This is a genomic window from uncultured Desulfovibrio sp., from assembly GCF_910584445.1.
Lineage (GTDB): Bacteria > Desulfobacterota > Desulfovibrionia > Desulfovibrionales > Desulfovibrionaceae > Desulfovibrio.
Map to the genome: position 1 here is coordinate 54,456 of NZ_CAJUBO010000003.1, position 57,671 is coordinate 112,126.

At 65.9% G+C, this 57,671-nt stretch carries 45 protein-coding genes and 1 tRNA gene (2 of these 46 cut by a window edge); 32 read left to right on the top strand and 14 right to left on the bottom strand.

From position 1 onward, the window contains the following. Both QZ294_RS02320 and queF read right to left on the bottom strand, forming a co-directional pair. Positions 1 to 183, bottom strand: the 5' portion of a protein-coding gene (locus tag QZ294_RS02320; protein WP_297046158.1) for a hypothetical protein. The gene continues 888 nt to the left of window position 1, outside the view; only the first 183 of its 1,071 coding nucleotides appear in the window; its start codon is at positions 181 to 183; its stop codon lies off the left edge, out of view. Positions 184 to 321: 138 nt separating this feature from the next. Then, the gene (queF, locus tag QZ294_RS02325) at positions 322 to 822 is read right to left on the bottom strand and encodes a preQ(1) synthase (protein WP_297046161.1); all 501 of its coding nucleotides are present in this window, start codon (positions 820 to 822) and stop codon (positions 322 to 324) included. Positions 823 to 1,322: 500 nt separating this feature from the next. Here queF and QZ294_RS02330 point away from each other — a divergent pair, with 500 nt between their 5' ends. The 3 genes from QZ294_RS02330 to QZ294_RS02340 are packed head-to-tail and all read left to right on the top strand — an operon-like array spanning position 1,323 to position 3,680. After that, positions 1,323 to 2,186: a UbiA-like polyprenyltransferase gene (locus tag QZ294_RS02330; RefSeq protein ID WP_297046164.1), complete on the top strand. Its 864-nt coding sequence runs from the start codon at positions 1,323 to 1,325 to the stop codon at positions 2,184 to 2,186. Between the two features lie 22 nt (positions 2,187 to 2,208). After that, complete coding sequence (gene yjgA, locus QZ294_RS02335) at positions 2,209 to 2,772, top strand: ribosome biogenesis factor YjgA (protein WP_297046168.1); 564 nt, start codon at positions 2,209 to 2,211, stop codon at positions 2,770 to 2,772. Further along, positions 2,769 to 3,680 (top strand): AraC family transcriptional regulator, encoded by a 912-nt coding sequence (locus tag QZ294_RS02340; RefSeq protein WP_297046171.1) that lies wholly within the window; start codon positions 2,769 to 2,771, stop codon positions 3,678 to 3,680. The genes yjgA and QZ294_RS02340 overlap by 4 nt, the downstream gene beginning before the upstream one ends. An 80-nt stretch (positions 3,681 to 3,760) precedes the next feature. Here QZ294_RS02340 and QZ294_RS02345 read toward each other — a convergent pair whose 3' ends face one another. The 4 genes from QZ294_RS02345 to QZ294_RS02360 all read right to left on the bottom strand — a co-directional run bounded on the left by QZ294_RS02345 (position 3,761) and on the right by QZ294_RS02360 (position 10,308). Continuing rightward, positions 3,761 to 6,913, bottom strand: coding sequence for a DEAD/DEAH box helicase (locus QZ294_RS02345; protein WP_297046176.1), 3,153 nt, complete (start codon positions 6,911 to 6,913; stop codon positions 3,761 to 3,763). Then, positions 6,906 to 7,583, bottom strand: coding sequence for a DapH/DapD/GlmU-related protein (locus QZ294_RS02350; RefSeq protein ID WP_297046178.1), 678 nt, complete (start codon positions 7,581 to 7,583; stop codon positions 6,906 to 6,908). Before QZ294_RS02350 ends, QZ294_RS02345 begins: the two co-directional genes overlap by 8 nt. A gap of 127 nt (positions 7,584 to 7,710) precedes the next feature. Continuing rightward, positions 7,711 to 8,682 (bottom strand): chemotaxis protein, encoded by a 972-nt coding sequence (locus QZ294_RS02355; protein WP_297046181.1) that lies wholly within the window; start codon positions 8,680 to 8,682, stop codon positions 7,711 to 7,713. Between the two features lie 174 nt (positions 8,683 to 8,856). Beyond that, positions 8,857 to 10,308, bottom strand: coding sequence for a radical SAM protein (locus QZ294_RS02360; RefSeq protein ID WP_297046184.1), 1,452 nt, complete (start codon positions 10,306 to 10,308; stop codon positions 8,857 to 8,859). Positions 10,309 to 10,390: 82 nt separating this feature from the next. Here QZ294_RS02360 and QZ294_RS02365 point away from each other — a divergent pair, with 82 nt between their 5' ends. Then, positions 10,391 to 10,825 (top strand): hypothetical protein, encoded by a 435-nt coding sequence (locus QZ294_RS02365; protein ID WP_297046188.1) that lies wholly within the window; start codon positions 10,391 to 10,393, stop codon positions 10,823 to 10,825. Between the two features lie 32 nt (positions 10,826 to 10,857). On the opposite strand, the gene QZ294_RS02370 is transcribed toward QZ294_RS02365, so the two are convergent. Next, positions 10,858 to 11,880, bottom strand: coding sequence for a glycosyltransferase (locus tag QZ294_RS02370; protein WP_297046191.1), 1,023 nt, complete (start codon positions 11,878 to 11,880; stop codon positions 10,858 to 10,860). 142 nt (positions 11,881 to 12,022) lie between these two features. Between QZ294_RS02370 and QZ294_RS02375 the strand changes: the two genes are divergently transcribed. From QZ294_RS02375 to QZ294_RS02400, 6 genes are all read left to right on the top strand, one after another. Further along, the gene (locus QZ294_RS02375) at positions 12,023 to 15,211 is read left to right on the top strand and encodes an AsmA-like C-terminal region-containing protein (RefSeq protein ID WP_297046194.1); all 3,189 of its coding nucleotides are present in this window, start codon (positions 12,023 to 12,025) and stop codon (positions 15,209 to 15,211) included. 579 nt (positions 15,212 to 15,790) lie between these two features. Next, positions 15,791 to 15,866 (top strand) — tRNA-Ala (locus QZ294_RS02380). A 224-nt stretch (positions 15,867 to 16,090) separates the two neighbouring features. Next, positions 16,091 to 17,320: an aromatic amino acid transporter gene (locus tag QZ294_RS02385; RefSeq protein WP_297046197.1), complete on the top strand. Its 1,230-nt coding sequence runs from the start codon at positions 16,091 to 16,093 to the stop codon at positions 17,318 to 17,320. 24 nt (positions 17,321 to 17,344) lie between these two features. Then, entirely contained in the window at positions 17,345 to 17,725 is a 381-nt protein-coding gene (locus tag QZ294_RS02390; RefSeq protein ID WP_297046200.1) for a RidA family protein, read from the top strand. Positions 17,726 to 17,769: 44 nt separating this feature from the next. Continuing rightward, complete coding sequence (locus QZ294_RS02395) at positions 17,770 to 18,642, top strand: methyltransferase domain-containing protein (protein WP_297046203.1); 873 nt, start codon at positions 17,770 to 17,772, stop codon at positions 18,640 to 18,642. Then, positions 18,639 to 19,778: a translation initiation factor IF-2 gene (locus QZ294_RS02400; RefSeq protein ID WP_297046206.1), complete on the top strand. Its 1,140-nt coding sequence runs from the start codon at positions 18,639 to 18,641 to the stop codon at positions 19,776 to 19,778. Before QZ294_RS02395 ends, QZ294_RS02400 begins: the two co-directional genes overlap by 4 nt. 128 nt (positions 19,779 to 19,906) lie before the next feature. Here QZ294_RS02400 and QZ294_RS02405 read toward each other — a convergent pair whose 3' ends face one another. Genes QZ294_RS02405 through QZ294_RS02420 form a run of 4 tightly spaced genes read right to left on the bottom strand, consistent with a single transcriptional unit; the run spans position 19,907 to position 27,005 of the window. Continuing rightward, the gene (locus QZ294_RS02405) at positions 19,907 to 20,884 is read right to left on the bottom strand and encodes a hypothetical protein (RefSeq protein ID WP_297046209.1); all 978 of its coding nucleotides are present in this window, start codon (positions 20,882 to 20,884) and stop codon (positions 19,907 to 19,909) included. 7 nt (positions 20,885 to 20,891) lie between these two features. Beyond that, complete coding sequence (locus tag QZ294_RS02410; protein WP_297046212.1) at positions 20,892 to 21,338, bottom strand: hypothetical protein; 447 nt, start codon at positions 21,336 to 21,338, stop codon at positions 20,892 to 20,894. A gap of 21 nt (positions 21,339 to 21,359) precedes the next feature. After that, complete coding sequence (locus QZ294_RS02415; protein ID WP_297046215.1) at positions 21,360 to 22,553, bottom strand: hypothetical protein; 1,194 nt, start codon at positions 22,551 to 22,553, stop codon at positions 21,360 to 21,362. Positions 22,554 to 22,595: 42 nt separating this feature from the next. Further along, entirely contained in the window at positions 22,596 to 27,005 is a 4,410-nt protein-coding gene (locus QZ294_RS02420; RefSeq protein WP_297046218.1) for a hypothetical protein, read from the bottom strand. A gap of 578 nt (positions 27,006 to 27,583) precedes the next feature. Between QZ294_RS02420 and pgl the strand changes: the two genes are divergently transcribed. From pgl to QZ294_RS02475, 11 genes are all read left to right on the top strand, one after another. After that, complete coding sequence (gene pgl / locus QZ294_RS02425; protein ID WP_297046221.1) at positions 27,584 to 28,345, top strand: 6-phosphogluconolactonase; 762 nt, start codon at positions 27,584 to 27,586, stop codon at positions 28,343 to 28,345. 61 nt (positions 28,346 to 28,406) lie between these two features. After that, positions 28,407 to 30,248 (top strand): sigma 54-interacting transcriptional regulator, encoded by a 1,842-nt coding sequence (locus QZ294_RS02430; RefSeq protein ID WP_297046223.1) that lies wholly within the window; start codon positions 28,407 to 28,409, stop codon positions 30,246 to 30,248. Further along, complete coding sequence (locus QZ294_RS02435) at positions 30,248 to 30,856, top strand: MarC family protein (protein WP_297046226.1); 609 nt, start codon at positions 30,248 to 30,250, stop codon at positions 30,854 to 30,856. Before QZ294_RS02430 ends, QZ294_RS02435 begins: the two co-directional genes overlap by 1 nt. A gap of 40 nt (positions 30,857 to 30,896) precedes the next feature. Continuing rightward, the gene (locus tag QZ294_RS02440; RefSeq protein WP_297046228.1) at positions 30,897 to 31,499 is read left to right on the top strand and encodes a MarC family protein; all 603 of its coding nucleotides are present in this window, start codon (positions 30,897 to 30,899) and stop codon (positions 31,497 to 31,499) included. An 18-nt stretch (positions 31,500 to 31,517) separates the two neighbouring features. Continuing rightward, entirely contained in the window at positions 31,518 to 33,017 is a 1,500-nt protein-coding gene (locus QZ294_RS02445; RefSeq protein ID WP_297046234.1) for a GGDEF domain-containing protein, read from the top strand. A 13-nt stretch (positions 33,018 to 33,030) separates the two neighbouring features. Continuing rightward, positions 33,031 to 34,356 carry an NCS2 family permease gene (locus tag QZ294_RS02450; RefSeq protein WP_297046237.1) on the top strand — a complete coding sequence of 442 codons (1,326 nt, stop codon included), beginning with the start codon at positions 33,031 to 33,033 and terminating at the stop codon, positions 34,354 to 34,356. Positions 34,357 to 34,408: 52 nt separating this feature from the next. Then, positions 34,409 to 35,806: a sodium-dependent transporter gene (locus QZ294_RS02455; RefSeq protein ID WP_297046239.1), complete on the top strand. Its 1,398-nt coding sequence runs from the start codon at positions 34,409 to 34,411 to the stop codon at positions 35,804 to 35,806. A 26-nt stretch (positions 35,807 to 35,832) separates the two neighbouring features. Next, the gene (locus QZ294_RS02460) at positions 35,833 to 36,774 is read left to right on the top strand and encodes an NAD(P)-dependent oxidoreductase (RefSeq protein WP_297046242.1); all 942 of its coding nucleotides are present in this window, start codon (positions 35,833 to 35,835) and stop codon (positions 36,772 to 36,774) included. A gap of 107 nt (positions 36,775 to 36,881) precedes the next feature. After that, entirely contained in the window at positions 36,882 to 37,796 is a 915-nt protein-coding gene (gene bla / locus QZ294_RS02465; RefSeq protein ID WP_297046245.1) for a class A beta-lactamase, read from the top strand. Positions 37,797 to 38,032: 236 nt separating this feature from the next. Beyond that, a complete protein-coding gene (locus QZ294_RS02470) occupies positions 38,033 to 39,298 on the top strand; it encodes a sulfite exporter TauE/SafE family protein (protein ID WP_297046246.1) in 1,266 nt (421 codons plus the stop codon). Beyond that, positions 39,292 to 40,053: a hypothetical protein gene (locus tag QZ294_RS02475; protein ID WP_297046251.1), complete on the top strand. Its 762-nt coding sequence runs from the start codon at positions 39,292 to 39,294 to the stop codon at positions 40,051 to 40,053. The genes QZ294_RS02470 and QZ294_RS02475 overlap by 7 nt, the downstream gene beginning before the upstream one ends. A gap of 115 nt (positions 40,054 to 40,168) precedes the next feature. Here QZ294_RS02475 and QZ294_RS02480 read toward each other — a convergent pair whose 3' ends face one another. The 3 genes from QZ294_RS02480 to QZ294_RS02490 are packed head-to-tail and all read right to left on the bottom strand — an operon-like array spanning position 40,169 to position 44,434. After that, a complete protein-coding gene (locus tag QZ294_RS02480) occupies positions 40,169 to 42,472 on the bottom strand; it encodes an Orn/Lys/Arg decarboxylase N-terminal domain-containing protein (RefSeq protein ID WP_297046254.1) in 2,304 nt (767 codons plus the stop codon). After that, entirely contained in the window at positions 42,469 to 44,190 is a 1,722-nt protein-coding gene (adiC, locus tag QZ294_RS02485) for an arginine/agmatine antiporter (RefSeq protein ID WP_297046257.1), read from the bottom strand. Before adiC ends, QZ294_RS02480 begins: the two co-directional genes overlap by 4 nt. Before the next feature lie 37 nt (positions 44,191 to 44,227). Beyond that, on the bottom strand, positions 44,228 to 44,434 hold the full coding sequence (locus QZ294_RS02490) for a hypothetical protein (protein ID WP_297046261.1): 207 nt from the start codon (positions 44,432 to 44,434) through the stop codon (positions 44,228 to 44,230). A gap of 378 nt (positions 44,435 to 44,812) precedes the next feature. Here QZ294_RS02490 and QZ294_RS02495 point away from each other — a divergent pair, with 378 nt between their 5' ends. From QZ294_RS02495 to QZ294_RS02545, 11 genes are all read left to right on the top strand, one after another. After that, complete coding sequence (locus QZ294_RS02495) at positions 44,813 to 45,673, top strand: NAD(P)-dependent oxidoreductase (protein WP_297046264.1); 861 nt, start codon at positions 44,813 to 44,815, stop codon at positions 45,671 to 45,673. A 141-nt stretch (positions 45,674 to 45,814) separates the two neighbouring features. Further along, on the top strand, positions 45,815 to 46,558 hold the full coding sequence (locus tag QZ294_RS02500; protein ID WP_297046266.1) for a sulfite exporter TauE/SafE family protein: 744 nt from the start codon (positions 45,815 to 45,817) through the stop codon (positions 46,556 to 46,558). A gap of 294 nt (positions 46,559 to 46,852) precedes the next feature. Further along, positions 46,853 to 49,324, top strand: coding sequence for a glycyl radical protein (locus QZ294_RS02505; RefSeq protein ID WP_297046268.1), 2,472 nt, complete (start codon positions 46,853 to 46,855; stop codon positions 49,322 to 49,324). 126 nt (positions 49,325 to 49,450) lie between these two features. Then, entirely contained in the window at positions 49,451 to 50,347 is an 897-nt protein-coding gene (locus QZ294_RS02510) for a glycyl-radical enzyme activating protein (RefSeq protein ID WP_297046299.1), read from the top strand. A 729-nt stretch (positions 50,348 to 51,076) separates the two neighbouring features. Further along, positions 51,077 to 51,913 (top strand): amidohydrolase family protein, encoded by an 837-nt coding sequence (locus QZ294_RS02515; protein ID WP_297046301.1) that lies wholly within the window; start codon positions 51,077 to 51,079, stop codon positions 51,911 to 51,913. 91 nt (positions 51,914 to 52,004) lie between these two features. After that, complete coding sequence (locus QZ294_RS02520; RefSeq protein WP_297046303.1) at positions 52,005 to 53,018, top strand: TRAP transporter substrate-binding protein; 1,014 nt, start codon at positions 52,005 to 52,007, stop codon at positions 53,016 to 53,018. A gap of 95 nt (positions 53,019 to 53,113) precedes the next feature. Continuing rightward, positions 53,114 to 53,620 (top strand): TRAP transporter small permease, encoded by a 507-nt coding sequence (locus QZ294_RS02525; protein WP_297046305.1) that lies wholly within the window; start codon positions 53,114 to 53,116, stop codon positions 53,618 to 53,620. After that, positions 53,620 to 54,918, top strand: coding sequence for a TRAP transporter large permease (locus tag QZ294_RS02530; RefSeq protein WP_297046307.1), 1,299 nt, complete (start codon positions 53,620 to 53,622; stop codon positions 54,916 to 54,918). Before QZ294_RS02525 ends, QZ294_RS02530 begins: the two co-directional genes overlap by 1 nt. A 156-nt stretch (positions 54,919 to 55,074) precedes the next feature. Continuing rightward, entirely contained in the window at positions 55,075 to 56,532 is a 1,458-nt protein-coding gene (locus tag QZ294_RS02535) for a sigma 54-interacting transcriptional regulator (protein WP_297046309.1), read from the top strand. Then, positions 56,519 to 57,454, top strand: coding sequence for a DUF4037 domain-containing protein (locus QZ294_RS02540; RefSeq protein WP_297046311.1), 936 nt, complete (start codon positions 56,519 to 56,521; stop codon positions 57,452 to 57,454). Before QZ294_RS02535 ends, QZ294_RS02540 begins: the two co-directional genes overlap by 14 nt. Positions 57,455 to 57,456: 2 nt before the next feature. Then, positions 57,457 to 57,671 carry the beginning of a tetratricopeptide repeat protein gene (locus QZ294_RS02545; RefSeq protein ID WP_297046313.1) on the top strand. Its footprint extends 706 nt past the window's final position, so 215 of the gene's 921 nt are visible here — the first part of the coding sequence; its start codon is at positions 57,457 to 57,459; the stop codon falls past the right edge of the window.

Consider the following 57,671-nt stretch of genomic DNA (forward strand, 5'->3'; position numbering starts at 1 on the left):
CTGGGCCGCCGTGCGGCCGGCCTCGCCGATGAGGCGGTTTTCCGCGTCGCGGCGGCTGCTTTCCAGATTCCAGAGGCCCAGGATGAAGAATAGCGCCAGACCGGCGCCCCAGAGGCAAAGGGCGATCCAGCGGCGGCCCGCGCGGGAAATGCGTGGCGTGTGCGGCAATGCGTTCCTGGGCATGGGTTATGGCGTATCCGGGGGCTTTCGCCCCGATTTGCGGCGCGCGTCCGGCCCGTGGCCGTTTCCCCGGGCGCCGGGCGTTCCGGGCGGCCCTGACTATGCCTCACGCGGGCGCGGCGCGCAAGGGAGATGTCCGCGTCAGGGCCGGTGGGGGTCCCCCTCGGTCCGCCAGGCGGCCACCAGGGCGCGGACGGCGGCCTCGCGCGGAGCGGGGAGCGCCTTGGACTCCTCGGCGAAGACATGGATGCGCGTGCCCCCGCGCGGCACGAAAAGGCCCTTGACCCGGCACCAGGCCGGGGCGAGCACGGTCACGAGGTCCTCAAGGATCGTGTTGGTGATGCTCTCCATGAAGGACTGATGATTGCGGAAGGCGAACATGTAGAGCTTGAAGCTCTTGGATTCCACACACCACTCGTCCGGGATGTATTCCACGCTGATGGTGCCGAAGTCCGGCTGGCCCGTCACCGGGCAGAGCGACGTGAATTCGGGGAACGTGATGCTGATCACATACGGCCGGTGCGGATAGCGGTTGGGAAACGCCTCCAGCAGCGAGGCCCGCGGGCCGTCCGTCACGGACGGCAGGGAGCCGCCGCCAAGCAGGCGCAGGCCGGTAACGTCATCCCTCTCACGGCTGGACATGGCTCCTCCTCTTCCCTTCCGGTTTTGCTTTGGCTTTATTATACTTTTGCGTTGGTGAGGCGCCTGTGCGGTATGGATACCGCCGAAATTCTCCGTCAAAAACAGCTCTGCGTTGCTGTCCATTTGCGTAAGCCGCGCTTCGCGTGGCAACGCAAACGCGCCTGCGGCGCGCCCTTCGGGTGGCTTCGGCGCTGGCTGCGTCAGAAAAAAATTTTCTTGGTCGAGTACTTGAGTACACTCCCCGCGAAAATTTTTCTCTTCCTTGCCAGCGCCGAAAGATCTTATTTTTTCGGATTCTTCCGGCACCAGCATCCGTCTGTCGCTTCGCTCCAGACGGACTTAAGGATGTCTATCAACTGCAGTATACAACAGGGCCTTTGCCTTGGCGCGCGGATGCTTGTAAGCTGCGGCGCCACAGGCTATGATGAGCGTTCTACGACATTCCGGTCCTGACGTCCAATGCCCCGCGGCGGGCGGCGGGGCCGCCGCGGAGCCTGACCATGCATACCCGTTTCGGACACTTCGGCGACATCTGCCGGATGATCAAGATCGAGCATTCCATCTTCGCCCTGCCCTATGCCTGGGCCGGGGCGGTCCTCGCGGCGCGCGGCCTGCCGCCGTGGCGCGCGCTGCTGCTGCTCACCGTGGCGATGGTGGCCGTGCGCTCCTTTGCCATGACCTTCAACCGCATCGCGGATGTGCGTATCGACGCCGAAAACCCGCGCACCAGGGACCGGCCGCTCGTCACGGGCGCCATCAGCATGGGACAGGCGCGGGCTTTCTGCGCCCTCATGGCCGTCATCTTCATCGCGGCCTGCGCCGGGATCAACAGCCTCTGCCTCTGGCTCTCCGTGCCCGCCCTGCTCTTCGCCGGCGCCTACAGCCTGCTCAAGCGCGTGACGCCCCTCTGCCACTACTGGCTCGGCGCCACACTCGGCCTGGCCCCGCTGGCGGGCTGGATAGCGGTCACTCCCGAAAGCATGGGCCTTGCGCCCGTGCTCCTCTTTTTCGCCGTGACCTTCTGGGTCGGCGCGTTCGACATCTATTACGCATTCCAGGATCTGGACTGCGACCTGGCCCAGGGCCTGCATTCCATCCCCGCCCGCTTCGGGCCGGACACGGCCCTGGCCCTGGCCGGATTCTCGCACGCGCTCACGGTCATCTTTCTCACGCTCACGGGCATGGCGGCCGGGCTGGGCTGGGCATGGTACGTCATCTGCGCGGGCATCGCCCTCCTGCTCGTGGCGGAGCACCGGCTCATGCGCCCCGGCGACCTGCGCCATGTGAACACCGCCTTTTTTACCCTCAACGGCATCATCTCGCCCGTGGTGCTCGTCGGCGTCATCCTGGGCCTGTATCTCTGAACCCGCTCCACAAGGAGGACCCATGCCGCGCAAGCGCGCCGCCGCCCCGGGACCGGAAAACGATCGCCCGCAAACGCCGAGCCGCTCCGCCAGCAAGCGGGACAGCCACGCCCGGCAGGCCCTGGGCATGGAGATCGCGCGCCTCACCGCCGCCGAGCGCGCGGCCCTGCCGCTGACGCCCGAACTCGCCGAGGCCATGGACCTGCTGGACCGCCTCACCGATCACGAAGGACGCCGCCGCCAGGAGCAATACATCGGCAGGCTCATGCGCGAGGCCGACGGAGAGGCCCTGCGGCGCGCCATGGCACGGCGCCAGACGGCCAATGCCGCCGCGGTGGCGCGCTTCCATGCGGCGGAGTCCTGGCGCCAGCGCCTGCTGGAAGCGGCCGATGCCGATGTGCCGCGCCTGCTTGAGGAATTCTGGCGGCGCACGGGGGAAACGGCGGATGCGGATGCGGAGCTGCCCCGCGCGGTGGAGGCCGCCAGGGCGGCGCGCGCCCGGGGCGACACGTCGCCCCGCGCCTCCCGCGTCCTGTTCCGCCGCCTTGCCGATGCTCTGGCCGCCCCCGGGGAGGCAGACCAATGACCCAAACGTCCTCGGCCCGCGTTCCCCTTGCGGCCACCCTGGAACGGCTCGCCGCGCTCCTGTGCCGGGAACTGCCGGAGGATGGACGCCGCGCCGCGCCGGGCGGCATGTTCTTTCTTGTGCGGCATGACCGGCCGAGCCTCGGCGGCCACTGCTTTGAAAAACCCCTGGCCTCGCTCGTCGTTCAGGGGGGCAAGCGCATCCTGCTCGGCTCGCGCGAGGTCGCCATCCATGCCGGCCAGAGCATGGTCGCGGCCGTGGACCTGCCCAGCGCCACGCTGAGCATGGAAGCCACGCCGGAACGCCCCTTTCTCTCGCTGTTCTTCCTGCTCGACCGGCGCATCCTGTCCGATCTGCTTCTCGAACTGCCGGCCGGCGGGGTCGGGGAGGCAGCGCCGGCGGGCGTATCGGTCACGGATGCGACGCCGGACTATGCCGACGCCATGCTGCGCCTGGCCGCCCTGCTGGAAACACCGGACAGGCTCGCCGTGCTCGCGCCCATCTTCCTGCGCGAGCTGCATGGGCTGCTCCTGCTGGGACCGCACGGCGGCGTCCTGCGCGCCCTCTACGCCCGGGGCAGCAAGAACCGCCAGATCATCGAAGCCATCGCCTACCTGCGGCGCAACCTCACCCAGCCCCTGCGCGTGGAGGATGTGGCCCGGGAAGCGCATATGTCCGTTTCCAGCCTGCACCGCCATTTCAAGGGCGTCACCGGGTTCAGTCCGCTCCAGTTCCGGAAGAAACTGCGCCTGCACGAGGCCCTGCGGCTCATGCTCACGGAAAACGAACGCGCCGCGACGGCGGCCGCCGCCGTGGGCTATGAAAGCGTGACCCAGTTCACCAGGGAGTACAAGCGCATGTTCGGCGAGCCGCCGCACCGCGACATCGCCCGCCGCCGCGGGGACTGAGTGGCGCGGCGGTCCAGGGGCGCCCCCTCCCGCATGGTCCGCATCCGGGCGGCGCGCCCGCGGAGGAAGGCCCCGCCGCTTCAGCCGCGCGGCGTGAAATCCACCGGCACGCGCGCCCGTTGTCCGGCCTTGTTGGTGAACAGCAGATAGCCCGTCTCAAGCCCGAACAGGTAGAGACGCCGCGTCAGTTCCACATCCTTGCGGCAGTAGGCCGCAATCTCACTGACGCGTCCTTCCTTCCACCAGGTGAGCGCCTGCAGGCCGTCCGCGCTCTTGGGTTCGCCCAGCGTGGCCTGGCCGAGATTGCCCAGCGAGACCCGGTAGCCCAGGCGCTCGTGGACCCGCTGGAGCAGATCCAGGCTCGGCAGCCGGGCCAGCTCCGTTGCCGCGCCGTGGGCGCCCGGCGCGGGCTTTGGCGAAGCGCCCGGGGGGAAGCCCGGCGGCGCGAACGGCGCCAGCACCGCATAGTCAAAACGCAGGCTGTTGAACCCCACCACCAGGCGCGCCCCGGCCAGCCGCGCGAAAAGCGCGTCCAGCTCCTCCTGCCGAAAACTGAGATACGCATCGTCGCGGCTGTCGTAGAGCACGGCCACGCTCACGCCCATTTTATGGGCCAGGCCCCAGCCGCCCACCTCGGCGGCGGAACGCCGGGTCTCCACATCAAAAACGACATACGGCTCCGGCGGCGTGAGTCCCGAAGGCCGGGCGGCGTCCGGCGCGGAAGGGACGGCGCCGGCAGCGGCATCGGGCCTTGCCGCTGTCGCCACGGGCGCGGGAGACGACGCGGGGGCGTCCACGCGGAACACGGACGCCGCTTCCGGCGGCAATGCGGCCCTCACAGCCGTTTCCGGGTCCAGCCGGTCCGGCGCCGGGCTGAGCCGCAGGGAGGCCGCCAGCCGCTCCCCCTCGTCGCCGGGGGCCAGCAGTTCCTCCACCAGGGCCAGCGCGCCCGCCTTGCTGATGGGCCTGTTCCCCGAACCGCACTTGGGGGAATGGACGCAGGAGGGGCAGCCGTCCTGGCAGGGACAGGCGGCAATGGCGCGGCGCACCGCCTCCAGGAGAGGACCGGCATCGGCAAATGCCTCGCGCGTGAGTCCCGCGCCGCCGGGCAGCCCGTCATAGACGAAGACGGCGGCATGCCCCAGCTGGGGATGGAGCGGGAGGGAAATGCCGCCGAAATCGTTGCGGTCCGCCATGACCAGAAGCGGCAAAAGCCCGATGGCCGCGTGTTCCAGCGCGTGGATGGAACCCATGAAATGGACGAAGCGTTCTTCCAGCGCGGCCCGCACAGGCTCGGGGATCACATACCAGAAGCCCTCGGTCTCGAAGATCTGGGGCGGCGCGTCCAGAGGCGCCACGGTCAGCAGGCGGTTGCCGCTGGAGGCGCGTTTTTCATACCCGGTGATGCGCTCGGTGATCCTGAGCCGCCCCCGGCAGACCAGGCAGCGCCCCAGCGGGCGGCGCCCGGTCTCTTCCAGGATGTCCGTGCTTTTCTGCCCGCGCGGGCGCGTGAACCACGAGACGCGCGCCGCTTCCACGCGCACGCGGCCCCGGCCCGTGTCCAGCTCCCGCACCACATAACTGCGCCCCCGGTGCAGATAGACGGCGCCGGGATGCGTCTCGCGCCAGGCGCGAAAGCCATCCACCGTGCCGATGACCGCGCCCTTTTCGTCCTCGATGGTCATGCTCTGCCCCGCCCCGCGCAGGTCCACATGCCGCTGCGGCCGCTTGCGCGCCGCGAGCCATCGGGAGCCGTCCGCGGACTGGAGGAGAAGCCCCCGGTCGCGCAGGTCCGCCAGGGCGCGCAGGCCGCCGGGCTGGCTGAGCCACGGGTCGGCGGCGGTGAGGGGCAGCTCGGCGGCGGCGCATTCGAGGTGGCGCGCCACAATGACCTCATTGTCGGGATTGACCACGGCCCGCTCCGGCGGCCTGCGGAAAAAGTCGTCGGGATTGCGGACGAAATACTGGTCAAGGGCGTCCTCCCCGGCCACGAGGATGACCGCCGATTCCTGCTGCGCGCGCCCCACCCTGCCCCCCCGCTGAAGGGTCTGCATCACCGTGCCGGGATAGCCCACGAGGATGCAGACATCGAGTCCGCCGATGTCGATGCCCAATTCGAGCGCGCTCGTGCTCACCACGGCGAGCAGCTCGCCCGAGGCCATGCGCCCTTCGATGGCCCGGCGTTCTTCCGGGAGAAAGCCCGCGCGATAGGAGGAAATGCGTTCCCGGTACGCCCCGGCCTGCGAACCCGCCCACAGGCTCACAAGCTCGGTCATGCGCCGGGACCGGCAATAGACGATGGTACGCAGCTCGCGGGCCAGCGCCGCCTTGAGCAGATCGATGGCGGCGGTGGCCGGGCTTTGCGCGGGGTTGAGAAAGACGAAATGGCGCGGTCCCCTGGGCGCGCCCGAACGGGAAATGACCACCGGCGCGTCCGCCCGTCCCGGGGCGGGCGCCGTGCCCCCCGCCGGGCCTGCCGGAGCGCCCATGAGTCCGGCCGCCAGCTCGCCGGGATTGCCCACCGTGGCCGTGCAGAAAATATAGGTGGGCCGCGCTCCGTAACGTCCGGCTATCCGGTTCAGCCTGCGGAAGACCTGGGCCATGTGGCTGCCGAAAACGCCGCGGTAGGTATGGGCCTCGTCCACCACCACATGGGCGAGTCCGGCAAAAAAGGCCGCCCACTGCTCGTGATGCGGCAACAGGGCGAGATGGAGCATCTCCGGATTGCTGATGAGCACCGTGGGCGGATCGGCGCGGATCTTGCGCCGGAAATGGTCGCTGGTGTCGCCGTCATAGAGCGCCACCGATGGGCGGGACTCTTCCGGCCAGGAGGCGCACAGGCCGGTCAGGGCCGCCAGCTGGTCCTGCGCCAGGGCCTTGAGCGGAAAGAGGCAGAGCGCCCGCGCCTCCGGATCCAGCAGATGGCGCTCCAGCACGGGGAGCGCATAGATGAGGCTCTTGCCGCTGGCCGTGGGCGTCGCCACCACCACGGAATGCCCGGCGCGGATGTGGTCCGTGGCGAGCGCCTGGTGCGAATACAGGCGGATGCCGCGCCGGGCGAGCAGGTCGGAGAGGGCCGTGGGCCACGGGTTGCGGTTGTCCGCGTAAACGGCTCCGGCGCCCGGCTCCACGCGATGGCAGGTGACCTGCGGACCCAGGCGCGACGAGTCCAGCAGGGCCGCCACATATTCGCCCACCGGTCCTTGCCCGGGCCGCGCGGACGCGTCAGGCACGGGAGCCTTCCCCGGGTCCCAGGCGGCGCACCACGCGCGCGGGCACGCCCGCGGCAAGGCAGCGCGGCGGAATATCCGAAGTGACCACGCTGCCCGCGCCCACCAGGGCGCCCTCGCCCACAGTCACGCCTTTGAGGATGATGCTCTGCATGCCGATCCACGCATGGTCGCCGATGGTCACGGGCGCGTCCCGTTCCAGGCCCGGTTCCGTGGCGCGGGCCTCGGGCGGCCAGGGCGCATGAAAATCCGAGTCCACGATGACGCAGTTGGGCGCCATGAGCACCTGCCGCCCAAGGCGCACGGTCGTGGAACGCGCCGTGATCGAGGCGCCGCTGAGCTGTGCCCCGGCGCCGATCTCGATGCAGGCGCCCGGTCCGAAAACGCGCAGGCGCACGGGCCACGCAAGGCAGGCCGCCGTGGCGCGCCGCCAGGAAGAAATGAGGCTCACGCCCGCGCCGATGCGGATGATGCCGCCCGGCCAGCGCATGAGTCCCACCGGGCCGTGCGCCGTGACGCCGGGTCCAAGCTCCACGCCGAGCAGCCGCGCCTTGAGTCGCAGCCGCAGCGTCCCCCAGCAGACGCCAAAAAAGCGCATGGATTCAAGGCTCGCCCAGGCGGCCACATTGGCGGGGGCAAGCCCGCGTTGCAGGGCCTTGCGGAAGATGTCCATGCGCCGAGCCTACCGTGAAGCGGGCAGCGGGTAAAGAGCGCCGTGGCCCGGGCAGGGGCGCGCCACAGCAAAAGGAGGATGCCACCCAGGCGGCATCCTCCCCACATATCCGCCCGCGGTGGGAGGTTCAGGCGTTCTGGTGATGGGCCGCGCTTCCCGGCGCGGGCCTGGCCTCGATGAGTTCGAACATCTTGTCGCTGATGGCCTGAAGATCCGGCTTGGCGAACTGGGCATCCGCCCCCACGCTTTCGCATTTGCGCGCGAGCGACGTGGAGATGAGGGACGAGAACATGGCTACCGGGATCGTCCGCAGGATAGCGTCTTCCTTGATAAAGCGGCAGAGCGTAAGCCCGTCGAGGTTGGGCATTTCGATATCGCTGATGATGCCCTGCACGATGTCCGTGACCGGGATATTCTTTTCCTCGGCCTCTTTCTTGTATTCGAGCAGCATGTTCCAGGCTTCCTCGCCGTCGTTGGCCTGGGTGACCTCGAAGCGGCCCTCCTTTTTCAGGAGGTCGAAGACAAGGTGGCGGATGCTCACGGAGTCGTCGGCGTGGATGATGTGGTACTTGCGTTCCATCGCCGTGTCCTCGCGGTCGTCCATACGCACGGAAAGCGCGGGGTTCATGGCCGCCACGATGGCCTCGGCGTCGAGCACGAAGACCACGCGCCCCTCAAGACGCACCACGGCCGTGATGGAGCCGCCGCTGATTTCCAGCAAAAGCGGCGTGGGCGCCTCCACCTGTTTCCAGCTGATGCGGTGGATGCGCGTCACCCCGGAGACCAGAAAGGCCGTGTGGGTCTTGTTGAATTCCGTGATGATGATCCGCGGGTCCTCGCTGACCACGCCGCCCTTGTTGAGAAATTTGCTGATGTCGATGAGCGGGACGATGCGCCCGTCACGGAAAGGAAAGGCGCCGAGCACCGAGGGATGGGGCATCTGCGGCATGGCCGTGATCGGCTGGGAACGCGAGATTTCCACCACCTTGGAGACATTGATGCCGTAGTAGCCGCGATAGCCATCCGCCTCGTCGATATAAAATTCGACGAGTTCCAGCTCATTGGTGCCTACTTCCAGCAGGATCTGCGTCTGCGACATGGGCCTGTCCTCTTTTTTTGCACCATACCTGTTCAGCGCAAGACCTGCAATGCCTCATGCGTGGCCTCGCGCCGCCGCTCACCGGGCGCGCGTTTCTGAACCTTTCCCGGACGCTTCACAGGCATCTATCGGAGGATGCGCGAAAAGGATTAGGCCAGAAACCGGCGCAACGGGTCAACTTTGCGGTTTTCCGTCATCGATATCCGGAAGAGTGCGTTCCCGTACCGGCGCCGCGCCCGGCGCGGGCATGCGCCATTCGCCCGGCAGGGGCGCTGTCAGCGCCGCCCTGTCCCCCAGCCAGGGGTTGAAATAGCCATAGCGCAGCCACGGGCAAAGCCGGCGCAGCCGCTTCATGAACGACGCAAGCCCCATGGAGGCCTCGCCTTCCGCGCCGGCCGGGGAAAGGCCGCGCCCGTTCCCGGCGGAGAGGGCCACGCCTTCGGGAAGGCCCGTCATGATCCGCCAGTACCATTCAGGGTCGATATTGAGGTTGCGCCACTGGATCATGCTCACGCCGTTTTCGCCCACCAGACGGGCCAGGGCCTCCAGTTCCGCCTCGGTGTCCGTGATGCCGGGAAAATAGAGCAGATTGAGGGACACGAAGACGCCGTGCCTGCGCGCCACGCGGATGGACTCCGTGACATCCCCGAAGTCATAGTCCGTGGGGCGGTAATAGCGGGCATAGCGTTCGGGCAGGGCGCTGTTCAGGCTGACGCGCAGACTTGTGAGTCCCGCCCCGGCCAGACGCGCCACGGCCTCAGGGCGCGAGGCGTTGGTGTTGCAGTTGACCGTGCCGTGCCCGCTCCAGGCGGCCGGGTCCGCCGAGCCGCGAAAACGGCGCACGCTTTCCACCAGCAGGTCCGCATTGAGGAGCGGATCGCCCTCGCAGCCCTGACCGAACGAATAGATGGGCGTCGCGGTCTCGCGGCGCTCATGCACGCGCATGACTTCCACCAGCTCTTCCGGCGACGGAGTGAACGCCAGGCGGCACTGGGGCGTCACCGTCACCGGGGACTCCGCGTCTTTCGCGGAAATGCAGCCCCGGCAGCGGGCATTGCAGGCGCGCGAACTCGGCAGCGGGGCCTCAAAGCGCCCCAGGGCGAAATTCCGCGCCGCCGGGCAGGAATAGCGGCGCACGCAGTTTTCGATGATGTGCCGGATGAGCCTGTTCTCCGGATGGTCCCGCAGGAGGGCGCCGGCCTGGCGCTCGATGCGCGCGGGAGAGATGCCGCGGAACTGCTGGCGCGGGTCTTCATCCACCCTCCGGGCGCAGACCCAGAAACGCCCCCGGGCAAACCCCACCGCGCCGTAGGCGAAGAGCGGCAGGAGCGGCGCGTCCGCCTCCGTGACATAGGCCGGATGCGCGGAGAGCGTATGGGCGGGCGCCGCAAAGGCGGCCACGGCCAGGCCTTCCACCGCCTCCATGACGCCGCTTTGCGGATCGAGTCCCACGGCCCGCCTGCCGGGGAGCAAAAAAAGTTCGCTCTCCTCCGGGAGGGGCATAAGTTCGTCCGGCCGCGGCAGGCCCCACTGGCCGCCACGGCGGCAGACCATGAGCAGGCCCGGCGCATCCACCACATTTCCTTCGGCATCGGCCATGACAAGGCGCGGTGCGAGACGGGCCATACTTCCTCCTTGCCCCTGCCGGGCCAAGCGTATATAAGCGGAGCCACGTTCCGGCGCATGGCCGGCGCAAGCGAGGTTGCGTATGTTCTCCGCCCTGCTCTTCATGTTTTTCTGTTTTTTCGGCATCCTGGCGGCGATTTTCTATCTGCTCAAGCGGCAGGAACACGCCTGGCAGCTTCTGCGTGACGAGCACGCCCAGTTGCGCGTCCTGCTGCGCGCGCTGGAATCCCGGCTGGAATACCTGGCCGCCGTGACGCTGGACCCGGAGCAGACGCGCCGCGCGCGCGACCCCGCCAGGCAGGAGACGGAGCGGGAGAACGCGGTCCCCGCTTCGCCCTTCGCCGCCGCACCGGCGGAAGCATCCGGCCGGGACCCCCTCCTGCGGCTGAGCTTTGAGGAGCCGGGGACCGCGCACGATCCCTCCGACGCGCGGGCCGGGCATGACCCCGCGCTGGAACTCCACTTCGACCCCGCCGGGGAGCCTGCGCCCGGCGCCGACCGGCAGCGGGGCGTCTAGGGTCTCTTTAATTAAGGCCAGACACTGGCCTTTCAGGATGCCCCGCCGGCGCCGAATCTGCCCCGCGCCGCATCCAGATAGGCGGCCTTCAGTTCCGGCTGCGGCACCTCCCGCGCCCAGAGCAGATAGGGCACGCTCAGGCAGTTGCGGCGCACGGCCGCGGCCCGTTCCCGTCGCGCCGCCACAAGCGGCTCCACGCCCTGCATCCAGATATCGCACAAATGGTCGGTGAGCGCCTGCGCCCGGTGCCGCGCGCGGTGTCTGGCATTGACCTCGGCGAGCGCCGTCTCGCCGATATAGGTGATGAGATCGGGGTGTTCCAGCAGAAAGCGGATGCGGTAGCAGGCATCCCCCGCGTCATGCGGCGCATAGCCCACCAGATGCTCGCCATCCACGAACAGTTTGCCGAAGCCATGGCCCACGCGCGGCGTCACCAGGCAGCCGCCGCAGCCCATGGACTCGAAGACGCGGAAATTCAGGTCGCCGTGTTCGCACTGGTTGAGCAGGACGCGCCCCTGGGGGAAAAGCTCCCGGTAGTTGCCGCGCGTGACGTGCAGGCCGGGCAGGCGGCCGCCCAGCTCCCGCAGAAAGGCGGCGCGGCGCGGCATGTTCGCGGCATTGACCGTGCCGACGAAAAGGCAGTCCCAGCGCTTGGGCAGGTCCGGCCGGGGCTGGTCCTCCTCATGGGCAAAGGGCGGCGACCACCAGACCCTGTCCGCCGCAAGGAACGGTCCGGCGAAGCGTTCCACATGGTCCCCGAGCGACACGAGGCAGGCGTCAAAGGCCTGGGCGTACATGGATTCCCAGGCGTGGATATGCGAATCGACGCTGTAAAAGATCGTCAGGCAGGGAAACTCCTCCATCCCGAGCACAAAGGGCGGCCGGCTCTTGTCCGCCACCACGAGAACGTCCGGCACAAAGCCCGCCAGACGCACGAGGTCGTCCCAGCCATAGACGCGGGGTTCCTCAAAATTGTGGAAGGCCACGTCCTGCCAGCCGCACTCCTTGAGCGACGAACAGAAAAACGGGCTGCCGATCCAGAGAAGTCGTTGCATGAGTCTCCGCCCTGGCCGCGCGCGGACGCGGTTGCCAACATGGACAAGATTGCATACTATTTGCAAGATACTGTTCACGGTCGGCGGCGTCAAGGCGTAGCGCCTTCCGGAAATTCCGTTCGCCGCATATCGCAGGAACGCCATGCGTCGCCCCTTGCGCCTCTTTCTCCGCGTCTGCCTTGTGGCGCTCCTTGTGCTCGCCGCGCTCATGGGCGCAGCCTACTGGTTTCTCCAGCGCGACCCGGCGGGGCTGGCAAACCGCTATCTCGGCGCGGCCGCCCGCGACCACGGGTTCACGTTCCGCATGGACGCCGTGGATGTGAGCCTGCTGCCCTCGCCGTCCGTGGCCGTGAGCAATGTGGCGGTGGAAGGGGACGGCCTGCGGCTTTCCGCCGCCTACCTCACGGTGCGGCCGGATATCTTCGCCCTGCTGCGCGGCGCCTTCTCCCCGTGGAGCGTGACCCTCGTGCGCCCGCGCCTTGACGCGCGCCTTTCCGGACCGCTCGGGACGCCGGAGCAGCTCGCCGGACGCCTGCGCGCGCTTTTCGCCGACAGGGGGGACTCCGCTCCGGCCCCGCTGGGCTTTCTGGAAACCACCTGCCGGCTGGAAGTCACCCAGGGGGACGCGCGCCTCACGGACCCGGACGGCGCGAGCCTTCGCCTGCACGGGTTCCAGTGCCGCCTCAAGGGCGCGCCTTCCGGCGGCATCAGCGGCTGGCTCCGCTTCTCGTCCCTGAGCTACGCCACGCGGGCGGGCACGGCGGCACGGCTTGAACATTTCCGTCTTGAAGGGGAGAGCGACCTCACGGACCCGCTGACCGCCACGCCGGACCTCAGGCTCGGCGCCACGTTCCGCGGCAGGGCATGGCCGGACGCCGGGCGCCTCACGCTGACGTTTCAGGGGCAACCGGGCGGCTGGAACGGGACCTTCGCCCTGGCGGCCGATCTTGCCCTGGGCGACATGGCCGGCGAGACCGTGCCGCTGCGCGTGGCCGGCACCGCCGCCATGGCGCGCGGCAGCCGGGAGGTGAACCTGCGCGCGGTCATGCTGGCCCTTGGCGCGGACAGCGGGCGCCTGGACGGCACGCTCCGTCTGCCAGGCGGAACGCAGGGTCCGGCACTGGATGGGCGCCTGCTCCTGCACCGCGCCAGCCTGACCCAATGGCTCGGCTTTGCGCGCAATCTCGCGCCCGGCCTGCAACTGGCGCTGGACAATATCACCGAAGGCAGCATCGACTTCCATCTCGACGGCACGGGGCTGGACGCGCCGCGCATCTCGGCCCTGTGCACGGGCGCGCGCTTCACGGGAAGCGGCGGCGTCCCTTCGTGGAAAACGCCTGTGGTCACGCTCGACCTCAGCGCAAAAAGCGTCGATCTCGGCCTGGCGATCCCCGAATCCGTGGGCAAGCCGCCGGAATCCGTGCATTTCTTCCATCCGCCGCTCACACCGCTGCCCGGCGAGCCTCTCAAGCCGGGAGAAACCGGCATCGGCTACGACATCCGCCTGAACGCGGACACGGTGCGCTATGGTCCCCTGACCATCACCGCCGCGAAGACGCGCATCCACCCCGGCAAGCTTGACAAAAACGGTCTGGAAGACGTGCTCATCGACGCCGAGGCGCGCCTCTATGGCGGCAGCTTTCGCGGCCAGTGCATCCTCGGGGGCAGCGCCGTCCTGCCCTATGCCATCACGGCCCAGGTCCGCGGGGTGAACGGCGCCCCCCTGGCGCGGGACATGCCCGTCCTCCCCTTCCGCAGCGGACGTTTCCGCGCCGACGTCAGCATCCAGAGCCGGAGCCGGCAGCTCGATGTCTTTCTGGACCGCCTGCGCGGCAGCCTTGACGTGCGCGGCGAACAGGGCGCACTGGCCGGGGGGCCGGCCCCGGGCGGCGTGAAGTTTTCCCAACTGGGGCTGGAACTCGCCCTGCGCTCCGGCGTCTGGCGCGACAAACGGCTCGGACTTGACGGCGTGTGGGACATGCGGCTGGAAAGTCCCGATCTGGACGGCAGCGCGACCCTTGACGGCAGGCTCTGGTTCGGCGCCTCGGATGCGGGCGCGGGCATGGAATTCCAGAAAACGCCGGCCAGCGGCAGCCTGCGCCTCGGACCGGACCTGAGCGGCCTGCCCCATGGGCTTCGCGCCACCTGGAGCGCCGCGCTCGGCTGCCAGAGCGCGCGCAAGCGGCTCACGGCAAACGGGCTGCGCCTCGAAGCCCTGGGCGCCGGCATCAGCGGCGATCTCACCCTCAACGGCAGAGCGCCCTCCGTGCAAGGCGCCATCGACGCGCGCAGCGCTGACCTTGCCCATACCCTCGAGCTGCTCGGGCTGGGAAGACCGCGCCTGCCCCCGGCGCTCCGCAGCCTGTCCCTCACGGCGGAACTCTCGCTCAGGCCGGAGGAACTCCGGCTCGGCAAGCTCCATGTCACGGGGGCGCAGCTGGCCGCCACCGGCTCGCTGGCCCTGTCCCGGCGCCAGGGGCGTCCCTTTCTGGAGTTTTCCCTCGCCTCGGACGCCATTGACGTGGCGCGCCTGGTGGACTCCGGCCACGCCACCGCAAAAACGGCAGGCCGCCCGACAGCGTGGGAAGTGCCCTTCCTGCGCGAATTTGACGCCAGGGGCGAACTGCGCGTGCGCGAACTCAGCGGCTGGCGTTTCCGCCTGCGGGACATGGTCATGCCCGCGTCCCTCTCGGGGGGCAGGCTCACGCTCGGGCCGGGCAAGGGGCGCTTTTACGGGGCGACGCTCCACAGCAGGAGCACCGTGGATTTCCGCAAGGCCGTGGCCTTTGATTCCAGCGTTTCGGTCACGGCCTTCGACCTTGGCGCCGCCACGAGGGACAGAAAACTCGACTCGGCGCTCACCGGCAAGGCCACCCTTGAAGCGAGCATACGCGCCCGGGACCTCGGCCCGGGACGCCTGCCCTCCGCCCTGGACGGCGACTGGAGTTTCAGCGTCCACAACGGCTCCTATCAGTCACGCGCCAAGAACGGCGAACTCAAGAGCCAACCCACGCGCTTCGATCTCGCCGCCGCATCGGGGACCATCAGGGGGGGCGTGGCGCACAGCGGCAATTTCCGCATCCAGGGACCGACGCTCACAGCCACCGGCGGCGGCAGCATCGATCTTGTCAGCAAGAAGCTGGACTGCAATTTCACCGTCAACATGAAGGGCCTGCCGGAATTTCCGCTGCGCCTCTACGGCAACCTGGACAAGCCAAAGACCTCCATCGGCGCCGGCAAGCTGATCCTCAACACCATCAGCGGCATCACTTCCGGCTTTGTCGATGTGCTCGGCGGCATCGTGGAGGGGACCTGGCGCCTGTTCCGCTAGGGTCTGGACCTATATTAATGTGGCTGCCGGCTTGGGATGTGGCAGCTTATGCAATGCCACAATCATCCGTCAAAAACAGCCCTTTTTGCGCTGGCCTGACGCGTTGCGGACGATGCCCGTACCTCGCTTCGCTCGAACGGGCACGGCGCTTCGCGCCGCCTTCGGTCGCGTCACTGGGCGATTTTTGTCGGTCATGTACTTAAGTACACTCCCTCCAAAAATCGTCCACTTCCTTGCCAGCGCAAAAAAATCTTATTTTTTCGGATCCTTGCGGCGACAGCCCCCGCCCTTCGCTCCGCTTCGGGCGGCCAGCGGAAAAATCTCCTTTCCTCGTTGAAAAAACCATAACGTACTTTAATGAGACCTGAACCTAGGCCCCTGACGCTCCCGCCGCGAAAAACCGGATTTTGGGCCGGCATGGCCCACGCCAGACAGCGGGCGAACGAAAAAGGGTGGCGGCGCGGGCCGTGGCGATTGCGCCGCCCAAACGCCGGCATGCCCGTGCCCCGTGCCCACCCGTCCGTTGAATCCGCCGCTTGACAAGAGGCGCCGTCAGGAATACAAGGCAATCTCACCTGTGGGGAAGTAGCTCAGCTGGGAGAGCATCGCCTTCGCAAGGCGGGGGTCGAGGGTTCAAATCCCTTCTTCTCCACCAATGATTTCAGGGGGGTAGAGCAGCATCACTTTGCTCTGCCCCCTTTTTGCTCATGCAGGTCCGGCCTTTCGGGCATACCGTGCAGAGCGAAAGAGCGTTTGCAAAGGCGAACGTGCGGCGCCGTCCGCAGGGCCGGGGATTCCTGGCATTTTGCCGCGCGGACACAGGCAGCGGGCCTTGAGGCGCGCCGCGCTCCAAACGCCGTATTCTCCAGCGGAGCGGACATGACGGTTCGACCTTCCCCCATTTTCGGTGGCACCATGGTGGTGGCCGGCACGGCCATCGGCGCGGGCATGCTCGGTCTGCCCATGATCTCCGCCGGCATGTGGTTCTCGTGGTCCGCCGTGGTGCTCCTGCTTTCCTGGTTTTGCATGTTCCGGTCGAGCCAGGCCATTCTTGAGGTCAATCTGCACTTCCAGCCGGGCGACAGCTTCCACACTCTGGTGCGCGAGCTGCTTGGCCCCGCCTGGACGGTCATCAACGGCCTCTCCGTGGCCTTTGTGCTCTACATCCTCGTCTATGCGTATGTGAGCGGCGGCGGCTCGGTGGTGCAGCATGCCCTGACGCCCGTACTCGGCAGCGAACCCCCGCGCCTGCTCACGAGCCTTTTCTTCGCCCTGCTGCTCGCCGCCTGCATCTGGTGGAGTTCCCGGGCGGTGGACAGGTTTTCCATCGTGCTCATGGGCGGCATGGTCATTGCGCTCCTCCTGTCCATGAGCGGCATGTTCCGCCATCTGCGGCTGGATGTCCTGCTGGACGCGGGCGGCGAAGGCGGCCAGGCCATCTTTGTCTGGGGGGCACTTTCCACCTATCTCACCTCGTTCTGCTTCCACGCCTCGGTGCCAAGCCTGGTCAAGTATCTTGGCAAGGACGGCCGCAGCATCAACGCCTGCCTGCGCTACGGGACGCTCATCGCCCTGGTCTGCTACTTCGCGTGGATCACCGCCGCCGATGGCGTCATCCCCCGCGAGGGCTTCAAGGCGGTCATCGCGCAGGGCGGCAATGTGGGCGACCTGCTGGCCGCCGCCGGGCACAACCTGGGCGGCGGCTTCGTGCTCCGGCTGCTGGAGGCATTTTCGCTGCTGGCCGTGGCTACCTCCTTCCTGGGGGCCGGGCTGGGCCTTTTCGATTATATGGCCGATCTCTGCAATTTTGACGACAGTCGTCTCGGCCGCACCAAGACGCTGCTGGTGACCTTTCTGCCGCCCATGTTCTGCGGACTCGTCTGGCCGGACGGCTTTCTCGCCGCCATCGGCTGGGCGGGCCTGGCGGCCTCGGTATGGTCGGTCATCGTGCCGGCGCTGCTGCTGCGCGCCTGCCGGCGCCGTTTCACCCCAACCGGCTACACAGCGCCGGGCGGAGCCGCCCTTGTGCCCGTGCTCCTGCTGTACGGCGTTCTTGTGGCCGTCTGCCACACGCTTTTCGTCTTCCGGCTTCTGCCCATGTATGGATAGCGCCGTGGCGCAAAGGAGAACATCATGAAAAAGGACGTCATCAGCACGAACGCCGCTCCCGCCGCCGTGGGTCCCTACAGCCAGGGCATCCGCGCGGGCGAGCTTCTCTTCCTTTCCGGCCAGGTGCCGCTGGACCCGGCCACCGGCAAGCTCGTTGACGGCGGCGTGGAGGCGCAGACCGAACAGTCCTGCCGCAACCTCAAGGCCGTGCTCGCCTCCCAGGGGCTGGACCTCGCCAATGTGGTCAAGACCACGGTCTTCATCGCCCACATGAGCGACTTCCCCAAGGTCAACGAGGTCTACAAGCGCTTTTTCACCTATCCCTGCCCGGCCCGCTCCTGCGTGGAGGTGGGCGCCCTGCCCCTCGGCGCCCTGGTGGAGATCGAAGCCATCGCCGTGGCCTGAAGGGCGCCCGCACGGCGGGATGAGATCCCCGTGAGGGATGCGCCATGAAACGCCCCGCGGCACACGCCCGGGAAATGCCCGGCACCGGGGGCGCCCCTTCCGCCGGAAAGGGACGCCCCCCGGGCCATGAGCCGTCGCGCCCGGCCGATGTGGTCATGGCGCGTTTCGTGCTGGAAGCGCAGTTCCACCTCCTGGAGCGCGCCCTGGCCGCGTGGCCCCGGCGCGCCGCCGCCCTGCTGGATGTCAACTGCGGCTCCGGCGCCCTGCTGCCCTTTCTCTGGGCCTGCGGTTTCGAAGTGGACGCCGTGGAGGCGGACGCCGCCGCGCGGGCGCGGGCGCAGACGCGCTGCCCCTCCGCGACCATCATGGCCGGCAGGGACGACGACCTGCCCGTGGAGGACGATGCCTATGATTGGGTGCTCCTGCATCTTCAGGAGCCTCACCGGCTCGTCCCCGCCCTTGCCGAGGCGCGCCGCGTGGCCCGGCGCGGCTTTGCCGTCACCTTCTGGAACCGCCACTCCCTGGCCGGCCTGTGCGCGCGCCTTGCGCGCGCTTCCCTTCCCGGTCCCGCCGCCTCCTGGTGGGAGGTGCGCGGCGCCCTGCGCCGCCTGGGCCTCGGCCCGGGCGGGACGGCCAGCCTGAGCGTTCTTGCCGCGCCCATGAACACCTGGCGCAAGGCAAGCCCGCTGGCGGCGTGCAATCACTGGCTCACGGGGCTGCCCCTCGGGGCGTGGGGCGTGTTTCGCTGTTTCCTCGGCGGCGGGGGCAGCGTCACGCCGCTGGCCCTGCGTCTGGGCGCGCGCCTCGGGCGCGGCATGGATGAACGCCTCGGGCCGCCGGAACCGGCCCTGGAATATGGACGCAAATCTTTTTCCGCCCGCGCCCGGGACTGCGACCGGGAGGGGAGGGTCCCATGAAGCTGGCGTTCCTTTCGGGCCTGTTTTCCGCCGTGGCGGCCAGGGCGCGCGCCCACAGGCGCATCGCCGCCGTTGCGGCGCTCCTCCTTGTGGCGGCGCTGGCGGCCGGGGGCTATTATGGCTGGCGCACCTGGCAGTATCGGCAGAGCAGCGAATTCGCCCTGCTCCGTCTCAAGGAAGCGCTGTCGCCCCCCAATACGGAAGAGCTGGCAAAACGCGTGGATTTTCGGACGCTCTTCACGGATCTTGCCCAGGCTGTCGGCCGGAGCTTTCCCTTTTACAAGGCCGGCCCGGAGCAGGAACACCAGTTGCGCCAGCAGTTGCAGACCGCCCTGCTGAAACGCCTTCTTGAAAAGGACGTCACCCGTTCCGCCAAGGAGGGCGAACCGGATGCCGAGACCAAGCTGCGCCAGCCGCTTGTCCTGTTTCCGCCGGATTTTCTGGCCCAGCTTCCGGCCGGACTCACCCTGACCGAGAGCAGGGGCGACACGGCGCGCATCAGGGCGGAGATCAGGCATCCGCTCCTGGACCTGGTCTTTCCCTTCGAGTTTGAGATGCGGCGCGGCCCGGACGGCTGGATCGTGCGCCACCTGCTCAATGCCGACGCCGTGGCGGGCGCCCTGCGCGAGGCGCTCCTTGCCCGGCAGCAGGCGCGCGTGGATGTGGTCGTCCGCAAGAATGCGGCCACGCTCAAGCGCATGCAGGAGCTTCTGCCGCTCCAGTCCTGCGAGGCCGAGGCCGGCCTGCTTTCCGACGGCCGGACCCTGCTGCTCATGGTCCTCATGCGGGGGCACAATCTGGGCGGCATCCAGGTGAACAACATGGATCTGGACACCACCATCCTCGGCGCCAACGGCGAGCCAGTGCTGCACCGTTTTCTCAACGCCGCCGAACCCGTCCTGCCGGGCGGCGAGTTCCGCCACCGCTGGAGCATCGAACTGGACGGCCAAAGCCCCGAAGGCAGGAGCATCCTCGCCGCCGGGCCGCTCACCTGCCGGGCCACCTGGCGGACCATGGGCCTTTCGAGTTCGGAGGTGCTGCACATCGTTGAAACGCCGGACCTCAGGCAGTTCTGCGAGCGGCCGGGGCACAGGCATCCGGTGGGTTTCTGCCAGTTGCCGGTCTTCCTGAAATAGCAAGGCGGCGGGAGCGGGTCCGGGATTCCTTGGGCATGTCCCTGGCATTCACAGGCTTTGCCGCACACAGGACTTGCGGACGCGGAGCGGACGCTGCCTTCGGGAGCTTTTCCGCATGGCGGGATGCTCTACGGCTCCTCATCCGGGAACGACACGGGCAGCACGCCCGGCGTGACGGCGCCCTCCCCGGCGGCGTTCTCCTCCGCCGTTGCCAGCGCGGCCTGTTCCGCCTCCCGCGCGGCCAGCTTCGCCGCCTCGGCATCCATGGCCTCCCAGTGCCGGAAGACGCGGGGCAGCGCCGCCGAACCGTTGCGCTCGATATTCAGCCAGCGCAGCTCCTCGCCGGGGGTGCCGGCGTCCAGTTCGTCGCAAAAGCGGATCCGCAGCGCCGCCGAGCCTTCGGGGCGCGGATAGACGCCCACCTTGCGCCCCAGAAAGACCAGGGGCCTGGCCGCCCGCCCGGGCGTGCAGGGAACGAACGACAGCAGATAGCGCTCCTGCGCGGCCATGAGCTTCTGGCGGATGGACTCGCCCGCCAGCAGGCAGGCGCCGCTGACCGACAGGTTGAGCAGGCTCGGCGCCTCGCGCCCGGCAAACGGGGCGGCCAGCAGCCGCTCCAGATCGCCCCGGCGCCGGGGCGGCGCCTCCACGAGCACGAGGGCCGCGTCCTCCACGCGGCCGGGACCGCAGGCGATGCGGTCATGGCGGCGGCGCCGCCGGATCTTCGAGGGCAGCGAAACGCGAAGCTCCAGCGTTTTCGGCAGATTGTTGCGGCCAAGCTCGCGCTCAAGGATGGTGGCGCGGCCCTCATACTCCACGCGGATGACATCCCGGAGCGCGCGCGGCAGGTCCAGGGAGAAGGCGTAGGCGCAGGCCGGGTCCTGCGGCGCGCGGTCGCCGAAGGCGAAGTCATAGCCCTCGGCCCTGAAACGCGCCATCTGGCCGCTGACGGCCGTGATGCCGCCGTGCAGGGTCACGTCCGCCTCGTTGATGGCGTCCAGGCGCAGGTGGCACCTCAGGGTGACGGCCGAGCGCTGCGCCCGGGCGGCCTGGAAGATGCCCAGGATGTCCGGCTGCCAGAGGTTGAGCTTGTCGCGCGGGTTCATGGGCCGGTCAATGCCAGTCCTGAAGGGTCATGGTCAGGGCGTGGGGATTGTCCCGATAGTCCAGCGCGCAGAAATTCCGTTCAGGGAAGACATCGTGGATGAAGCGGTCCACGGCGAGCAGGAGCAGGTGGATGATGAGGTTGGTGTAGAGTTCCTCATGGCGGCGCATCTCGGGGTTGCCCAGCGGCAGCAGATTGTCCTTGGCCGCCACATGCAGGGCCAGCTCCGCCTCGAGGAGGACGCCGAGCCAGGTGACGATCTCCGCGTTGTCGGCAAAACGCGTGGCATAGGTGCGGTCGGTCTCGCGGATGATCTTGACGGGGAGATGCATCATGCCCTCGCCCGCTGAACGCAGGAGCCACGCGCTCACCGGGCTGGTTTTCTCGATCTGCGCGGCAATGGCCGCGGCACACTGGTGCTGGAGGCGTGTGCGGCCGGGATCATCATCTGGCATGGGGGACTCCTTGTGGCCGCTTCAGGCGCGGTCGCGTTCCTTTTTCCAGGCGGCGCGCGCCTGCATGACCCGGGCAAGATGGGCCGGCGCCACGACCTCCTCGCTGAAATGCGCCAGCACATCGCGCCGCGCCATGCGGGCCACGGGCGAAAGCTCCCGCGCGCTTTCGCGCGGACGGTCCGGCGCCAGGACCTGGACCACGGCCCGCGCCACGACCTCCGCGCCGCCTTCGGGCAGTTCAAGCATGTTGACGCCCGGACGCAAAAAATTGGCCGCCGTGGAGCGAGCCATGAGCAGAGTCTCACAACTCATGCATTCCAGCAAGCACCTTTCCGCGGCATCGCCCCCGCCGGGGCAGACCACCAGCCGCGAGGCCGCCAGAAGATCGCGGTAGCGGTCGAACGGCAGGGAATTGTACGCCGCGAACCGGCTGCGGCTTGCGGCGGGCCACGCATCGACGGCCGTTTCCACGGCTTGGCGCAGGCTCCCGTTTTCCGTGAGCATGACCACCCGGCAGCGGGGCAGGGCCTGGAGCACGGCGCGGCCGACGCCAAGCAGGGCCGCCAGCCGCTGCCTCTCAAGACCGGTGGCGTCCAGCGTCAGCAGCGGCGCGGCAGGCTTCCCTCCGGTCGCCTCTCCGGCGCCCCACGGGTCCGCCGCCGCGCGCGAAAAGACTTCGGCATCCACGCAGGGCGGCACCAGATGGATGGCCGCCCGGAGCGGCTCGGGAAACAGCCGCCGCTGCCGTTCGCTGAACGCGAAACAGAGGTCCCCCTGCAGGAAAAGCGCGCTTTGCAGCAGGCTCCAGGCGTCGCGCACCGCTCCCGGCAGGAGGGAAAGATTTTTCAGCCCGCTTTCCGCATAGGTCACAAGAAAGGCTTCGGGAAACGCCTGCGGCGCGAAAAACGCGGCGCCCCCGGCAAGGGAGGCAAAGATGATGTCCGCCGCGCCCCAGGACTGGCGCAGCGCCAGCAGGGAGCGCAGGCCGCCGCTCCCCCGTCTGATCGCCTCTTCCCAAAGTTGCGGCACGGTGGGCGGCGCATCGCCGAAAAGAGGGGCGTTTTTCAGGCGCACGCGCCGCACGCCGGCCAGCGCGTAGTCCTTGCGCTGGCGGTTGGAGGCGAAGAGAACCTCGTTTTCCGGCGCGGCCGCCAGCGTGCGCGCCAGCGGCCCGAGATCGCCGGGGAAATAGTTGCTGATGAAGAGTATGCGCATGGCAGGAAACGGCGGCGGCCCAAAGGCCGCCGCCGGAGTTGGTTAACCGTTGGAGGTGGCGAGTTCGTTGGCCGCGGCCTGCACGGCATGGTCCTCCGCGCTCGTGGTATCGACCGAGAGCGTGGTCTCCAGCGTGACGCCTTCGCCGTTCTCATAGGTGGTCGTGGTCCCGTTGTCCGAGTCCCCCACCTTCTGCCACTGGTCGCCCAGGATGAGGATGTCTCTGCCGTTCTCATCCTTGCCCATGGAGAAGCCGTACTCCTTGGCAAGGGCGTCCATGTTCTGGAGGCTCGTGTCAACGCCCTTGAGCATAACTTCCACGCCATTCACCATGGGCATGTCCTTGTCATGCTGCTCCCAGTTGCCCAGCATGTCGGCAAGGGTATGGCCCCCCTTGTCGGCGCTCAGCAGGAAGTCGATGCCCTCGCCGCCGTCGATGAGATAGTCGGAGGGGTCATAGACGATGAGGTCGTCGCCGGAGCCGGCGTAGATGGTGTCGCTGCCCGCGCCGCCATCGAGGTAGTCGTTGCCCGCGCCGCCATCGAGGAGATCATTGCCGGAACCGCCGTAGAGGATGTCGTCCCCCTCACCGCCGTAGAGTTTGTCATCGCCCGCGCCGCCATACAGGATGTCGTCTCCGGCGCCGCCGTCAAGAACGTCATTTTCCGCCCTGCCCGCCCCGGAGGAGGAGACGTCAAACTCCTTGTGATGCTCGCGGATGTAGTCTGCGCGGTGCGCGGCGTCCACTTCGTCGGGCAATACGCCTTCGGGGATCTCGTCGCCGAAGAGGATATCGTTGCCCTCGCCGCCCATGAGCGTGTCGCCGGAATGGGTAGGACCGAGGATGGACGAAGCGATGTCTTCGGGAGCGCTGCTCTCGGCACCGGGATAGTTACCCATGTTGAGAGTGCCGCCGTCCGGGACAACGAAGGCGACGTCTTGTCCAGAATTACTCATCAATTCTTTGAAGGCATCCTTAGTGTCATCTATATGCCATTTCATTTCTGAGTTGGCATCGAGTTCACCCGCGATTGCCCCGAGCATCCAGACATTCTTCTCCGCATTCCAGTAGGCGACTACCGGAACTTCTTTCCCGTTGTCACCGTTATGATTGTCCGTCAATTGAAGACCGATACGGTCACCCTTATTGTGTATGAGCCGGCCACCAATATACCAGTCAAAGGCAAATTCAGCGTAGCCCTTTTCGTTAATCGTGAGAACGGCCTTTTCACCCGCGTAGACGGTATAGGACTCGCCTGGCCTGTAGCCCTCGAGGGCAAGCATATTTACATGGATTGCTGGATTATCGTTCAGCATGCCCAGCACATTCTCGACATGGATATCATAGGTGAAGTCACCGCTCTTGCCGGAATCAAAGTCGACCAGAGGGACACGGCCAATTGCAGAATTCGCCGTCATATCAAGGCGGAAATGCACGCTGGCGTCGCTATCCGTGAACATGAAGGTCTTGTTGACGAAACCATCATCCTGCTGTTGGGCGAACCACGCGCTGGCATAGTTGAAGGCCAGTTCATGGTTGGTCTGCTCTTCCATGACGGAATGAATCGAGTCCATCCCGTTCGGACCCTTCGGGTGCGCTTCCGCAATATCCTCCAGGGCAGCCATAAGGCGATCGAACGCGCCGTCCTCGCTAAGGTTGACGGTTTCCAGTTGGGTGGCATGGGAATGGTAGCCCATGAGCATGATGTTGATGGTACCCCCGTTGTCGGCCATGCCGTCCCGGAGTTCCTCAAAGGTCTTCGTCAGTTGCTCCTTGATGGCGTCAATGTTGCTCCCTTTGGACGTATCCACCAGAAAAGCGAGGTTGGCATTGACGGCTTCCGTGTCGCTGCCGCCCACAAGGATGTCGTCGCCGCTGCCGCCAAGCAGCACGTCCCGGCCCTCGCCGCCGGAAAGGAAGTCGTCGCCGCCGCCGCCGATGAGCACGTCGTCTCCCTTGCCGCCGAAGAGCAGATCGTTGCCGTCGCTCTCCTTCTCATGAGCAGCCACCTTCTTCTCAAAGGTACTCAGCTCTTCGCGGTTCATGCCCTGAATGGACTCGACAGGAGGCATGTCAGAGAACATGCTCTTTTCGCCGTCGCCGAGCAGGATGTCATCCCCACTCATCCCAAAGAGCAGATCGTTGCCCGCGCCCCCGGCCAGAGCATCGTCTCCTCCCTTGTCGGAAAGGTCATCGAGCTTGTCCGCCACGCTTTCCGCATTGGCCCACAGGGAGGCGGCGATATCTTCCGCGCTGTCTTCAGACTCCGCATCGACAAGACCCCGCAGGGCATCATCGTTCGCCTTTTGCGTGCCCTCCTTGTCATAAGCGCCGTTTTCGTCAAACTCGGCTCCCACGATACGGTCGCCGAAGAGGACATCGTTCCCCGCTCCCCCATCAATGGTGTCATTGTTCTGAACTACCAGCTTGTCGTTGACAATGCCCAGAAATTTGTTGGCGATGAACGTCCAGTCGGGCAAATATTCCACATGGGAAGCATCTGTAGCGTAGTCATTGAGTCCCTTGGCATCAGTGGCTGAGGTGCCGATGACGATAGTCGTGACATCGGATACTCCCTGAAGCGAACCAGCGGTCCCCAGCGTATGCTCCTGGGAACTGCCGTAAATATCCTGACCCTCATATTCATTAAGGAGGGTCTCGTTGGCAAGCGAACCCTTGACGATGCAGGGGGCGTAGTAACTCTTGCCATCGTCAGTGGTGAAATGCCCCATGACAACAGGCACAGACCATTTCTTCGCGCCATCATGGCATTCTTCGCTGACCTGCTTCAGCTGGGTAGCATCTCCTTCGGTGTTTACACCCAGAACAAGCCCCTGTTCGTTGATGACAAGAGCATTACCGTCTTTGCACTGCACGATGAATACCTGTCCCGGCTTCCAGGGAATATCGCTCCACGCGCTGATAGAATGGTTTTCTTGAATACCTGTCTCCGTATTCAGAAAGGAATAGGAAGAAACTTGCGATAAATCCCAGGTGGAGAACTCGGTTTGATAGTTGGGCATAGAGGTATTCAGGTAGTTTCCGGAGCCGGTGATGGGTTCCAGATAGGCGGTGGCGCCGCCATCGGAAATCACAAAGCTTTGGTTAACGAAGTTGCCGGCAGAGTGTTCCGCAAACCAGCCTTCTGCAAACTGCATAGCTGCATCATAGTTCGTTGCTGTATATGTATAGTTACCATTAAATCCCCATGATGAACTGACATTGTAGATGACTCTTGAATTGAAGTCGGAAATGATATGGTCGATGAAGCTTTGCGGGTCTGCATAGTCTTTTCCTTCTCCAAATTCATCACTATAGATGCGTGTGACGATCTGTCCAAGCCCTGCCGTCTTGTCAGGATTATTGTTGCTCGTCGTTTCCGTGAGTTTGCCGTTGTCATATTTATATCCAGCGGCATCGCACACGCTGTATTCTATGTAAGCGCGCCCCCCCTCATTACCAACTGTTACTGTTGCGTAAGATTCAACTTTAACGTCAAATCCCTCAAGGAGAATATTCAGAGTTGATCCTTCTGGAAGTGTGTCATAGGCATTAGCAATATAGTCGCCCGTCTTTTCCAGACTCGCGTACAGGGCAGGATAGCTCAACACCTCACCCTTGCAGGAAATGAAACAGCGACACTCCTCTCCATCGTGATTGTAGAGGAAGGAACCGTCCGGCTGCGGAGTCAGCCCGAGGTTAGCGAGCGTCTCCTGATTTGCACTCCACTTGCCCGACTTGTCATCATACTCCATTCGATCCGCCACATTGAGGCCGACCTTTTCGACGCTGCCGTTGCCCGAGGCGTCAAGCAAAAAGGCGAGATTGTAGGTCGTATGCGGTGTGAACTGTGTCTCAGATTCACCACCGATGACGATATTGTGTGCGCCATCGGCATCGGGCACCGGGTCCGGCGTCACCGTGATTTCGGTGGGCAGTTCGGGGTCTTCGGGAGTTCCGGGCGTCGTCCCCGGAATGACCGGCCCCTGGGCCAGCAGGCCGCCCTCGTCATCCCCGCCGCCCACGGCGTTGGGGTGGTCCTCCCACTCGAAGGCGCGGGAAAAGCCCCAGTCCAGCCCGTTGAGGTGGTCGATGCCGTCCGCGAGGTCCGCGTTGCCCCATTCGTGGAAGCGGCCGCCCGTGGGCGTGGCGCCCGTGCCGGGACCGGCGGCGGGCATGAGGTCAGGCTCGTTCATGGCCGCGAAAAAGTCCGCCGCCGCCACCTCGGTGCCGTCGATGCTGAACGAGGGCAGGTTCTCCTCGTTGTATTCCGTGTAGAAGCCCTGGAGGTTCAGGCTCGAACCGTCCTCGAACTGGATGGCGAGATCGTCGCCCTCCCGCGCCAGCGTGGCGTCCGTGGTGGGAAAGTCGAAGACGAAGCGCGCTTCGGGAGCGCAGGGAATGGTCTGGGAAGCGCCCGCCGCGGGCTTTGCGAGAAGGATGTCGGCCATGATGAGTTCCCCCTTGGCTTGGATTTCTGATGTGGTCGTCGTCTGCGTCGTTGCTCAGTTGTTGTTCAGGTATCGGACATTGGTCATGGATGCCCCGGGCCAGTGCCGCCGGGCCATGTCAGGCCCGGAAAACAGAACACCCCGAAACGGACGAAGGCCGTTTCAGGGTGTCGGAGCCTGGGATTTGGGCACGCGAAACAACGCCGCCCCGCGAAGCACGGGAGCGTTATAATTGATGTGAGGGTGAGTGAGTGCGAGAACACTTGAGTACCTGCCCATGACAGACGGGAAACCTCGACATCGGGCGCGCCGGGCGACAACGCCACCGCGCGCGGCAACTTCCGGTGGCGTGCCCGTCATGACGACACGGCAATGCCCGGCCGGAAGACCAGTCGAGTTCCAAGGTCGGCAGGAACTCTTCCGAAGTGCAGCTTCAGATGGCTTCACAGTAGCCGTTCCCCCAAAAATGTCAAGCGCCGGACGCCCCACGGGAAAAATGGCTTTTCTCCCGGGCGCGTCTGTGGCATACTTCGCGTGCGCCGCGCCCTTCCGGAGCGGCCAAACGCAAGGAGCCGCCAATGACGGGCCGCAGCCGTTCCATCCATCTTTCGCTCCACATCCACAAAACTCCGGAGGCCATGGCCGAGCGCGCCGCCCACCTCTTCGCCGCCGCCTGCGAAGAGGCCGTGAACGAGCGCGGCGTCTTCAGGGTCGCGCTCTCCGGCGGCCAGACGCCGGTGCCGCTCTTCCACCTGCTCGCCCAGAGCGACTGGGCGGACCGTCTGCCCTGGGACAAGATGGTCTTTTTCTGGGCGGACGAGCGGTGCGTGGGTCCCGACCACCCTGAAAGCAACTACGGCATGGCCCGGCGCGAACTTCTGAGCCATGTGCCGGCCACCCATTTCTACCGCATGCGCGGGGAGGAAGACCCCGTGGAAGCCGCCGCGCGCTACGAGGCGCAGATCCGCGAGGATTTCGCCCTGGCGCCCGGGGCGCTGCCCCGCTTCGACTTCATCCTGCTCGGCATGGGCGAGGACGGGCACACGGCCTCCATCTTCCCCAATTCGCCGCTGCTCGGCGTCAAAAAGCCGGAGGAAAAGCGCCGCCTCGTGGCCGATGTCTATGTGCCCGAGCGCAAGGCCGACCGCATCACCCTGACGCTGCCGGTACTCAACAACGCCCGTTGCTGCATGTTCCTCGTGGCCGGCGCGGAAAAGCACGCGGCCCTCGCCAACGCGCTCAACCTGCTCACCGAGCCGGTATTGCCGGCCCAGCTCGTGCGTCCCCGTATCGGAGACCTCATCTGGATCGTGGACGAGGCGGCGGCCCTGGGCCGCTGAGCGGCGCAGCGCCGGCCGACCATGAACGGCACGCGCCACGAGTTGCAAACGCCCGGAAGCCATGACAGCCAACGCCGCCCTTGAGGCCCGCCTGCACGCCGTTCTGGCCCAGTTGCCGGGAGGGGTCTGCGTTGCGGACGACTGGCGCCTGCTGTACGCCAACACGGGGCTGCGCGCCCTTTTGGACAGCGCGGACGCGGAACCGCCCGCCACGGCCATGGGGCGCTGGCTGGCCCAGGGCGCGCTGGAAGGCTTCGGCGCCCACGACGCCGGCGAGATCCCGGGCCAGCGCGGCCGCCTGCTCTTCCGGCACGGCGACGGCGCCACCTACCTGATCCACTGGTGGGACGCCCCGGCCGACGACACCCCGGCCGCCCATGCCGGCGCGGGGGACAGCGCCCCCGGCGACGGCGCGCCCGACGGCGCGCGGCTGCGCTGCTTCACCGTGCAGGAGCTGCCCCCGGGCGGCCTGGAACGGGCGGCGCGCCAATCCCTGCGCGAGCTGGACAGCGTGCTCGAATTCATCCACGACGGCATCTGGGTCATCGACGGCCAGGGCGTGACGCGGCGCATCAACCGCGCCATGGAGCGCATCGCCGGCATCCGCGCCTGCGAGGTGGTGGGGCGCCATGTGAGCGAGCCACTGCGCGAGGGGCGCTTCAAGACCTGCGTCACCCTGCGCGCCCTGGAAACGCGGCACACGGTGACGCTGTTCGACGACTATTCCAACGGCAAGCGCTGCCTCAACACCAGCACGCCGGTCTTTGACGAGGACGGCAGGGTCTGGCGCGTCATCGCCGCCATCCGCGACATCACGGAACTGGAGAACCTCCAGACCAAGCTCTCCAACCTTGAGGTCGAGGCGCTGGCCTACCGCCTGCGCGCCCAGGGGCTGGAAGGCGAGAGCAAGAGCGGACTGCTGGGCCAGAGCCTGCTTGTGCAGCGCGTGCGCCAGGACATCGCCAAGGCCGCCCAGGCCGAGGCCATGACGCTCATCCTGGGCGAGACCGGCACGGGCAAGTCCATGGCGGCCAAGCTCATCCACGACATGAGCGCCCGCGCGGACAAGCCCTTCGTGGCCGTCAACTGCGGCGCCATCCCGCCCGCGCTCATGGAGTCGGAGCTTTTCGGCTACGAGGGGGGCGCCTTCACCGGCGCGGCGCGCGGGGGCAAGCGCGGCATGCTGGAGCTTGCCCAGGGGGGGACCCTGCTGCTGGACGAGGTGGGCGAGCTTTCCCTGCCCATGCAGGCCAAACTCTTGCATGTGCTGGACGGCCAGCCCATCTATCGCGTGGGCGGCACCCAGCCCATCGTGGTCGACACGCGCCTGATCGCCGCCACCAACCAGCCCCTGGAAAAGATGGTGGCCGACGGCCGCTTCCGCGAGGATCTTTTCTACCGCCTGCGCGTGCTCTGCGTGGAGATGCCGCCCCTGCGCGAACGGCGCGACGACATCCTCCTGCTCGCCTGGTACTTCCTGCGGAAGATCGGCCAGGAGACCGGCACCACCAAGCGCCTGGACCCGCGCACCGAACAGATCTTCCTGGCCTATGCCTGGCCCGGCAATGTCCGGGAGCTTCAGAGCGTCATCCAGTCCCTGCTCACACTCTGCGAGCGGCAGAACATCCTGCCCGGCGACCTGCCCTCCTATATGCGCGAGGCGGCCGAGGAGGCGCCCGAAGCCGCCGCGCCCAGAGAATCCCTGACCTCGGCTGTGGAACGCCTGGAGCGGGACATGCTCTCCGCCGCCCTTGCCGAGACCGGCAGCACCTACAAGGCCGCGCACCGTCTGGGCATCAGCCAGTCCTCGGTGGTGCGGAAGGCGCGGAAGTACGGGCTTCAGGCGGCCGCCGCGCCGGGCTGGACCGGAAGGATAACCCCCAGGACCGACAGGGTGAAGTGATGGAAGAACTCGCCGTGGGCAAGATCGTGGGCCTCGCCATCAAGCTCTATGCGCTCATGACCCCGCCGGCCGTGCTCAGCGCCTTCATCTCGCATATGCGCGGGCACAGCAAGCGCGAGAAGTATCTGGTCGCCTGCAAGGCTTCCATCGCCATTTTCCTTGTGGGCGAGGTGCTCTTCATCTTCGGCTCGCACCTTTTCGCGCTGTTCGGCTTCACGCTGGACGCCTTCCGCATCGGCGTGGGCCTGCTCCTCTTTCTCACGGCCATTTCGCTGATGAACGAGGACGAGACCGCCCCGCCCGTGCGCCACGGCGCGGACATCAGCGTGGTGCCGCTTGCCATCCCGCTGGGCATGGGACCCTCGGCCATCGGCACGGTCATGGTCCTGGGCGCGCAGTCCACGGGGACGCTGGATCTGCTGGTGGGCACCTTCTGCCTGCTCCTGGCCTCCATCTGGATGGCGGCGCTCCTCTGCCTGGCGGACCCGGTGCAGCGGGTCATCGGGCGCACGGGCATCGCGGTCATGGCTAAGCTCACGGCACTCCTGCTTTCGGCCATCGCGGCCCAGGTGATCTTTACCGGCATCAGGGGATTCCTGCGCCACTAGCGCCCGCACCGGGGCGGAACTTTCAGGGGACGGAAACGGTATGGACGGTCTCATCAGCGATGTGGTGGGAACAAGCATCAAGCTCTATGCGCTCATGACGCCGCCGGCCGTGCTCAGCGCCTTTCTGGGCCACACGCGCGACTATGACGCGCGCAAAAAGCACGCCACGGCGCTCAAGACCTCCACGGCCATCTTCATCATCGGCGTGGTGCTCTATCTCTGCGGCTCCAGCCTGTTCGAGCTGTTCGGCTTCACGCTGGACGCCTTCCGCATCGGTTCCGGCGTCCTGCTCATGCTCACGGCCATCGCCCTCATGCGCGATGACGGCGAGACCGAACATACGCATACCGAAGGCGACATCAGCGTGGTGCCGCTTGCCATCCCCCTGGGCATGGGTCCGGCCTCCATCGGCGCGGTCATGGTCATGGGCGCTTCCGCGCGCACCTCGCACGAGCTGACCCTGGGCGTCTTTTCGCTGTTGCTGGCCGCGCTGGGCATGTTCCTGCTCCTCCGCATGGCCGACATCGTGGGCCGCCTGCTCCATGCCACGGGCATCGCGGTGCTCGCCAAGCTCACGGGGCTGCTGCTGGCCGCCATCGCGGCCCAGGTGATCTTCACCGGGGTGCGCGGCTTTCTCGGATAATCGCGGGAGAAGATCTTCATGAGCGAACGCACCTCCAGACAGGCATCCTCCCCGGAACACGCCGCCGAATCCCCCTCCCGCGCGCATCGCGCCAGGGGGCTGCGCCTGGTGCTGGTCAACAGCGTCATCCTCATCCTGACCATGGCGCTCTTCGTCTTTCTCATCCACACCACCATCCACATGGCGGATGAATACAAGCGAAGCGCCAAGGCCATGGAGACCTATATCGCCTGGGAGGAGGCGGGCCAGAGCGTGCGCCGCGGCTCGGACCTGCTCACCGATCTGGTGCGCCTCTTCGTGCAGACTCTGGACAGGAAATATGCCGACCGCTACTTCATGGAAGTCTATTCCACCAGAAGCCGGGAAACGGCCGTGGAGCGGCTCGCGGGCGAGCATGTGCGCGCCGGGGAGCACAACTGCATCCACACCGGCATCGCCCTTTCCAACGCCCTCACCCACCGGGAGATCTACGCCATCCGGCTCGCCGCCGAGGCCGCGCATCTGGACCTCGCGACCTTTCCCGAGCAGGTGCGCGAGCTTCGCCTCAGCGCGGCCGACCGCCAGTTGTCCCCCGAGGGCAAGGCCGCGCGGGCGCGCGAACTCGTCTTTGACCGGGAATACCGCGAGGCGAAACTGAAGATCCTGAACGCCGTCTCGCATTTCATGGAAGACGTGCTCGTCCGCGCGCGGGAGGCGCAACTGCAGAGCACCGAGGACCTGGGCATCGTGCTCGCGCGGCAGCGCCTGTTTCTCGTGGCTCTGAGCCTTCTGGCCGTCATCACGTTCGTCATGGGGATCATCCTCGTCATCCGGCCGCTGCGGATCTTCAACCGCTGCATCCGCGAAGGCCGGCCGCTCGCGTCCGTCGGCGCGCAGGAGTTCCGCGAGCTTGCCGGAACCTACAACGAGATCTTCGCCCTCAAGGAACAGCAGGACATGCTGCTCCGCCACAAGGCCGAGCATGACCCGCTCACCGAGCTTCTCAACCGCAGCGCCTTTGACGGCCTGCGCCAGGTCCTGAACGGCGAAGACCACCCCGTGGGACTCATCCTCCTGGACGTGGACCACTTCAAGGAAGTCAACGACATCCACGGCCACGAGGTTGGCGACGCCGCCCTGAAACGCGTGGCAACGCTGCTGCGCACGACCTTCCGCTCCGGCGACTTCTGCATCCGCCTGGGCGGTGACGAGTTCGCGGTCATCCTCACGGACAGGGCGCCCGGCATCCGCCAGGTCATTGCCGACAAGATCGCCGCCATCAACGAGGCCCTGAGCAGCCCCGAAGGCGCGGTGCCCCCGCTTTCCATCAGCGTGGGCGTGGCCTTTTCCCGCGCGGGCTTCCCCGACAGCCTCTACGGCGATGCGGACAGCGCCCTCTACCGCGTCAAGGAGGGCGGCCGCCGGGGCTGCGCGTTTTTCGAGGAGACCGGCGCCGGGGCGGACCGCTCCGCGCGGGAAGGACGCCCGCGCCATGACGGCAGCACGACGGACGCCGACCCGGCGGCGCGCGACGCCTGACCCCGGAGAGCGCATGCAGCTCCTGGAACGCCTTTTCCATCTCCGCGAGCGCGGGACCACGCTCAGGACCGAATGCCTGGCCGGGCTGACCAGCTTCATGTCCATGTGCTATGTGCTCTTCGTCATCCCGGCCATGCTCGCCGATGCGGGCATGCCCGCGGCGGAGACGGGCACCGCCCTCGTCTGGGTCACGGTGGGCGCCACGCTCGTCATGGGGCTGTGGGCGGGCTTTCCCGTGGCCGTGGCCCCGGGCCTCGGCATCTCGGCCTTTTTCGCCTACTATGTCTGCGGGCCGGCGGGCTATACCTGGGAGACGGGTCTCGGCGCGGTCTTCATTTCCGGCGTGATCTTTCTGCTGCTCACCGTCACGCGCCTGCGCCAGATGATCATCGACGCCGTGCCCATGGACCTCAAATACGCCATCGTGGTCGGCATCGGGACCTTCATCGCCTTCATCGGCATGAAGAACTGCGGCCTGGTGGCCGCCTCACCCTCCACCTTCGTCACCTTGGGCGACCTGGGGCAGCCGGCGGCCCTGCTGGCCGTGGCTGGCGTTTTTCTCATCAGCGCCCTCATGGCCCTGCGCGTCACCGGCGCCATGGTCATCGGCATCGTGGCCGTGACCGCGGCGGGCATGCTCCTGGGGGCAACGCCCGCACCCACGGCCGAAACGCTTGCCGGAAGCTTCAGCCGCGCCGGCTCGCTCGTTCCCTCGGGGCTTTTCCTGCGCATGGACCTCACGGGCGCCCTGAGCCACGGGCTTTTCTCCATCATCTTCACCCTGACCATGGTGGACCTGTTCGACAACATGGGCGTGCTCATCGGGCTGGCGCAAAAGGCGGGCTTCATGCGGCCGGACGGACATATCCGCGGCCTGGACCGCGCCCTGATGACGGATTCGTTCGCCACCATGGCGAGCGCCCTTCTCGGCACGACCACCGCCACCAGCTACCTCGAATGCGCCGCCGGGGTCGCCGCCGGCGGCCGCACCGGACTCACGGCCGTGGTCATCGCCGGGCTTTTCCTCCTCTCGCTCTTCCTCATGCCGCTGGTGGCCCTGGTGCCCGCCTTCGCCACGGCGCCGGCGCTCATCATCGTGGGCGCGCTCATGATGCAGGAGGTGGGGCGCATCCGCTTTTCGGACTTCACCGTGGCGCTGCCCGCCTTTCTGACCATCATCAGCATGCCCCTGACCTTCAATATCGCCACGGGCTTCGGTTTCGGCTTTGTGAGTTATGTGGGCCTCAAGACCCTGACCGGGCGTCTGGGGGAAGTGCGGCCCATCATGTTCGTCATCGCGGTCTGCTTTGCCGTCAATTTCGCCCTGCGGCTCCAGTAGCGCGGGCGGCGACGCGGCTTTTCCGAAATCCATCGCATCAGGAGACAGGATCATGGACAAGAACGCCACAGGGAGCGGACGCGGCGGACGCGAGATGCTCGGCAGCCGCCTCGGCTTTCTGCTGCTTTCGGCGGGCTGCGCCATCGGGCTTGGCAACGTCTGGCGCTTTCCCTTCATCACCGGCGCCTATGGCGGCGCCATCTTCGTTCTTGTCTATGTCTTCTTTCTCTTCGCCATCCTGCCCGTCATGATCATGGAGTTCGCCGTGGGCCGCGCCTCGCGCCTGAACATGGGCCTGGCCCTTCGCAAGCTGGAACCGGCCGGCACCGGCTGGCACCGCTTCGGCTGGGTGGCCCTGGTGGGCAGTTACCTGCTCATGATGTTCTACACCACGGTCACGGGCTGGATGCTCTCGTACTGCTGGTTCGAGATCTCGGGCGCCCTCTCGGGCCTTTCCCCGGAGGGCGTGGGCGCCTTCTTTTCCGGCACGCTCGGCGACCCCGCCATCCAGGTGGCGGGCATGAGCGTCGCCGTGGGCCTGGGCTTCGCCGTCTGCGCCATGGGCGTGCGCCACGGGGTGGAGCGCGTGGTCAAGGGCATGATGCTCGGGCTTCTGCTCATCCTCGTCCTTCTGGTCATCCGCGCCCTGCTCCTGCCGGACGCGGAAAGCGGCGTGCGCTTCTACCTCATGCCCGACTGGGAGAAGTTCCGCGAGGTGGGCTTTTTCAACGTCTGCAACGCGGCCATGGGACAGGCGTTTTTCGCGCTTTCCGTGGGCATCGGCTCCATGACCATCTTTGGCAGCTACCAGCCGAAAGACCGCTCCCTCACCGGCGAGGCGCTGTGGATCATGGGCCTGGATACCCTGGTGGGCCTGCTGGCCGGTCTCATCATCTTCCCGGCCTGCTTCTCCTTCGGCGTGGCGCCCGGTTCCGGCCCGGGGCTTGTCTTCGTGACGCTGCCCAACATTTTCGACCACATGGAGGGCGGCCGCCTCTGGGGCGCGCTCTTCTTCGTCTTTCTCGCTTTCGCCTCGCTTTCCACGGTCATCGCGGTCTTTGAAAACATCATTTCCTACAGCGTGGATGTCTGGGGCATGCCGCGCCGCCGCGCCACGGTGCTGCACGCCGTGGTCATGTGGCTCCTCTCCCTGCCGTGCGCGCTGGGTTTCAACCTGCTCTCCGGCATCCAGCCTCTGGGCGCGGGCAGCACCATCCTTGATTTCGAGGATTTTCTCGTCAGCAACAACGTCCTGCCCCTGGGCGGCCTGCTCTTCCTGCTCTTCTGCTGCCTGCGGCGCGGCTGGGGCTGGGACAACTTCCTCCATGAGGCGGACCTGGGCCAGGGCATGAAATTCCCCCGCTGCCTCCGCTTCTACCTGACGTGGATATTGCCGTGCCTCATCCTCATCCTCTTCGCGGCCGGCTATGCCGACAGATTTCTGAAGTGACCCGGAACTCAACCAAGGAGACAATCATGCGTATCGTCCTGCTGGAAAACCTCGGCTGTTCCCCCGAACTCGTGGAAGAAAACGCCGCAAGGCTGCGCGCCCTGGGGCACGAGTTCACGGCCTGCCAGCGGACAACGGACATGGCGCGGCTCAAGGCCGAGACAGGGGATGCCGATGTCCTCATGCTCGCCAACATGCCTCTGCCCGCCGAAGTCCTGGCCCAGGCCCCGGACGTGAAGTTCATCGACGTGGCCTTCACGGGCGTGGACCATATCCCGGTCGCGGACGCGCGCTCGCGCGGCATCGCCATTTCCAATGCCTCGGGCTATGCCGACGAATCCGTGGCCGAGCTGTGCGTGAGCTTCATGATCCAGTTGCTGCGTCACCTGCCCGAAGCGGAGCGGCGCTGCCGCGAAGGGGGCACCAAGGCGGGACTGGGCGCCAATCTGCTCCAGGGCAAGACCGTGGGCCTGGTGGGCGCCGGCGCCATCGGCAAGCGCCTGGCCGCGCTCTGCAAGGCGTTCGGCTGCACGGTGCTGGCGCACAACCGCCGCCCCGTGAGCGACCCGGCCATCGACGAGAGCGTGAGCCTGGACGAACTGCTGCGGCGCGCGGACATCGTCTCCCTCCACTGCCCGCTCACGCCCGAGACCAGGGGCATGATCGGCGCGCCCGAACTGGCGAAGATGAAGAAGAGCGCCTTCCTCATCAATACCGCGCGCGGCCCGGTGGTGGACAATGCGGCCCTGGCCGCCGCGCTGGACGCGGGCGACATCGCGGGCGCGGCCTGCGACGTGTTCGACATGGAGCCGCCGCTTCCGGCCGACTATCCGCTCCTGCGCTGCAAGAACGCCATCGTCACGCCGCATCTCGCCTTCTACTCGCAGGAATCGCTGGAAGAACGCGCGAAGATCGCCTTCGCCAATCTCTTCGCGTGGCTGGAGGGCAGGCAGATCAACAAGATCTAGCAGCCACGTCCGCACGGAGACACCGATTTCCAGATCCCGCGCAGGGCCGGGTCCCCTTCCCGGCCCTGTCGCTGAACATCGTCCCCCATCATATGGAGAGAACCTCCATGCGCCGCATGCTCGCGCTCCTGCTCCTCATGCTTGGCCTGTGGCCGGCCGCGCCCGCCCGGAGCGCCGCCGACCTGCGACAGGAGCTGGAGACCTTCGTCGCCGGCAAGCCCGCCGACATCGGCATTGCCGTCATCATCAACAGCGACCGGACGGTCACGGTCAACAACGACCGGCGCTACCCGCTCATGAGCGTGTTCAAGTTCCACCAGGCCCTGGCGGTGGCGGACCGCCTGCGGGAGCTGCGCCTTCCGCTGGACACCCGGCTGTGGATCACCGCGCGCGACCTTGCGCCGGATACCTGGAGTCCCCTGCGCGACGCCCGGCCCGGCGGAAACTTCAGCATCTCCATCGCCGACCTTTTGCGGTACACGTTGCAGCAGTCGGACAACAACGCCTGCGACATCCTCTTCGAGCGCATCCGCTCCGTGGAGGACACCGAATCCTACATCCACAGCCTGGGCAGCCGCGACTGCGCCATCCGCGCCACAGAGGCCGAGATGCATGCCGACCTCGCCAACTGCCGGAAGAACTGGACGACGCCCCTGGCCGCCGCGCGCCTGCTGGAGAGCTTCCTGACGCGGGACATTCTGCCGCCCGCGTCCCACGCGTTCCTCACGGCCACAATGACCGGCTGCGCCACAGGCAAGGACAGGCTGGCCCGCCCCCTGGCGGGCACAGGCGCCATCTTCGGCCACAAGACCGGCACCGGCGACAGGGAGGCCGACGGCCGCCTCATCGCCTGCAACGACATGGGATTCGTCCTGCTGCCGGACGGCCGGCGCTATGTCATCGCCGTGTTCATCAGCGATTCGCGGGCCACGGACGCGGCGACCGCGCGCATGCTGGCCGACATTTCCGCCCTTGTGTACCGCCATGTGACGGCCGCCGCCGGGGCGCCCGGGGGGCGCTGATGCCGGCGCGACATATTCCATAAAAATTTCACAAATCATTTTTCCCTTATTTTTCAATAGATTATAAAAAAATCCTCCCCGGCGTACCTCATAAAGCCCTGAAAGCCTACTGACAAAACCCTTGCCTCTTGCTATGCTTGGGAAGAAATGCGCTTTCATGCAGTATTCGCCATTCCGGAATGGTTGTCTGCGCGTCATGGGCATGTGCAAAACGCAGTGATGGAGGTATTGGGAAGATGGGTACAGGCAGGCGTCTCTATGATTTCCTTCTTGCAAGCAGCGAAGCATATGCAAGATGGGATTTTGAAGTTTCCACATCCATATTGAAAAATCGTAAAAAGCTTCTGATCATTCTCGGACTGGCGACACCTATTTTTCTATGTTGTCTTGCTGAAGCGTATACCCAGCATGAAATACTTGGCGGTCACGCGGCCTATGCGCCTGCTTTCTATACCGTTCCCATCTTTCTGGCGGCCATCGGCGTCGGCGTCGCCGCGGGGCTGATCACCGGTTGTATCGGCGCGGGCGGCGGCTTCATCATCACGCCCGCGCTCATGGCCGTGGGCGTCAAGGGCATCCTGGCCGTCGGCACGGATCTCTTCCATATTTTCGCCAAGGCCATCATGGGCACCACCATCCACAAGAAGCTCGGCAACGTTTCCGTGCGCCTGGCGACGTTCTTCCTGGTCGGTTCCATTGTGGGCACCTTTATCGGCGGCGCCATCAACAAGGGCCTGTACGACGCCAATCCGCTGCTTTCCGAGCTGTTCATCAGCTCGGTCTATGCGCTGCTGCTCGGCTTTCTCGGCTTTTATGCGCTTGCGGACTTTCTGCGCTCCGTCCGCCCCGAGGTCCGGCAGAACACCGCCGCGGAGGAGAACAAGAACGACCTGAGCGGCCTCGCCCGGCGCGTCCAGAACATCGCGCTGCCGCCCATGATCCCCTTCGACAGGCGCGTCATTCCGGGGGGACGGCGTATCTCCGCATGGATCGTCGCCAGCGGCGGCGTCCTGGTCGGCTTTCTCGCGGCCATCATGGGCGTGGGCGGCGGCTTCGTCACCTTCCCCATGTTCGTCTATGTGTTCGGCGTCTCGTCCATGACCACCGTGGGCACGGACATCTTCCAGATCATCTTCACGGCGGGTTTCGCGGCCATCGGCCAGTACGCGGTGTATGGCTACGTCTTCTACACCCTCGCCATCGGCATGCTGCTCGGCTCCCTGCTGGGCATCCAGATTGGCGCCCTGACGACCACGGTGGTCAAGGGAAACCACATCCGCGGTTTTTACGCGGTCTCCATCATCGCGGGCTTCATCAACAGGGCCGCCACCCTGCCCAAGAAGCTGGTGGAGCTTGAAGCCCTGAACCTGTCGGACTGGCTCGTGAACGGCATCGAGACCGTGGGCAATATCGTGTTCTGGGGCGTGGTGGCGTTTTTCGGCCTCTGGGTCTGCAGCAAGTTCTTCCTGAACATGGGCAAACTGCGGAGGCACGCATGCTAGGCATCATCAGGGACAAATCGCACTTTCTCAAAGGGTCCTGCCTGATCGGCACGTTTTTCGTCCTCTTCTACTTCATGCTCTCGCCGCTGTTCCCGGGCGAGGATGGCAGACACCTCACCGGACTGGAGTACGCGGACGAGATCTTCAATGAACTTTCCAAGGGTTCCTCCTATTTCATCCCCTCCGTGCGCGAAGAGATCGGGCCGCTGGCGGGCAAGGAGGCCCAGCTCAAGGTGTCGCTGCAAAAGCCCGACCTGGCGCCGCTGGCGAAACGCCTGCTGGAGCATGCCGGAGTCACCCGCGCGGAAAGCCAGGGCGCGACCATCACCTTCCAGGGCGATCTTGGCGCCATCCTGCTCCAGGCCACGGAGGACGCGGACCTGCTCTACCACAACAACGGGCAGGCCGTGAGCGACAAATATGCGGGCGCCGCCCCGCTCCAGGTGGCCTCGGCCTGGTGGTATCTGCTTGAGCCGTGCGTCCAGGAACTGCAAAAACAGCGGCGTGTGGCGGACGCGAAGATCGTTGACCGGGTCGTGACCCGCGCCATCGAACCGGGAAACAACTTCTACGGCATCCTGCCCGCCAGGATGTCCGAGCATGTGGCGCTCGTCTGCGCGCTGCTCGGCTTTTATGTGCTCTATACGCTCTGGTACGGCTTCGGCATCTATGAGCTTTTTGAAGGCGTGGGCCTGATCACGGCCTCCCAGCACGGGAAGGAGGACCCCAAGGCGGAAGCGGAGAGCGCGAAATAGCGCGCGCAGCCCGCCGCACAGGGAAGATCCCAGCACGAAAAAGGCCGCCCGCGGGCGGCCTTTTTCGTGTCGGCCATGCCCTGCGCCGGAGCGCACGGCACGGCGTTTCTCTCCATTATTGCTTGATGACGCTGACGATATAGTTGCCGTCCACCACTTCCACGCCATGGTTGTCGTGCCCGAAACCGGGGAACTTGCGGTCAAAGGCTTCCAGCGCCTTGAGATAGCCGAGCACCGGGCCATCGGCGGGTCCCGCGTTCTCGCCGGGCATGAGCAGCGGGATGCCCGGAGGATAGGGCACGACGCCGGTCGCCAGGACACGGTTGGCGCAGCCCTCCAGGCCGACGCGCTCGATCTCGCCGCGCACGAGCAGCTCGTACGCCCTGGAAGGCGTCATGACCGCTTCCGGCAGGAGGGAGAAGGCTTCGGAGAGGAATTGCGTGGTCCGCAGTTCCTTCATGGCCGCAAACATTTCCGTGCACAGGTCCTTGAGTCCCATGCCGGCGTAGCGCGCGCCATTGGCTTCGACCACGGCGGGCAGCACCTCTTCCAGCGGGGCGTTGGCGTCATAGTCTTCCTTGAAGCGCAGCAGGGAATTGATGAGCGTGCCCCACTTGCCCTTGGTGATGCCGATGGAGAAGAGGAAGAGGATGGTGAAGTCCTGCGTCTTTTCCACCACGATGCCGTCCGCATCCAGATAGGCCGTCAGCACGGAGGCGGGAATGCCCCAGGACTCCAGCTCGCCCTTGCGGTCCATGCCGGGGGTGGTGACCGTCACCTTGATGGGGTCGAGCATGCAGTAGTTGGCCTCAAGCTCGCCGAACCCGTGCCAGGACTCGCCGGGCCGCAACACCCAGCAGCGCGGGTCGGTTGCCAGATAGTCCTCGTCCGCCTGCCAGAACGGCACCGTCGTGCCGTCGGGCAGGGTGGCGGTATCCGGCTGCCAGGCATTGACGAACCACTCGCCCTTTTCGCCCATTTCCGCATGGATGCGCCCGAGCAGGCGCCGGAAGGCCACGGCTTCGTGGATGGACTCGTCGGTGAGGATCTTGCCGCCCGGCCCGGCCATCATGCCCGCGCTCACGTCGTTGGAGGCGATGATGGCGTAGTTGGGCGAGGTGGAGGCGTGCATCATGTAGCTCTCATTGAACCGGTGCGCGCTGATGGGCCTGCGCCCCTCGCGCACATGGATCATGGACGCCTGCGACAGCGCGGCCAGCAGCTTGTGCGTGGACTGGGTGGCAAAGACCGTGGGTTTGTCCGGCCCGTGCTCCTTGGGGTCGCCATGCATGGCGAAGCGCTTTTCATAGATGGGATTGAAGCGGGCATAGCCGTACCAGGCCTCATCGAAATGGAGGCGGTCCACGCTCTGGCCCAGCAGTTCCTCCACGCGCTCCACGTTGTAGCACAGCCCGTCATAGGTGGAGTTGGTCACCGTGGCATGCACCGGGGACGGGTCCGTGGCCTCTTTGGCAAGCGGATTCTCCCGCACCGAACGGGCAATGGCTTCCTTGGTCATCCGTTCCGGCGGGATGGGACCGATGATGCCGTAATAGTTGCGCGTGGTGAGCATGTAGGTGGGGATGGCCCCGGACATGGTGATGGCGTGCTCGATGGACTTGTGGGCGTTGCGGTCGCACAGGGCGATCTGGCCGCGCGCCACCGAGGCCATCATGATCACCCGGTTGGACATGGACGAGCCGTTGGTCACGCAAAAGGTGTAGTCCGAACCGAAGACCTTGGCCGCGAACTTCTCCCCCTCCCCGATGGGTCCGGAATGGTCCAGCAGGGAGCCAAGCTCGCCCACGGAAATGGAAAGGTCGGAGCGGAACAGGTTTTCGCCGAAAAAGTCGAAATACGCCCGGCCCACCGTTGACTTGAGAAAGGCCGTGCCGCCGGTGTGCCCCGGCGTGTGCCACGAATACTCGTGCGTCATGGAGAATTTCGCCAGCGCCTCGAACATGGGCGGCAGGAGATGGCCGCGGTAGCGCCGCAGGGCCGCCAGCACGCGCCCGGCGATGAAATCCGCCGTGTCTTCAAACAGCCAGATGAAGTCGTCCGTGTCCGCCAGGATGTCCAGCGGTATCTGGGCCGCGCTTTCCCGGTTGGTGAAGAGAAAGAGCGGCATGTTCGCGTTGCGGGCGCGCAGGCCCTTGACCACCTCCATGGCCGGATGGTGGTTGACGGCGTCCTCCATGTCCCAGTCCAGCAGGAGCGCCTGGATCTGCGGGTCGGAAGCCAGGATGAGGCTGCCGTCGCGGGCGGTGTCCGCCGTGACCACTGCCACGTCCTTCTCTTCGAGCTGGTCGCGGAGCTTGCGCACGAGGCGCCCCGCCACGCAGTCCTTGTTGCATTCGCCGTGGACGAGCAGGACCTTCATGCCCAGTTGGGCCGGATTCTGATCAGTGGAGAGGATCATAAGCACTCCTTGGGGTTGCCGGAAGGGGAAATCCCGGAAAAGCCGGAAACAGGGGCAATGCCGCCGGAGGTGGCGGCGTCCGCGCGGGAAACGGCGGCATGCGCGGGGGACTCCACGTCGCACCGGGCGGCCGCGGGCCTTGTGCCGGAAAGGGCGCCGGAAAGCGCCGGGGGAAGGGACTCGGGCGCGATGGCCGCCGGCGGAGCCTGCGGCGCGGGCGCGCTCTCCTCCATCAGGTGGCGCGGCAACGGCGCCCGCCGCTTCTGCGGCGAATGCCGGTCTTCCACCGTGAGCCAGAAGGTGACCGCCAGGACGGCGATGGTCACGACCAGGGTCAGCCAACGGATCCACTGCGGGGAAACGCCGCCGGTATGCACATGCCCCTCCTCGATCTCACGCTTGCGGGTGATGGCCGCCGAATAGAGCACGATGGTGGCGATGACGAAAATGAGCGACCAGCGCGTCTGCGAGCCGTCCGAGCCGATCAGGGCCGTCATGCAGTACACCGCGCCCACAAAGCCCACGATGATATAGAGCAGATACTGGTTTGGCGGCAGCACCTTGTAGCCCAGCACCTTGACGGCGATGCAGGAGTAGATATAGGGCAGCAGCGTAAGGATGACGGCGATGGACGCCAGCTTGCCGAACTGCTGGCTGGCGCCGGGGGAGATGGTGCCCAGCACCATGAGGCTCATGATCAGGGCCACGATGAAAAGCCCGGCGGCCGGCACCTGCTTCCTGTTGACACGGGAAAAAACGTTGCCGAAAAGGCCGTCATCGGCCGCCGCCTTGGCGCTCTGGCCCACCAGCAGCGTCCAGCCCGCCAGCGAGCCGAGGCAGCCCAGGGCCGCGCACAGGGCCACGGCATTGGCCGCCGTGTCGCCCAGAGCGATGCGCGCCGCGTCGGCAAAGGGCGCGGACGAGGCCACCAGTGCCTTGTTGGGGATCATGCCCATGATCACCGAGGAACTCAGGATATAGCAGATGCCCGCCAGGATGACGCCGCTGATGGTGGCAATGGGCACGTTGCGGCGCGGGTTCCTCACCACGGCCGCCGAAACCGAGGCGCTCTCCACGCCGATGAAGGCCCAGAGGGTGAAGTTGAGCGTGCCGCCGATGGCCGAAACATCGCTCTGCCCCGTGACGTTCCAGCCCGCGCTGAAAAGTTCGGGCCTGAACCAGAACCAGCCGAGCACCGCCGTGGCGATGATGGGGATGAGCGCCATGATGGTGGTGAAGGACTGGATGCGCCCCACGAGCCGCGGGCCGAGCATATTGGCCCAGGCAAAGAGCCAGATCACAAAGAGCTGGGCAAACGCCGCCACATACGGGTTCTTGAGCGCGGGCACGAAATGCGTGAGATAGCCGATGCCCGCCACGGCCAGGCCCACGTTGCCGATGACATTGGCTACCCAGTAGACCATGTTGGTCTGGTAGCCCATATAGTCGCCAAAGGCCTTGCGCGTGTAGGCGTAGGGTCCGCCCGCCGCCGGGTCGATATTGGCGAGTTTTGCGAAGGTCAGGGCCAGCGCCACGGCGCCCACGCTCGTCAAAAGCCAGCCGATGAGCGAAATGCTCCCGTAGGCCGCGAGGTTGGCGGGCAGCATGAAGACGCCGGAACCCATCATGTTGCCGGCCACCATGAACGTGGCGGCAACAACGCCGATCTTGTTGCTGTCGCCGCTCTGGGCGACATCATGCGCAGCGTCCTGTGCCATGGGGATCTCCTTGAAAAATGCGTGATGAAGGATCCGCCTAGTCGCGGACGGCCATGACCGGTGAAGGTGGCAGCATGCCGGTCCGGCGACGGCGGAAACGATTGCGGCTCACGCTGCGGACGGCAACGGGCGCACCCCGCCGACGGTCACGCCAGACGCAATACAGTGACGTCAGTCCCAGGAACCCGGCTATAAAAAAAATGCTCACCTGTATAAAAATCAGGCAGAAGACGAAGCTGCTCATTTCTTCCTCCAAACGTGCCGTCATGTGCCGGAAAGCCCGCATCTTCACCGCTTCCCGGAGGATCCGGCCCTGTTTCCCGCTGTATGATTTTTTGTTCCTCGGGGGGGAGTTTCGTCCCCCGCATCCCGGAAAAAGCATATGCCGTGCCAAAATCCGCCGCTGCCGTCCGCCACGCCAGCCGCGTGCAGCCCCCCACCGGGCACGCGGCTGGCATGGATGGTGCATCAGGGTCCGACAAAAAAACCGGCGCAAGACCCGGGCGCCGCCATGCGCGCCCCGCCGTCCGCAGCCCTCCCGCAGCGCGGCGGCGGACATGGCGGAACGCATGCGCGCTTGCCGCACTCCCCGGAAACAGCCGGGCGATACCTGGAGGAGATCATGCGCTTCTCGTTCCTTGGGCTTGGCAATATGGGCGCCCCCCTGGCGCGAAACATCCTCCTTGCCGGAGGGGACCTCACGGTTTTCACCCGCAGAGAGGACTGCGCCCGGGCCTTTGCCGCCGAGGGCGCCGTCGTCGCCACGGACAGGAAAGAACTGGCCGCCTGTGATGTGCTCTGCACCTGCCTGCCCCTGCCGGAGCATGTGCGCGATGCCGTTCTCGGCGCCAGCGGCGCGGACGGACTCTATGCCGCCATGGCGCCCGGCGCCGTCCATCTCGAATTCAGCACCATCGACCCCGCCACGGCAAAGACCCTGATGCAGGCCGCCGCGGCCCGGGGCATCGCCTATGTGCAGGCCACGGTGGGCAAGACGCCGCAGATGGCCCTACGGCGCGAGGAACCGCTCTTCGTGGGCGGCGACAGGGAGGCCGTGCACAGGCTGCTGCCCCTCCTGGAAAAAATCGGCAGACCCCATGATGTGGGCAGCGTGGATGCCGCCTGCGCGGTAAAACTGCTCAGCAACATGATCGGCATGGCGAACCTGGCGGTCCTTGCCGAGGGGCTGCGTATCGGCGCCGCCGCCGGGATCGGATCGCATGCGCTGTTGCCGCTGCTCCAGGATACCGGCGCGCGCAGTTTCCAGATGGATGTCCGCGGCCCCTGGATCGCGACGGACGACTTCAGCCCGCGTTTCAGCGTGGACCTGGCGGCCAAGGATCTGCGCCTGGGCTGCGCCATGGCCCGGAGCTGGAACTGCGACCCGGAGCTGACGGAACGGGCCTTCGCCGCCTTCGGCAGGGCGCAGGAGGCGGGACTGGGCGGGGAGGACGCCTGCGCGGTCTTCAAGGCCGGCCGCTGACGGCAGCCGGCGGCGCGGATGATGCCCCCGCTTCCCGGCGGTCATGCTTTCAACGTCCGTGACGGGGCGCGGGGCGCATTCCCCGCCCTGCCCCGCAACGGGCATGCACGCGGCGCCAGGCCGCACGCGCGAGACCATCGCATGGATATCCTGCTCTTCGTCTATCTGAACGGCATCTGGTTCCTTGCCGGCCTGCTGACGGGCCTGACCTCCTTCGGGGGCAATCTTTTCGCCATCCCGCTGCTCACGCTCGTCATGCCCGCGCGGGACGCCATCCTGTTCGGCTGCCTGAGCGGCACGGTCATTTTTCTCGGGCTGGGCTTCCTCTACCGGCGCGAGGCGCGCTGGCGGGAAATCTTCCTTCTCGGCATCGCCACCCTGCCGGGCGTGCCGCTGGGCGTGTATTTTCTCCACCATGCGGGGTCGCGCCTTCTGCTCCTCGCCGCGGGGGGGAGCCTGGCGCTCTTTCTCCTCTGGCAGTTTCTGGCGGGGCGCCTCCATGTGGCGGAAACGCCCATTTCCCGCTGGTGCTGCCTGCCCTTCGGCTTCCTTTCGGGCATCATGATGAGCGCCGTAGGCATGGGCGGACCGCCGCTCGTCCTCTACGCCTATCTGCGCCATTGGGGAAAGGAAAGCACCATCTGCGGCGCCAATCTGGCCGCCGCCATGACCATGCCGGCGCTGCTGCATTCGCAGTGGGCCGCCGGACTCTACAGCCCGCAGCTCCTGCATGCCGCGCTGTTCGGCGCCCTGTTCGGTCTTTTCGGCATCGCGGCCAGTGTGCCCATCGTCCACAACATCGACATCCGCCTGTTCCGGCGCCTGCTCCTGCTCATGATCGGGCTTTCGGCGTGCATGCTGCTCGTGCGCGGCGCCATTGCCTGAGCGGACGTTTCCGCCGGCGCCCTCCCGGGGCCACGGTCTTTGTTGCAAAAATGCAATATGAACACAACCTGCTAATATTGCTGATAATTCTTTCTATTTTGTGTTTTTTTGCCTTGCTTCCCTGTGCGGACATGCGCGCGCACCCGCAGATTTCTCCGCATAACCCTTGGAAAATCAAGAGGATATGCTGTTGGCACGGCTGATGCTTAGAGGGGCGACATTGGGCGTTTTCTCACAAGCGCCCGGAGCTGTTCCCCCAAGCAAGGACTGTCACCAATCGAGGAGAAGACCAGTATGAGCCAGTGCTGCTGCATGTCGCCCCAGGAAGAGCGTGTCATCAACAAAAACGTCAACCGCCAGGGCCGCGAGCGCATCTACAGGATCCTTGAGCGCAACCAGTTCACCCTGCCGCATGTGGATGTGGAGCGGGCCAAATATTTTACCGAATCCATGCGCGAGACAGAGGGCGAGCTGCTGACCCTGCGCTGGGCCAAGGCGCTCAGGAATGTGGCCGAAAAGATCACGGTCTGGATCACGCCGGACCAGCTCCTTGCCGGCCGCGTGGGCAAGCTCGGCCGCTACGGCATCCTCTATCCCGAAATCGACGGCGACTTTTACCGCGAGGTGCTGGCCGACCTTGAGCACCGCGACAAAAGCCCCTTCCAGATCTCCAAAGAAGACATCAGGACGGTCATGGAGGACATCGCCCCCTACTGGGAAGGCAAGACCTACCACGAGCACCTCAACCGGGTGCTGCCCGCCGATATCCGCACCGTCACCTATCATGACGAGCGCGGCCTGAAGTCCAAGTTCGTGGTCAGCGAGACCTCCTCCTACCGCTCGGCCCTCCAGTGGGTGCCGGACTACGAGAAGGTCATCACCCGCGGCATGCTCGCCATCCAGCAGGACGCCAGGGACAGGATGGCTACCCTTGACCTGAACAATTCCGTGGACCTCTGGGAGAAGAAGCCCTTCCTCGAAGCCATGATCATCGTCTGCGACGCCATCATGATCTGGGCGCGCCGCCATGCCGACCTTGCCCGCGACATGGCCGCCAGGGAAGAGGACCCCAGGCGCAAGCAGGAGCTGCTGGAAATCGCCGAGATCTGCGACCGCGTGCCCGCCCTCCCCGCGCGCACCTTCCGCGAGGCCGTGCAGAGCCAGTGGTTCGTCCAGATGTTCTCCCGCCTGGAGCAGAAGGCCAGCGCCATCATCTCCAACGGCCGCATGGACCAGTACCTCTATCCCTTCTACAAGAAGGACATCGAGGAAGGCCGCCTGACCCGCGAGCAGGCCAAGGAACTGCTGGAGTGCATGTGGGTGGACATGGCCCAGTTCATCGACCTCTACATCAATCCCACGGGCGTTGAATTTCAGGAAGGCTATGCCCACTGGGAGGCCGTGACCATCGGCGGCCAGACCCGCGAAGGCGAGGACGCCACCAACGATCTCACCTACCTGTTCCTGGAATCCAAGCGCGAGTTCCCGCTCAACTACCCCGACCTGGCCGCGCGCATCCACTCGCGCTCGCCCGAGCGCTTCCTCTACGAAGTGGCGCTCACGGTCAAGGACGGCTCCGGCTTCCCCAAGCTCATCAATGACGAGGAAGTGGTCTTCCTGAACACAATCAAGGGCTGCCCGGTGGACGAGGCCCTGGACTATGCGGTCTCCGGCTGCACGGAAACGCGCATGCCCAACCGCGACACCTACACCTCGGGCTGCGTCTATGTGAACTTCGCCACTGCCCTGGAAATGACGCTCTACAACGGCAGGATGCTCCACTACGGCGACGAGCTTATCGGCCTGGAGACCGGCGACCCGCTGAAGTTCAAGAGCTGGGAGGAGTTCTACGAAGCGTACAAGGCCCAGCATCTCAACCTCCTCCGCAAGGCCTTCCAGCAGCAGCATGTGGTGGACAAGCTGCGTCCCCAGCATTTCGCCGCGCCGTTCTCCTCCGTGCTGCACGACCTGTGCATGGAAAACATGCTCGACCTGCACACGGAAAAGATCCCCGGCGGCGTGGACTACTCCTACTTCGAATTCCTGGGATACGGCACGGTGGTGGACTCCCTGGCGGCCATCAAGAAGCTCGTCTTCGAGGACGGGAAGCTGAGCCTCAAGGAAGTCATCGACGCCTGCAAGGCGGACTTCAAGGGCTACGAACCCGTGCGCGAGATGCTCCGCAACGCCCCCTGCTACGGCAACAATGATTCGTATGCCGACAGCATCGCCAAGGATGTGGACCGCTTCACCCAGGTCGAGGCGGAAAAGAGCACCCGCGAACGCGGCGTCCATGTGGATGTGCGCTATGTGCCCATCACCTCGCATGTGCCCTTCGGCAAGGTTGTCTCGGCAACGCCCAACGGCCGCCATGCCTGGACAGCGCTCTCCGACGGTTCCTCCGCCTCCCACGGCGCGGACAAGAACGGTCCCACCGCCGTCCTGCTCTCCAACTACCATTCCAAGAACTACGGCATGATCAACCGCGCCTCGCGCCTGCTGAACATCAAGCTCTCGCCCAAGTGCGTGGAGGGCGAGGAAGGCACGGAAAAGATCATCAACCTCATCCGCACCTGGTGCGACCTCAAGCTCTGGCACCTCCAGTTCAACATCGTCAACCGCCAGACCCTGCTCAACGCCCAGAAGGAGCCGGACAACTACCGCAGCCTTCTCGTGCGTATCGCGGGCTACAGCGCCTACTTCTGCGATCTTTCCCGGGATCTGCAGAACGACATCATCGACCGCACCGAGCACAGCGCCTTCTGATGCCACGACATCCGGGGGGGGACCTCCTCCCCCCCCGGGTGTCGCGGGCGGCGGACGCGCCGCAGGGCCGGGCATGTCACCATTTCGTGAAGGGGATCCCCCTTCGGCCAATCCGTGGAGCAGAGCATGAGCGACGCGCAGACGAGCGGCATCGTTTTCAATATCCAGAAATTCAGTGTCCACGACGGCAAGGGCATCCGCACCCTGGTCTTCCTCAAGGGCTGCCCCCTGCGCTGCCGCTGGTGCAGCAACCCGGAATCCCAGCGGCACGAGCCGGAGCACGCCTTCAACCCCATGCGCTGCCTCACGGCGGAAGTCTGCGGGCGCTGCCTGCGCGCCTGCACGTCGGGCGCCCTGAAGCTGGTGAACGGACTCATCGCCTTCGACCCCAGGGCCTGCGCGCAGTGCTTCGCCTGCGCCGAGTCCTGTCCCTCCGGTTCGCAGAGCGTCTATGGCGAGCGCATGACTGTGGACGCGGTGCTGAACAAGGTCGAGGAGGACGGCGTTTTCTACCACCGTTCCGGCGGCGGGCTGACCCTTTCCGGCGGCGAGGCCCTGGCCCAGCCGGATTTCGCCCTGGCGCTCCTGCGCGAGGCCAAACGGCGGCGCATCAATACCACCATCGAGACCTGCGGGCACTACCCCTACGCGCTCCTCGCCGAGGCCTGCGCGTCGCTGGACAGGCTCATCTTCGACATCAAGTGCGCGGACCCGGCCCTGCACAAGGCGCATACCGGCGTGGACAACGCGCGCATCCTGGAAAATTTCCGGCGCGTCTGCGAGGACTTTCCCCTTCTGCCCATCCGGGCCAGAACGCCCGTCATCCCCGGGTTCAACGACAGCGAGGCCGAGATCCAGGCCATCCGGGACCTCATACCGCGGCGCCCCAATGTGGAATACGAGCTGCTGGCCTACCATCGCATGGGGCAGCCCAAGTATGGCTACCTGGGCCGGGTCTATGAGATGGAGGGAAAAAATCTGGTGGAGGACATCATGCGCCGTCTGCGCGAAATCGCGCAGTGACCGTCTGCCCTCCCCCGCCTGCGGCGCCCGCGCTTTTCCCGCGGGCGTTTTTTTGCGCTTCATCAAAACAGGCGATGCTCCCGCAACGTCCCTCATGGCGCAGTGTCCGTTCTCCGGAGCGCCGCGCCTGCCGGGAACGTCGTCTTCCTTCGGCGCTGTTCCGCTTTTGCGTTGCTGAAGCGTCCGTGCTGCGCGGACTGCCGGAAGTCGGCATTTTTAAATTAAAAAACAGCCTTTTCCTTTTGCCCCGCTGGTGCATGGACACGCCCGGCATGGTTGCATTCTTCCACTTTTCGCGCCGATCATGATGTTTTTTTGCATCACTCCAGAGATTTGACATGATAATTTATTGAAATCAAAAGAAAAATAAAAAAATCCCCAAATTGTGCAAAAATACACATACCAAAACTTCCGACAAATTAAACTATTATTTCAACATATTATATAATTCCCTCCGCTCGCGTGCGGCGTATCGTCACCCCCCCGTTTCCCCCATCCGCGGGCCGGCGCGCCGGGGGCATTCCCCGCGCAGTCGCGTCCGCCCCGCGCGGGGCCGCTTTCGGCCGGCCATGTTTCCCTGTCCCCGCGCTATACAGGAATTGTTCCCATTTTCACAACAGGCACGAATCCTGCTTAGAGGGTGATACCATTCAGGAACACCGGACAATGCCGGTCCCGGGCGCCGCTTCGCTGCCGCACGGCCGGGCCTGGTCCGCAACAGGAGCCGCCATGAAGATCATTGATTTCCGTTTTCGACCGAGCACGCCCGAGGCCGTCAGGGGCATGCTCGCCAAGGGCGGGGTCTTCAGCCCCATGTTCGAGCTTTTCAAGTTCGCGGACCGGGCAAAGCCCGAACCCCTTGAAAAGATCGTGGCCGACCTGGAACGGTGCGGCGTCGTCAAGGGCGTCGTGACCGGGCGTGACGCCGAAACGACCTATGGACTCGCGTCCAGCAATCCCGGCATCCTGGAACTCATGGCCGCCTACCCCGACCTTTTCATCGGCTTTGCCGGGCTGGACCCGCACAAGGGCATGGACGCCCTGGCAACGCTTGCCGACATGGTCGAAAAGCGCGGCATGCGCGGCGCCGCCATCGACCCCTATCTGGCGCGCATCCCCGCCAGCCACGCCAAATACTATCCCATCTACGCCAAGTGCTGCGAGCTGGAGGTGCCCATCGTCATCACCACGGGTCCGGGCACGCTTGTCCGCGGCGCGGTCATGGACGATGCCCATCCCCGCCACATCGACCGGGTGGCCGCGGATTTTCCTGCGCTGAAGATCATCATCAGCCACGGGGGCTATCCTTTCGTCAGCGACGCCATCATGGTGGTGCACCGCAACCGCAACGTCTATATGGACCTCGCGGAATACGAGGAGCAGCCCTTCTCGGAAGGCTACATCAAGGCCGCCAACACGCTCATCGGCGACAAGATCCTTTTTGCCAGCGCCGCGCCGTTCATGGATTTTCAGGAGCAGATCGCGCTGTACCGGCGCCTGCCTTTCACGCCCGCCGTGCGCGAGAACATCATGTACAACAACGCGGCCGGACTTCTCGGTCTCTGAGACCCGTTTTTTCGCACCATGCCCAGCACCGGCGGGGGGAAAAGAACGGCCCTTCCCTGCCGGATAAATGACCGGCCGAAACGAGGTTCCCATGAAACGTTGTTCTCTGCTCCTGTGTGCACTGGCGGTCCTTGTCCTCTGCGTCGGCACGGCTGACGCGGAAGAGTACAAGAAGCAGACCATCCGGGCGGCCACGGCCAATCCCGAAGGCAGCCAGATGACCACTGCCATCAACAAGTTCAAGGAAATCGTCGAACGGGATTCCAACGGTCAGATCACCGTCCAGACCTTCTATGGCGGCTCCATGGGCGACGAGCAGGCCAATGTGAAGCAACTGCGCAACAACGAGATCAATCTCGGCGTCATGAGCACCGGCAACCTGACGCCCTTCGCGCCCTCGGCGGGCATCTTCTACCTGCCCTATCTCTTCCCCACCACGGATGACGCCAAGAAGCTCCTCCGTGACGAGGAATTTTCCAAAAAGCTCGCCGACCAGATCGCCAGGGAAAGCCGCACCCGGCCCCTGGGCTGGCTCCTCGGCGGCTACCGCGTGCTGACCAATTCCAAGCATCCCATCAACACCATCGACGACCTCAAGGGACTCAAGATGCGCGTGCCGCCCGTGGAAATGCAGCTGGCGGCCTTCCGCTCCTGGGGCGTTGAACCGCATCCCCTCGCCTGGTCCGAAACCTTCAACGGACTCCAGCAGGGCGTCATCGACGGCCAGGAAAATCCCCATGCCGTCAACCGCGACCAGAAGTTCTGGGAAGTGCAGAAATACATCACCGACGTGCCCTACCTGCTCTGGACAGGTCCCTTCCTAGTCTCCGAGCAGTGGTACAGGAAGCTGGACCCCAAGACCCGCGCGCTCGTTGACCGCGCGGCCAGGGAAGCCCTGGAGCACGAATGGAACTGGATCGCCGAGCAGGAACAGCTGGCCCTCAGGCAGTGCGAGGAGCACGGCATGGTGAAGGGCACGCCCACCGACCTGCCCAAGTGGGAAAAGCAGGCGCGTTCCACCTGGCCGCAGTTCTATGACAAGATCGGCGGCAAGGACATGGTGAACACGGCGCTCAAGGCCATGGGCCAGCAGCCCGTGGAATAGGGATGAAACGACGGCCGCGCGGCCGGGCCTGTCCCCGGCCGCGCGCCATTTCTCCATTCCGCGCGGGATGCGCGCCGTGTTCAGGGGAGTATGCCATGGGCTTTTTGAAACTGTGTTTTGCGAACTTTGAGGAATGGACCTCCGCCTTTCTGGTGGGGCTGATGATCGTCTGCCTCATCATCCAGGTCTTCATCCGCTTCATTTTCGGCTCCGCCCTGGCCTGGACGGAGGAACTTTCGCGCTACGCGTTCATCTGGGCCGTCTATGTGGGCGCGGCCCTGTGCGTCAAGCGGCGCATCCATGTGCGTATCACCGCGCAGTTCCTCAAACTGGACACCAGGGGACGCCTGTTTTTTCTCACTGTCTGCGACGCCATCTGGATCGCCTTCAATATCTTCATCTTCATCAACAGCGTTGAAGTCATCCGCGACGGACTGGAGTTCCCCGAGGTCTCGCCCACCCTCGGCATCGTCAAGTCCTGGGTGGAAGCCATCATTCCCTTCAGTTTCGCGCTCATGAGCTTTCGCCTGCTCCAGCAGTATTATCTCCACTGGAAAGCGGGCACCATGGCCGAACTGGTGAACTTCGAGGAGATGGTCTGATGTCGCCGCTTGAAATATCGCTACTCGCGCTTCTGGTCTGCTTTCTCATCGGCATGCCCATCTTCATGGGCCTGATCATCTCCGCCATCGCCGCCATCCTGTGCAGCGACATCCTGCCCCTTTCCATCATCCACAACACGCTTTTTGACGGACTCAACCTCTTCCCGCTCCTGGCGATACCCTGTTTCGTGGTCGCGGGCACGCTGATGGAGTACGGGAACATCACCGGCCAGATCGTGGATGTGGTCAAGCAGATCGTGGGCCGCTCCTACGGGGGCCTCGGCATCACCACGGTGCTCGCCTCCACGTTTTTCGCGGCCATTTCCGGCTCTGGCCCGGGCACGGTGGCCGCCGTGGGCACCATCCTCATCCCGGCCATGATCCGCAACGGCTACTCCAGGGAATACTCGGCGGCGGTGGCCTCGTCGGGCGGCACCATCGGCGTGCTCATCCCGCCATCCAACCCGATGATCATCTATGCCATCCTCGGCAACCTGTCGGTGACGGCCATGTTCACCGCGGGCTTCATCCCCGGGTTCATCGTGGCCTTTCTGATGTGCGGCACCGCCTGGCTGCTGGCAAAGAAAAACGGCTTTGCCGGCGACAGGGACGCCCCGCCCTTCCATTTGCCCACCTTCCTGCGTACCTGCGGCAAGTGCATTTTCGCCCTCATGACGCCGGTGCTCATCCTCGGTTCCATCTACACGGGCATGGCAACGCCGGTGGAAGCCTCCATCGTGGGCATCGTCTGGGCGCTCTTCGTGGGCATCGTCATCAACCGGGCGCTCAGGTGGGAGCACATCTACAAGTCGCTCATCGAAGGCGCCATCATCTGCGGCGGCGTCCTGCTCATCGTGGGGGCGAGCACCCTGTTCGGCAAGATCCTCACCTATGAGGAAGCCCCGCAAAAACTCGTCTCGCTGGTGCTGGGCTTTTCCACCACGCCGGAAGTGGTGCTCCTGCTCATCATCGCCATCCTGTACATCCTGGGCATGTTCCTCGAGACGCTTGCCACCATCATCATCCTGGTGCCCGTGCTGCTGCCGCTCATCCTCAAGCTCGGCATCGACCCCATCCACTTCGGCATCATCCTGGTGGTGACCAACAATGTAGCCATGCTCACACCGCCGCTGGGGGTGAACCTGTTCGTGTCCTCACGGCTCTCCAAGCTGCCGGTGGAAAAGGTCTCGATGGCGGTTCTGCCGTATATCGGCGCCCTCACCCTGGCGATCCTCATCTTCACCTTCTTCCCGTCCATCGCCACATGGCTGCCCGAAGTCATGGGCTACGGCGGATAGACGGCGCTTTCCCCCGCCGGCGCCATCGCTCCCGGACGAAGGCGGCGCCGGCGGGGGGCCTGGACACGGCGGGTCCTGTTCACGCTCCCTGGTCCCGGGCGCCCCTTCCCGGCGGGCCGGGCCGGCCGAAAAGCGCTTTGCCGCAGGGGCGGATGCATGTATAACTCCTCCATGCTCGCCGACTACATCGAACAGCTCTATGACACCTTCCGCGACGCCGTCTGCGTGACGGACGCCCGTGGCGTGGTCGTCCTCGTCAACCGGCGCCATTCCGAACTGACGGGCATCCCCAAGGCCGACATCCTCGGCAAGCGCGTCCAGGACATGGTCCAGAACGGCATCTTCGACATCGTGCTCAATGCCAGGGTGGTCAACAGCGGGGAAAAGGTGGCGAGCGTCCAGCACCTCTACAACGGGCGCATCCTCCTGCTGGACGGCTACCCCATCAAGAACGCCGCCGGAGAAGTGGTCTATGTCGTCACCATCATCCGCGACATCACCGTTCTCAGCGAGCTGCGCGAGGAAGTGACCGCGCAGAAGGAGCTGCTGGAGACCTTCCAGGCCCTGAACAGCGACGCCGCCATGCCGGACGCCGTCCAGTATCCGCGCGTCCTCCAGAGCCAGGCCATGCAGCGCATCTATGGCGAGGCCGCCGACATCGCCGGCACGGACGCCATGGTCCTCCTGCTGGGCGAGACCGGGACGGGCAAGGATGTCATGGCGCGCCACATCCACCACCTGAGCCGCCGCGCCGAAGCGCCGTTCATCAAGGTGGATTGCGGCAGCATCCCGGAAAACCTCATCGAGACGGAGCTGTTCGGCTATGTGCCCGGAAGTTTTTCCGGCGCCAGCAAGAACGGCAAGGCCGGTCTCGTGGAGGCCGCCAACGGCGGCACCCTCTTCCTCGACGAGGTGGGCGAGCTGCCCATGCCCATGCAGACGCGCCTTTTGCGCGTCCTGCAGGACTGGGAGGTGCTCCGCGTGGGCGCCACCGTGCCCAGAAAGGTGGATGTGCGCGTCATTGCCGCCACCAACAAGGACCTGGAAAAGGAAATGGAGCGCGGCGCCTTCCGCTCCGACCTTTACTACCGCCTCAAGGTGGCTGTCCTCACCCTGCCGCCCCTCCGCAAGCGCAAGGCGGACATCCTGCCCCTGGCCCAGGGCTTCCTCACCTACTACGGCAGGCGCTACCGCAAGAAAGCCCGGCTTTCCGAAGAGGTGGAGCACATCCTGCGCGGCTATGCCTGGCCGGGCAATGTGCGCGAGCTGGAGAACCTGATCCAGGGGCTGATCGTCACCTGCAAGGGAGGGTGCATCCAGGCCGCGGACCTGGCCGGCATCCGCCCGGAAGCCCCGGCCCCCGAGGCCGAGGGCGGCCGCGCCCGCCTGCCCTCCATCGAAGGGCGCTCCCTCAAGAGCATCATGAAGGAAATGGAGGCCCAGGTGCTGGAGGCCGGTCTCAGGCGCTACGGTTCCATCGGCGAGCTGGCCCGGCATTTCCAGATGGACAGGAGCACCATCTTCCGCAAGGTGCGCCACATGGAAGGCGCCACCCGCCCCAGGCGCGGGAAGGGAAAACCCCGGGAAAGGAGCAACGGCGATGAACGGGCTTGAGCTTGCGCGCGCCTTTTATGCGGCCTGCCGCCCCGCTCTGGTCGCGGCCATGCCGGACATCATGGCCCGGGCCGCCGCGGGGCTTGCGGGGGAAGGTTCGGAATGCCTCGGCTGCGATGACGCCACCTCGCGCGACCACGATTTCGGCGCGGCCTTCTGCCTCTGGCTGCCGCAGGATCTGCTGCGGGCCGAGGCCCGGCGCATCGAGGACGTGTTCGCCTCGCTGCCCGCGGAATTTCACGGGTTGCCCTCCCGCCTTGCGCCGCAGGCGCGCCAGGGACGGGTCGGCCCAGTGCCGGTGGAGGGCTTCTACGCCTTTTTCACCGGCCTTGCCGCGCCGCCGGAGGACTGGCGGCAGTGGCTCGCCATTCCCGAGCACCGGCTGGCCGCCGCCACCAGCGGCGAAGTGTTCGAGGACGCGGATGGCCGGTTCAGCGCCTGGCGCGAGGCCCTGCTCGCCTATTACCCCCGCGATGTCTGGCTGAAAAAGCTGGCGGGCAAGGCCATGCTCACGGCCCAGGCCGGGCAGTACAACCTGCCGCGCGCCCTGCGCCGGGGGGACGCGGCCTCGGCCATGCTGGCCGCGGCGCGCTTCGCGGAATCGGCGCTGGCCCTGGTCTTCCTGCTCAACCGCCGCTATATGCCGTTCTACAAATGGGCGCCCCGCCTCGGCCGTCAGCTGCCCCTGCTGGGCGCGCCTCTTGGACGCCTGCTGGACCTTCTGGCGGCGCACCCCCTGCGCGGGCCGGAGGATCTGGACGTGGCGGGACCCGTGGAGGACTTTTGCGCCGCCGTGGCGGCGCACCTGCGCGCGACCGGACTCAGCGACGAGCCGGACGCCTGGCTGTGGGCGCATGGGCCGCGCATCATGGCCCATGTGGAGACCGACGCGCTCCGGCGCCGCAACCTTCTGGAAGAATAACCATGGACGACACGAAAACAACGCCCGCGGGCGCCGCCGCCGTCCGCCATGCGCTCGACCTGCTGGGGCACGGCCGCGCGGCCGAAGCGGAAGGCGAACTTGCGGCCCTGGCCGACGCGCCGTGGGAAAGCGACCCCGAGGCCACGCGCCTGCGCGCCCAGGTGCTGGACGGCCTGGGACGGACGCGCTTTGCCCTGGGCGATCGGGAAGGCGGCCT

Excerpts from the sequence above, each read along its gene's own strand:
- queF (WP_297046161.1), bottom strand. The coding sequence starts at position 822 with ATGTCCAGCCGTGAGAGGGATGACGTTACCGGCCTGCGCCTGCTTGGC.
- QZ294_RS02330 (WP_297046164.1), top strand. The coding sequence starts at position 1,323 with ATGCATACCCGTTTCGGACACTTCGGCGACATCTGCCGGATGATCAAG.
- yjgA (WP_297046168.1), top strand. The coding sequence starts at position 2,209 with ATGCCGCGCAAGCGCGCCGCCGCCCCGGGACCGGAAAACGATCGCCCG.
- QZ294_RS02340 (WP_297046171.1), top strand. The coding sequence starts at position 2,769 with ATGACCCAAACGTCCTCGGCCCGCGTTCCCCTTGCGGCCACCCTGGAA.
- QZ294_RS02350 (WP_297046178.1), bottom strand. The coding sequence starts at position 7,583 with ATGGACATCTTCCGCAAGGCCCTGCAACGCGGGCTTGCCCCCGCCAAT.
- QZ294_RS02355 (WP_297046181.1), bottom strand. The coding sequence starts at position 8,682 with ATGTCGCAGACGCAGATCCTGCTGGAAGTAGGCACCAATGAGCTGGAA.
- QZ294_RS02360 (WP_297046184.1), bottom strand. The coding sequence starts at position 10,308 with ATGGCCCGTCTCGCACCGCGCCTTGTCATGGCCGATGCCGAAGGAAAT.
- QZ294_RS02365 (WP_297046188.1), top strand. The coding sequence starts at position 10,391 with ATGTTCTCCGCCCTGCTCTTCATGTTTTTCTGTTTTTTCGGCATCCTG.
- QZ294_RS02370 (WP_297046191.1), bottom strand. The coding sequence starts at position 11,880 with ATGCAACGACTTCTCTGGATCGGCAGCCCGTTTTTCTGTTCGTCGCTC.
- QZ294_RS02375 (WP_297046194.1), top strand. The coding sequence starts at position 12,023 with ATGCGTCGCCCCTTGCGCCTCTTTCTCCGCGTCTGCCTTGTGGCGCTC.
- QZ294_RS02385 (WP_297046197.1), top strand. The coding sequence starts at position 16,091 with ATGACGGTTCGACCTTCCCCCATTTTCGGTGGCACCATGGTGGTGGCC.
- QZ294_RS02390 (WP_297046200.1), top strand. The coding sequence starts at position 17,345 with ATGAAAAAGGACGTCATCAGCACGAACGCCGCTCCCGCCGCCGTGGGT.
- QZ294_RS02395 (WP_297046203.1), top strand. The coding sequence starts at position 17,770 with ATGAAACGCCCCGCGGCACACGCCCGGGAAATGCCCGGCACCGGGGGC.
- QZ294_RS02400 (WP_297046206.1), top strand. The coding sequence starts at position 18,639 with ATGAAGCTGGCGTTCCTTTCGGGCCTGTTTTCCGCCGTGGCGGCCAGG.
- QZ294_RS02405 (WP_297046209.1), bottom strand. The coding sequence starts at position 20,884 with ATGAACCCGCGCGACAAGCTCAACCTCTGGCAGCCGGACATCCTGGGC.
- QZ294_RS02410 (WP_297046212.1), bottom strand. The coding sequence starts at position 21,338 with ATGCCAGATGATGATCCCGGCCGCACACGCCTCCAGCACCAGTGTGCC.
- QZ294_RS02415 (WP_297046215.1), bottom strand. The coding sequence starts at position 22,553 with ATGCGCATACTCTTCATCAGCAACTATTTCCCCGGCGATCTCGGGCCG.
- QZ294_RS02420 (WP_297046218.1), bottom strand. The coding sequence starts at position 27,005 with ATGGCCGACATCCTTCTCGCAAAGCCCGCGGCGGGCGCTTCCCAGACC.
- pgl (WP_297046221.1), top strand. The coding sequence starts at position 27,584 with ATGACGGGCCGCAGCCGTTCCATCCATCTTTCGCTCCACATCCACAAA.
- QZ294_RS02430 (WP_297046223.1), top strand. The coding sequence starts at position 28,407 with ATGACAGCCAACGCCGCCCTTGAGGCCCGCCTGCACGCCGTTCTGGCC.
- QZ294_RS02435 (WP_297046226.1), top strand. The coding sequence starts at position 30,248 with ATGGAAGAACTCGCCGTGGGCAAGATCGTGGGCCTCGCCATCAAGCTC.
- QZ294_RS02440 (WP_297046228.1), top strand. The coding sequence starts at position 30,897 with ATGGACGGTCTCATCAGCGATGTGGTGGGAACAAGCATCAAGCTCTAT.
- QZ294_RS02445 (WP_297046234.1), top strand. The coding sequence starts at position 31,518 with ATGAGCGAACGCACCTCCAGACAGGCATCCTCCCCGGAACACGCCGCC.
- QZ294_RS02450 (WP_297046237.1), top strand. The coding sequence starts at position 33,031 with ATGCAGCTCCTGGAACGCCTTTTCCATCTCCGCGAGCGCGGGACCACG.
- QZ294_RS02455 (WP_297046239.1), top strand. The coding sequence starts at position 34,409 with ATGGACAAGAACGCCACAGGGAGCGGACGCGGCGGACGCGAGATGCTC.
- QZ294_RS02460 (WP_297046242.1), top strand. The coding sequence starts at position 35,833 with ATGCGTATCGTCCTGCTGGAAAACCTCGGCTGTTCCCCCGAACTCGTG.
- bla (WP_297046245.1), top strand. The coding sequence starts at position 36,882 with ATGCGCCGCATGCTCGCGCTCCTGCTCCTCATGCTTGGCCTGTGGCCG.
- QZ294_RS02470 (WP_297046246.1), top strand. The coding sequence starts at position 38,033 with ATGGGTACAGGCAGGCGTCTCTATGATTTCCTTCTTGCAAGCAGCGAA.
- QZ294_RS02475 (WP_297046251.1), top strand. The coding sequence starts at position 39,292 with ATGCTAGGCATCATCAGGGACAAATCGCACTTTCTCAAAGGGTCCTGC.
- QZ294_RS02480 (WP_297046254.1), bottom strand. The coding sequence starts at position 42,472 with ATGATCCTCTCCACTGATCAGAATCCGGCCCAACTGGGCATGAAGGTC.
- adiC (WP_297046257.1), bottom strand. The coding sequence starts at position 44,190 with ATGGCACAGGACGCTGCGCATGATGTCGCCCAGAGCGGCGACAGCAAC.
- QZ294_RS02490 (WP_297046261.1), bottom strand. The coding sequence starts at position 44,434 with ATGAGCAGCTTCGTCTTCTGCCTGATTTTTATACAGGTGAGCATTTTT.
- QZ294_RS02495 (WP_297046264.1), top strand. The coding sequence starts at position 44,813 with ATGCGCTTCTCGTTCCTTGGGCTTGGCAATATGGGCGCCCCCCTGGCG.
- QZ294_RS02500 (WP_297046266.1), top strand. The coding sequence starts at position 45,815 with ATGGATATCCTGCTCTTCGTCTATCTGAACGGCATCTGGTTCCTTGCC.
- QZ294_RS02505 (WP_297046268.1), top strand. The coding sequence starts at position 46,853 with ATGAGCCAGTGCTGCTGCATGTCGCCCCAGGAAGAGCGTGTCATCAAC.
- QZ294_RS02510 (WP_297046299.1), top strand. The coding sequence starts at position 49,451 with ATGAGCGACGCGCAGACGAGCGGCATCGTTTTCAATATCCAGAAATTC.
- QZ294_RS02515 (WP_297046301.1), top strand. The coding sequence starts at position 51,077 with ATGAAGATCATTGATTTCCGTTTTCGACCGAGCACGCCCGAGGCCGTC.
- QZ294_RS02520 (WP_297046303.1), top strand. The coding sequence starts at position 52,005 with ATGAAACGTTGTTCTCTGCTCCTGTGTGCACTGGCGGTCCTTGTCCTC.
- QZ294_RS02525 (WP_297046305.1), top strand. The coding sequence starts at position 53,114 with ATGGGCTTTTTGAAACTGTGTTTTGCGAACTTTGAGGAATGGACCTCC.
- QZ294_RS02530 (WP_297046307.1), top strand. The coding sequence starts at position 53,620 with ATGTCGCCGCTTGAAATATCGCTACTCGCGCTTCTGGTCTGCTTTCTC.
- QZ294_RS02535 (WP_297046309.1), top strand. The coding sequence starts at position 55,075 with ATGTATAACTCCTCCATGCTCGCCGACTACATCGAACAGCTCTATGAC.
- QZ294_RS02540 (WP_297046311.1), top strand. The coding sequence starts at position 56,519 with ATGAACGGGCTTGAGCTTGCGCGCGCCTTTTATGCGGCCTGCCGCCCC.